Genomic DNA, 57,453 nt, shown 5'->3' with positions numbered 1-57,453 from the left:
CGAGAGACTTGGCGTCAACCTTTCATCTATTACAGAAAATGAAGGACAGATTAAGCAGCTGGTCGGTGAACTGAATGAGAAAATTGATTATTACTTAAACGATGAAGCTGATGATGTAATGGAAAAACTAAAGGAGTTTGAAGGTATTATTCCATTTACTACAAATCTACATACATATGAGCTCGCTAAATATAGGTATTTAATATTTAAGGAACTGTTGGCTGACGCACAAAAGCAATATGATCTTTTAAACAAACAGAAGAATATATTTTCCCAACCTCAATTGGCTTTATTTTCCTATCTTTATGCTGTATGGTTATTAAAGAAGGGGATATATAAAAAAGCCGACGACTTATTAGGTTCCATTGGTAAAGATTCGAAGATTGAAATTTCAAGTGGTGAATTATTTTACCATCGAGCAATCGCCAAGACAACTTTAGAAGAGCCAGGTTATGCTATTTATTACGGAAAGCTTGCATTGCAAGAGTTCATGGAAGATCACAACTTTAAACGAATACTCCACGCAATGATGTTACTAGGAATTAATTATACTCACTCAAAAATTTACGAAGAAGCTCAAGAGTGTTTTAAACATTTAATCAGGAATGCAGAGTTATTAAAAGAAACCAAACTGCTTCCGGAGATTTATCACAATATGGGTTACTTGCAAAAGAAATTGGACAATTACGAAGATGCGATATTATTTTTTGAAAAGAGTAAAACCTTACAAACCAACCAAAACACCCATTATTTAATCACAACTTATTCTATTGGAGAGATATATCTAGAGTTGAGTAATGAAGATAGGGCTCGAGAAGCGTTTTTAGAGGTTTATGAACTATCCAAGATGTTGGGTAGTCGTAAATATAGAATACTTTCAAACTATTACTTAATGAATCTTGAATCCCCTGAGAAGTCGCTTGCCTATACAGAATCCAAAGTAATACCTTACTTGGAAGAAAGTGACGGAAAAAGTGAAGAGTTAATTGGATTTTACAAAATGCTATCAAACCACTATCAAAAGATAGGCAGGTTTGATCAAGCAGTAAAATATATTGAAAAAATTAATTAAATGGAGGAATGAAAATGAAAAAGAAGTTAGTTGCTTTACTTTCAACAAGTACAATGGCTTTAGGTGTTTTAGTTGCTGGAATGCCGCCAATTTTGCCTCCAATCTGATTAAATAAAACAAAAAAGGCCCATTTAGGGTCTTTTTTGTTTCTTGAATCAGGTAAGTTATTTCAAGAAGTCGGAAAAAATTATAGTCAAATTTCCTAAAACTATTAAAACCCTCATAAACTTGGGAAAATTTTCACTGCGTTAAATTACCCCCAGAACCCTCATATAATATACGAACTATTTTCACGAAGCCGGAAATACATTTTGTCCAGCTGAAATATATGAGGAGGTTCGGTATGGGAACAATTAGCATGGATATTGACGAGCTGTTGGATGAGACAACGGAAATTGCTGAAACTGATCTGAGTTTTACACTGAACCAAATTGAAATTGACCGTTTACTTGAAAATACACGCCATTGGTAAAAGATATTAATCCGTTCCAGGATTCACTGGGGCGGATTTTTTATTTTTATTGGATGTATCAGAACGTATGTACTATAATTAAAATAAGAATTTAACTTATGGGCCAGGTGAGTGGATGAAGAATCAAATTAAGATATCGGTAAGAACTTTGGCTGAGTATGTACATAGAAGCGGGAGTATCGTATCTGGGTTCAGGACTGCTTCATCTTTTACCGAAGGCTCACGAATCCATCGTGAAGTCCAAAATACATATAACGAGCATGATCAAAGTGAAGTTTTTTTAAAGACAGAAATAGAGTATGAAGGCCTTCATTTTATTATAGAAGGACGATGTGACGGGATTCTTTTAAATGGCGGACGTACTACCATTGATGAAATAAAGTCAACTTCTTTAAGCCTTGACCTTATCGATGAGGATACTAATCCTGCTCACTGGGCCCAGGCAGAATGCTATGCTTATATGTACATGCAGGAACATGAACTTGATTGTGTCGATATCCAGCTTACTTATGTACAGAAATCCTCTGGTGAAATGAAAAGATTCATAAGAACCCGCACATATAATGAGCTAAAGGAAGCCATATTGAATATGGTTTCTGTATTTGCTCCTTATGCGAAATTACATTTAGAGCATGAAATGAAAAGAAAACAGAGCATAAAAGACCTGGAATTCCCTTTTGCTCAATACCGTAAGGGACAGAGGCAGCTTGCTGGTTCAGTGTATAAAACAATCCAGGAAGAAAAGACTATTTTCGCTAGTGCTCCTACAGGTATCGGCAAGACAATATCCACAATCTTTCCGTCCGTCAAAGCTATAGGCGAGAACCACCTGAAAAAGCTTTTTTACTTAACTGCCAAAACAACGACAAGGCAAACAGCAGCGGAAGCTTTCAGTCAACTGTTTGCTAAAGGTCTTCATATGAATGTAGTAACCATAACAGCAAAGGACAAGGTTTGTTTTACTGAACAAGGGATATGCACCAAGGAGCATTGTGAGTTTGCGGATGGCTATTATGACAGAATAAACGAAGCAATACTCGATATTTTGCATAATGAAAACTCTTTAGACAGGCTTTGTATTGAAAAATACGCCCTCAAACATAGGGTTTGCCCATTCGAATTTTCTCTGGACCTTGCATATGCGGCTGATACAGTCATTTGTGACTATAATTATATATTTGACCCAAAAGTTTCTTTAAAGCGTTTATTTGATGACCATAAAAAAGAAACTGTGCTTCTTGTTGACGAGGCCCACAACTTGGTTGACAGAGGCAGGGATATGTTTTCATCCACTATGGAAAAGGCGCCATTTTTGCAGATTAAAAGAGAGTATAAAGAGAGAAATAAGGATATTCATGATATTACCAATAAGCTTAACGACTTCTTTATCAAAATAAGAAAGCAGGCTGAACCGTCTAAAACGATTCAGTTCAAGGAGCCAATTGGGGAGTTTAATCCGTTAGTGCTGGAATTTATTGACCATGCTGAAAAAGAATTGCTAAGAGAGAGTCCAGGGGATTCAGAGCTTTTGCTTGAAACCTATTTCTCCGCGCAGAACTGGCAAAGAATAAGCAAGCTAGTTGACGAAAGGTTCATTTTATATGCAGAGGTTCAAAGGAATGAGGTTATAGTAAAGCAATTTTGCCTTGATCCTTCTTATCTGATCAAGCAAGCAGGTAAAAGCTTTAAGGCTCGTGTTTTCTTTTCGGCGACTTTGAGTCCAATTGGTTATTACATGGATATGTTGGGTGGAGATGATGATGATTATGTTGTCAGAATTCCTTCTCCATTTTCACAAGAACAAAACCAGGTAATGATTCATCCTTTATCAACAAGATATAAGGATAGAGAGAACTCGATACAACCAATAGTTAAAACACTGATCGAAACCATTCAAAGCAAGCCAGGCAACTACTTAGTCTTCTTTCCTTCCTATCTATATCTTAATTCGGTATTGGAAGAATGGAATCTTGGCGATCACGGTATACCTACAATTGTACAAGGAACAGGAATGGCAGATGCCGAACGTGAAGCGTTTCTGGAATCCTTTAAAGCAGATGGATCAGGTTCATTGGTAGGGTTTGCCGTCCTGGGAGGTGTTTTTTCAGAAGGAGTGGATTTAAAGGGTGACCGATTGAATGGTGTAATAGTAGTAGGTGTTGGTCTGCCTCAGATCGGCTTTGAGCGGGATTTGATCAAACAGCATTTTTCATCCAAAGGGAAAAATGGATATGATTACGCCTATGTTTATCCTGGCATGAACAAAGTGCTTCAGGCTGGCGGCAGATTGATACGCTCAGAAAAAGATACAGGAACAATCATATTGATCGATGATCGGTATTTACAGCAAAAATACCAATCCCTGCTTCCAGATGTATGGAGAAGATATGTGATTTTATAGGGAAACATCCTGCTTGTAGTATAGGATGTTTTTATTTTGTATTTTTTTAGAGGATTTAAAGCCAAAGCGGCGAATCTTCCGTCTAATGAATAAGAACGGTAACAAGGGGGTGCACCTATTGCTGAAGTTGATTAAAAAAGCACAGAAGGGAAATGACAAAGCATTTCTCGAGCTTTTCCAGCAATATGAGCAAGATCTATACAAGATGGCGTTTATATATGTGAAAAACCAGAATGACGCATTGGATGTTGTACAGGAAACAGCTTACAAGTCTTTTAAATCCATTAAAGAACTGAACGAGCCTAAATATTTTAAGTCATGGCTGATCAGAATAGCCATCAGCTGTTCTCTCGACATTCTAAGAAAAAGGAGAAAGGTTGTGCCGCTGAAGCCCGATTTTGATGAATTTATTTCCGGAGCAGTTGATGAAGATTTAACATCCGAAATTACATTAAAGGGATTGATTGAAGAGCTGCGGGAGGAAGAAAAAAGTGTAATCCTTCTTAGATTTTATCAAGGAATGACTTTAAGAGAAGTTTCAGAAACATTGAATATACCACTAGGTACAGCAAAGACAATATTGTACCGGGGATTGGGGAAGCTTCGCAAAGATTTGGAGGGAGATGAGGCAAATGAGCAATAAAAACCGATCAGAAATGAATAAAATTGAAATCCCAAAAGAATTGAGTGACCGGAGCAGAATAGGGATTGAAAAGGCAAAAATGGAGATAGGAAAAAGCAATAAAAAGAAATGGCTCGCCTTTGCAACACCCGGCATTGCTGCGATCATTGCCTTGGGAATCGCCGGTCCTGGATTGCTTTCAAATAAACCTCCTGAAAATCCTGTGATTCAAACGGTAAAAACCAGTCATGCTTTTGATGTTACTGACCCTCAAAGGCTTGTCGGATGGGCTGACAATGTGTTCGTTGGAAAAGTCATAAAGATGTCTGGAACTTCTGAAGAAAGAGGAATGCTTGAAACACAGTTCAAAGTGGAGGTGGCTGAGAATATCAAGGGTGAATTACAAGATGAGGTAACAGTCAATCAGCAGGGGGGCTATGAAGGGCAGAACCTGATACTGGTGGAGAATGACCATCTGCTAAAAGAAGGAGAAAGCTATTTATTTGTATCGAGGAAGAATGAAGAACAGGACTGGCATACAGTTGTTCCGGTTTACGGAGACATTATGATCGAAAGTGAAGCACATAAAGAAGAAATGCTGAGCAAATACAAAAAGGCATATCAGGAAGAAATTCCATTTGAGTAAGTTTAAAAGACCAAGATTCTTGGTCTTTTATCTTTCTTGGAAAAAATCATTAATCCTTATCTTCATTTTTTCTTTATTACTATTAAATTGGTGAAGGCGATGGCCATTCGCACCTGAAGGGTGTGGGAATCCGTATAAGACATTATTTTCCTTAATTATGCCTGCTCGCGTATATTCTGCTATGATTTCCTCGACTCCTTTACCAAGCGGGATGATCAGAGCATCCTTAAGTAAGGCAGCCTGGGGCTCGAAGAATTCTGCCAGAAAAGAAGTCAATAATTCATTCTTCTTGATTTTCGGGCTATGGCCGGTATAGTTCTTTCCATTGATAAAGACTGCATAAGGAATGAGAGAAGTGGTATGAAGCAGGTAATCTTTATCGTTAAAAAGCTTCTCGCAGCTTTTTAAATCCAAAAAGTTATTCAGGTCTAAATCATTGAGCATTTGGATGATGTTACTGCGAAGTACCCCATAAAACCTTGCCTCACGCTTACAAATATAAGCTACCTCATCAAGAGAAAGGTTTTCCTCTAAACATTTTCGGGCAACCGCAATCGACTTACTCATTTGTTGGTACCCGGGTGTAATTCCTACAATAAACACTTTGGCCTTTTTATTGATATATTCGTTATGAGTGCAATAGTAAATTTCAATGTTATTTTCCTTGGCCATCATAAAATCCAAAGTTAATAGTTCGCCTCGACTATAACTTTCTTTTAAAGGGAGATTTGCAATTTTCTTGTAGTATTTCTCCAGCTTGTTCATGCTTATCCCCCATTACATTAAAAGTTGCTAATTTCAGTTATTACCTTTTTCAATACATCAATCGAATCAACTGGCCGATCTGCATAGTTGAGACTGTGCTCTGTTCCAGGCAGTAAAAGTGTCTGTATATTTTCCTTTTCTTTCAGTTTCTCAAATTTTTCAGATATAAAACATGGATCTTCATCACCAATGATGCAAAGACCATTTTGTGATGATGAAAGCATCTTATCCATAACATAATCCAATTGCAGAAGCGGAGTAAGCCAGACAATTTTTGCGTTTTTTAATGAAATTCGTTCTACTATTGAAGATAGCGCTATCGTTCCCAGTGATTTTCCGATTAAAGTATAAGTTTGGTATGGCTGGTACTTAAGGATATGATCTAGTACTGAATTGACATCCTCCGTTATTTGACGTATTTCTTCTTCCAAGGTTAAAGATTCTGATTGAACAGTATTGTAATCATAGTTAACATGAAGAACATCAAAACCTTTATTTAAAAAGACTCCAGTAGAATAATGAAATAAAGGTCCCTGGACAGTATATCCTCTTCCAGGTAGCATGACGACGAGGGAACTTGCTTGCTTATTCTGTTTGATAAGTTGAAATGGAACTGGCTGGTTCTTGTAACCGGCGACAGAACCTTTGGTAAAAGTGTACATTTTCATAGCTCCTTAAAAGTTTTCTCTATTATACATGAATTTTCAGAAAATGGAATTGCAAAAATATATTGACTTTGACGCTGCGTCATAGTTTACGATCTTAATGTGGAGGTGATCGAGATATGTACAAAGTAAAAGAAGTTGCGGAGACGACTGGAGTAAGTGTGCGGACTCTGCATCATTATGATCGTATTGGTTTACTCAAACCGGAGGAGGTATCCTCTGCTGGGTACAGACTTTATTCAGATGAAAATCTTGAGCGCCTACAGCAAATTTTAGTTTTCAAGGAAATGGATTTTTCTCTTCATGAAATCAAGGATATTATTGATCGGCCAGAGTTCAACCGCAAAGAAAATCTCAAAAAGCATAAAGAATTGCTTTTAGCGAAAAAAAAGCGGCTTGAAGAGATTATCCGGACAGTGGAAATGACAATTGATTCAATAGAAGGAGGTTATCAAATGGAGAATAAGGATATGTTCAAAGGTTTTGATATGAAGGAAATCGAAGAACATCAGAAGAAATATAGTGAGGAAGCGAAGGGAAGATACGGTAAGGAGACTGTCGAAAAAGTAGAGAAGAGGACCGCTGGATATTCTTCTGAAGACTGGGGGGAAATCCAGAATAAGACAGATGAAATTTATAAGCGGATCATGGCCGGAATGGACTACGGTCCAGAAGACCCGGGAGTGCAGCGGGCAGTAGCGGATTGGCGCCGGTTTATCACTGATCATTATTATGATTGCACCCTGGATATATTTCGCGGTCTTGGGGATTTATATGTCGATGACCCACGGTTCACAAAAAATATAGACAAATACCAACAAGGACTAGCAGCGTTCTTTAAAGAAGCAATACATTACTATTGCGATCAGCAAGAAAAGTAAATCAGATTAATATACCCGAGCAGCCAATTGATATTGGCTGTTTATTTGTTTCTGAGTGAAACAAATCTCTATTTCCTACGTATTAAGATATAGCGTTACAGCTCTTTTGTCTGCTTAGATGTTTATAGATTCCATAAAAGTGAATGAGGGTATTACTAGTATGAAGGAGGTTTTTTTATGAAAAAGTTTTTTAAAAGAATTAGGCTTATATTTAAAGTAAAAAGGTTTTTCCCTTTTTTAATAGAGTTCTTTACTTCTAAAATGGTCCCAGTAAAGCAAAAAGTCATTTCAACTGGTTTAATCATCGGCTATTTTCTGCTGCCGTTTGATATCATCCCAGACTTCTTAACCCTGATAGGGATTGTAGATGATGTAGGCGTGCTGCTTATCATTTTCCAACAAATAATAAAAATGGCTCCCCCTGAGTTAAAGGAAAAACATAATCTAGATTAAAAGGCAGATAGATAAATCTAATACATGGAGTCATTGGACCACCATGATCTATCCGGTGTGGCGATGATAGACACAATGGTTGCCCACCAGTTATTCCAGCTTTTAAATGCATTGAAATTAATAGGCGTGAAGACAACACTTTCTGGTATCAGGCCTGAAATAGCCCAGACAGCCGTACAGCTCGGGCTTTCCTTTATAGAAACAGAAGTTCGAACAAGCCTGGCCCAGGATCTTGAGCAAAAATAATATGTCTGTCTTCGTAAAGATTGTTGTTAAAATTCTAAAGCCGATTTTAACGATTTTGTAGGTAGGTATTAAGTTTGCATGCTCGTTTCTCTTTCTAAAAGTCGACTTTGCGAAGATACGCGGTTCATTCAATTCTAATTTGTATTCACTGCAATATAATTTGAGAAAAGAGCCAACAAAAGTAAAAGGCTTTCCATTGTGGAAAGCCTTTTACTTTTGTTGTTTAATAAAATTATTTAGTTGTGGATATCTACATGCAGTATTCGTGAACCAGCTCCAGCGCCTAGCCCCTCGAGTCTCTTGCGCTTTTTATTCTTAAGCCATTATATATTGATCTTCACGAAATCCAGTTTTATTCTGAACGATCTCATCTACTTCAGAACCATCAAGTGTTTCTTTCTTTAGCAATTCTTCTACTAGTCGTTCAAATTGATTCTGGTGGGCATTTATGATCATTTCGGATTTTTCTAAAGCGTCATCGAAAAGTTCCTGCATTTTTGTTTCTTTTAAGCCTTTGCTAAATGTAAGTGAGAAACCTTCCTGAAGCAATCCGGTGTCTACCATTTGCTCAATGATCTGTTTAGCCTGTTGGACATCCCCGCTTACCCCGATACTGTGCTCACCAAGAATCAACCTTTCAGCGACACCGCCTGCAAGAATCATGGCAATCCGGTCGATCAAGTCGCTGTGTGTGGACAATTGAAGCTCTTTTGGAATTGGAGCCACATAACCGAGTGCCTGTCCCCGAGGAATGATCGTTGCTTTACGGACTGAACCAGGTTTAGTGACAGCTGATACGAGAGCATGTCCCGCCTCATGGATTGCTACCCTGCGCTTTGTGTCGGCATCCTGAAGGGTGCGGGACGTGCTACCTAGTATTGTTCGATCGAGAGCATAATCTATATCACTCTTCGAAATGAAATCCTGTCCATTCCTTAACGCTCGTCTACTGCCAGTTTCAAACATTGAATGTAACTCTGCGCCTGAGAATCCAGAAGTACTTTCTGCCAGGTCATCCAATGATGCTACTACATTGTCAGAAAGGTTTTTCTCTTTAATATGGATATCGATGATTTCCCTTCTCCCTTTCGTATCAGGAAGAGGGATGTTAAATGAGAAATCGATACGTCCAGGGCGCAGGAAAGCATCATCAAGCATGTCTTTTCTGTTTGTTGCAGCAATGAAAAGAATGCCATCGTTAGAATGTCCCCCGTCAAGCTGGACAAGAAGCTCTGTTAATGTCTTTTCACCTTCTTCACCGCCATGGGGTTTACGCTTGCCTGCAAGAGCATCGACTTCATCGATGAAAATTACAGCAGGGCCTTGCTTGCGGGCACTTTGGAACAAGCTGCGGACACGCGATGCACCTACGCCGATGAACATTTCATTAAATGCAGATCCACTGGCTGAGAAGAAATTGGCATTCAATTCACGTGCAATAGCTTGTGCGAGTAAGGTTTTTCCTGTGCCTGGAGGTCCGTATAATAGAATCCCCTTTGGAGGCTTAATGCCCATCTTTGATGATTGATCTGGATTTTTCAAGATTGATAGAGTCTGGATGATTTCCTCTTTCATTTCTTCTTGCAATCCACCTACATCTGCTAAGGTAATGGAAGGCAGGGGGTTAGGCTTTGATAAACTGTTTTTCATTCTATTGCCTGTGCCTATACCTCCTGTTTTCTTTTGGATCACGAACGCAGTACCCATCAACAGCAATAAGACTCCACCAAGGATCCAAGCGCCATACTTGCTGTTGTTCATATACTCATAGTTTATATTATATTTCTCTACTAATTTTTCAACCATCTGGCTGCCAGGAGGAACTTGGGAAACAAATGTGGAATCTTTTGTCTCCAGTACAAGTGTTCCATCCATTTTTTCAATAAGTGTTGCTTCGCCACCATTTAGGCCCTCAATGGACTTGACAAGCGAAGAAAATGGAACCGATACTTTATCATCAGTATTTTGAACGACAAATGTCGCTGCTAACGTAATTATGACCATAAACGCCGCAAAAAGCGGAAGGATCTTAGAAACAAACTTCGGATTTGAATTCATAGTTTCAGCTCCTTATTAATTCTAAATACCATTATAAGTAATATACCAACGTTATGAATGGGTAAATTGTATGACTCGCAGTGGTAAATAAATGAAATTAATAGGCTTGATGTTTAGAAATGTTGCTAAGACGGGTATAGAGCAGGTTTTTTGTATTTGGTGTTGGGAAAATTCATGTGGACAAATTGTGACATTAATCGTAAATGGAAAAAAATACAAGTGTGAGCTGAATAGCTACTTGAAACTTTTGGAAAGTAAAGATAGGATGGAAAGAGAAATACTTAAGTAATATTCTGACATTTATTTTGTGCACTCAGGAGGGGTCTGTTTGAAGGGCTGGAAGAATCCCATGCTACTGGTTCTAGGAATTGGGATTTCAAACATTGGTAATTGGATTTATTTTGTGGCTATCAATTTATTAGTATTAAAATTGACAGGCTCTGCTGCTGCGATTGCAGGATTATTCATCATCAGGCCGCTGGCGATCCTCCTGACTAATACTTGGGCTGGCAGCGTCATTGATCGGGTCAATAAGAGAAGGTTAATGATTTTCATCGATGTCCTTCGTGGTATCTTAATAGCGATCATTCCATTATTTACTTCTCTAGTTCCGATTTATATAATTATGTTCTTAACTAATATAGCGGGGGCATTTTTTGGCCCTACTTCAGAAACTTACATAACGAAGCTTATTCCTCCTGAAAAGAGAAAACGCTTCAATTCAATTTTTTCGTTTGCAACATCCGGGGCTATGCTGGTTGGACCCAGTGTGTCTGGACTGCTGATCATGTATGGGAGCATAAGTACAAGTATCTATATTAATGCAGTAACTTTCTTTCTATGTGCTATAGCAATTTTCTTCCTGCCAGATGTTGATGAAAGGTTAACTAATGAACAATACAGAGATCGAATTACGATGAAGATGATCGCAGCGGATTGGAAGGCAGTAATCAATTTTGGGAAAACAGCAGCAGGTTTTATGGTGGTTTTCCTGATTTTTCAGTTCATTACATTAATCTCATTTGCACTTGATTCTCAGGAGGTAACCTTCATTCAGCAAGTTGTCGGCTTATCGGAAAAGAATTACGGACTGTTGGTAAGTCTTACAGGAGCGGGGTATGTGGTTGGTTCATTTGCAGTGGCAGCTCTGGCGAATCGTCTTTCCATAAAAATGCTCTTAGGATTGGGGTCGTTTTTGTCTGTAACAGGATATTTAATGTTTTATCTTGCTTCTCCAGACACAGTACCTCTAGCAGTAATTGGCTTTATAATTATTGGGTTCTTTTCTCCATTCTCGTTTACCGGTTATACAACATTTTTCCAAAACAATGTACCTGTAGACTTGATGGGGAGGTTCAGCAGTGCGTTTGCCTTCTTTCAGGCAATGGTCCAAATCGTCTTAACATTACTTTTAGGTTATTTAGCGGAATTAGTGAAACTGCAAACAGTTACTGTCGCATTCTCGGCACTGGGGCTGCTGCTGGCTGTTGCATTGACTTCAATCATTTTCCTGCAGTCAAAGAAAGATCTATTCATCCTTGAGACAGAAAACAATTTAACAGAAGAGGGTTAGTAAGGCTGTACTGGTTTAAAATCCAGTACAGCTTTTTTTTAGGGAGAAAACTTTGGATTTCAACTCATCTGCCATGATGATACATAAAACAAGGTGATTGGCAGAAAATAGATTTGATTGAATATACAGGATTAACAAAGGATTTTAGACAAGGTGTAATAGAGGGAGGGAAGAGCTTGTTCCATGCTGTATTGATCGCAGGTGGAGTCGCATTGGCGGTCGGAAGAGGGAAGTGGCAAAAGTGGAGAGAGTTTTTTACCTACTTTTTATTACTGGGCCTTGTTTAGCTGTTTCTATGAGTATATTTCCTACATTGGAAATAAACACTTGTGGGAATTTCACAAGAACTTCATCAGTCTATTCGTAACAGAAACCCTATATACGTTTATTTTTTACCTAAGCATGATTATTTGTTCCTAGGCAGTTTTCCAGAAGAAAGAACTAGAAGGTTCTGGTATTACTTAAAGTGGATATCTTAGTCGGTCATTATAGAGGCAATTGCACTCAAATTAGGAGCCATCAAATTCGCACACGGCTGGTCTATGGGCTGGGAAGTGTTTTTTTACAGCACGGTGTACCCCATGCTCCGGCTCCACTATAGGGATCCTTTGAATGCGCTTATTCTTTCCATATTCTTTGTCTTGTTTTATTTAATGATCTTTAACTACCAACTTGTTTGAAGGTAGTTAGTTCACTTGCTAATTGTTTGGCAGTTTAGGGAATAGTTTCTAAAAATGTGTATACCTTAATTAAAGCAAATATGAAATTTGAGGTGTAATGTGATTTGTCTTACTTTCAGGATAAAGAGCGAATATTCATCGTGTTTTCTCTGATTGTGATATCACTCTTCCTATCCCCCTATTTCATTTTAGGAGACGATGCCCATATCCGGGTACATGACAACCTTGATTCGAATTTGGCATGGTATAAGGTACTTGCTGAGAGTGGCCAGATTGCCGGATCATTACAATCCAGGATTCCTCAAATCATCAATGGACTGCCAAGAAATGCACTTGGAACTGAGTACAGCCTGATTGTGTGGTTATATGTATGGTTCCCGACGATGATTGCTTATGGAATAAGTCAGGCAATCACCAGGTTTTTTGCCTTCCTTGGAATGTACCTGGTTTTGAAGGACCACTTTATAACGGGAAAAGATAAAAGCCTGATTCGGATCGGGACTGCACTTGCATTTGCCCTAACCCCTTTTTGGCCGTCAGGGATGCTTAGCACATTGGGTATGCCTCTGGCACTTTGGGCGTTATTGCATATAAGGAATGGACGAGGTAAATGGTTGCATTATCTTGCTCTAACGCTCTTGCCATTTTACTCAAGCATTGTTCTGGGTTTTTTCTTTTTCCTCAGTGCAATGGGTTTACTCTGGCTTAGTGATGTTATTCGCGGTAAAGGATGGAACTGGAGATTCTTTATAGCAATAGCTTATATGACCGCTGTTTACTTAATCACAGATTACAGACTGGTATACTCCTTTCTATTTGATGGTGAACCGAATAGCAGGGATGAATATTTTCATGCCCGATTGTCTTTCTGGCATTCTGTCAGACTTACCTTTAAAAATTTCTTGCTAGGACATACCCATGTAATGACTGTACATACACTTGTTATTATGCCGGTCATATTTGCAGCGCTGTTTCTTATTTGGAAGCATAGGAAATGGGGGAAAGAGCGCATCTTTGTTTTCTTATTTGTGCTGAATTTCATTTTATCTGCCTGGTATGCTTTTTGGTTTTATAAAGGGTGGCTACCTTTAACGGAGAAATTCCATGTCCTTGATACATTTAATTTTGCCAGGTATCACTTTGTGCGCCCGTTAGTCCTGTACCTGTTGTTTGCGATCGGCTTGAAGATACTGTGGGATGAAAAAATATTGAGAAAAGCAGTTCCCTGGTTGGTGATTGCGCAAATTATAGTGCTGCTGTTTACAAATGAAGAGATTGTTCATCGCAAAAAGCCAAGTGTTAGGGAATTTTATGCAGAGGAACAATTTAACGAAATTAAAAATCACATAGGAAAACCTCAAAATAGCTATCGTATTGCCAGTATAGGATTACATCCAGCGGTCGCACAATTTAATGGATTTTACACACTGGATACCTACAATAATTTTTATCCTCTGAGTTATAAATATCAATTCAGGAAGATTATCGAAAAAGAACTAGAGAAAAATAAGCGGATCCGCATTTATTTTGATGAGTGGGGCGGACGCTGTTATCTTTTTACTGATGAATTGGGAAAGCATTATTTATTTAAAAAAACATCCAAAAGAAGAATCGAAAATATTGATTTAAATCTAGAGCCATTTAAACAAATGGGGGGGCAATTTATCTTTTCTTCTGTTCCGATTGATAACGCATTAAAAAATAACCTGAAGCTCGATAAAGTCTTTACCTCAAAGGAAAGCGCCTGGAAAATTTACCTCTATGAAGCTTTATAACATCAAGGAGGCTAATCAATGAATATGCCGATTTTAACAATTATTGTTCCTTGTTTTAATGAGGAAGAAGTTTTGGGAGAGACTATTAATCAGTTAACAACAAAGCTTAGAGAACTGGTCACCGATAAAATGGTATCAGAAAAAAGCAAAATCTTATTCGTCGATGATGGCAGCAAGGATAGGACTTGGCACTTGATTTATAAGGCCAGTTTGAATAGCGAAATGGTAAAAGGTCTAAAGCTATCGAGAAATGCAGGGCATCAAAATGCTCTGCTTGCCGGACTTTTTTCAGCGAAAGAAGCTTCTGATTGCATGGTCACCATTGATGCTGATCTGCAGGATGATATTCATGCCATTAACGACATGGTCATGAAGTTCAATGAGGGTTATGAAGTTGTTTATGGGGTGCGAAGCAGCAGGGAGAGTGACACATTATTCAAACGTTACACTGCAGAAGGTTTTTACAAGGTAATGGACAAGCTTGGAGTCAAACTAGTCTTCAACCATGCCGATTTTCGTTTAATGGGCAAGAGGGCGGTTGAAGAATTGGTGCATTTTGCTGAAAGCAACATGTTCCTACGTGGGATTGTCCCACTAATCGGTTTTAATTCAACCTCTGTTTACTATGAAAGAAAGGAAAGGCTTGCGGGGGAAACGAAGTATCCATTAAGAAAAATGCTGGCCTTTGCCTTTGATGGAATAACTTCATTTTCCGTTACACCGATAAGATTCGTTATGCTTGTAGGGTTCATCTCATTTTTTGTAAGCCTTGTTTTCGGTCTATACTTTCTTACATTGAAGCTGTTCGGTAACACAGAACTTGGATGGACTTCGTTGATCACATCGATATGGCTGATAGGGGGACTGCAGCTAATTGCCCTGGGTTTAGTCGGTGAGTATATTGGCAAAATCTATAAAGAAACTAAGCGGAGGCCCAAGTATATTATCGATGTCGACCTCTTTAACCTGCCAGTGTCAAGGAAACTGATGAACATGGAAGGGGCAGATTATGAGTCAATCGTTGAAACTCGGAAGCTATCTGAGAATAACTAACCAGCTGGCTCAAAGAATAGTCGTAGGTTTTGCAAACTTTCCTCCCTTTTTGAAATTTCTGTTTGTCGGCGTACTGAATACCTTTGTTGGAATGGGACTTATGCTGTTACTGAAAAATGGACTGAACTGGCCATTTTGGTATGCGACGTTCACCGGCAACGCTATAGGGGCCGCTGTCAGCTATCTATTGAATCGAACTTTTACATTTAATAGCAGGGTTCCCATTCAGGTTGGGGGACCAAAATTTATTTTAGTGGTTTTGGCATGTTATTTCCTTTCCTTCTCGATCAGCCGAGTGATAACCGGGACAATGAACTCCATTGCAGTTTGGCATTTCTATATAGATTCGGATAATATTGCAATACTACTTGGTTCAATCATATACACGATCACGAACTATATAGGACAAAAATCCTTTGTTTTTAAGGATCAGATTCAAAGCAGCTCTTGAGGCTGCTTTTTTTTTGTTGACTAAATGTCCAAATAAAGATAAAAATGATTGAGTGTGATTATTTTTTTGTAAGGTTTTCGGAACATGGCAAGTATCCAACATCTAAAATTTACTTTTAAAAGGAGCAAGACCACTTCATGAACATTTGGGAATTATTTGTGGCATTTATACTGGGGTTAGTAGAAGGTTTAACTGAATTTGCACCGGTTTCGTCTACTGGTCATATGATTATTGTCGATGACCTGTTATTGCACTCTAAACAATTATTTACAGAACCTGTTGCAAACACCTTCAAAGTAGTCATTCAATTAGGATCAATATTAGCAGTGGTCATTGTTTTCAAGGATAGGTTCATTAACCTATTAGCTCTGAAAAAAGGGGTTTCAATCGGAGATTCCAAAGGCAGGCTAAGTCTGCCTAAGGTGATTGTTGGTTTAATTCCCGCCGGGTTGACAGGTGTGTTATTTGAGGACTATATTGACGAATATCTATTTTCGGTAGAAACAGTCATAATCGGATTAGTAGTCGGTGCATTTCTATTAATTCTCGCAGACCGCTTACAACCAAAACAACTTAAGGCTGAAGATGTTGATCAAATCAGCTATAAACAAGCATTGGGAGTAGGTTTGTTCCAGTGTCTTGGTTTATGGCCCGGATTTTCCAGGTCCGGCTCCACAATTGCCGGAGGTGTTCTACTTGGAATGAGCCACCGAGCAGCTGCCGATTTCACGTTCATCATGGCGGTTCCAATCATGCTTGGCGCCAGCAGCATTTCCCTCTTGAAAAATTGGGATTATTTCACGGTTGATGTTTTGCCGTTTTTCACTGTGGGCTTTATTAGCGCGTTTGTCTTTGCTTTGATATTCATTAAGTTCTTTTTGAGGTTAATCAACAAAATTAAATTGGTGCCTTTTGCGATTTATCGAATCATATTGGCAGCTGTGATTTATTTTATTTTTCTTTAATTTGAAAAGGAAAAGGCCCGAGCCTTTTCCTTTTTTACGTTTACAAATATCCTTTACCAGCGGTGGGCCTTCGCGTTCCCTCTCGCGAGAATGGTATTCTTCGTGACCTGCGTCTGGCCATTCACTTGAGAATTTAATCGCTTGCGCCTTGTCCAAGTGTGGTGGAAAAGTTCTGAGTGCGGATCCAAATGATCTTTGTAACTCATACTATCACCTCAGGAGTGGATTTTTGAAACGTCTGATATTCGTAAGAACATCACTAATAGCGTTTGTATTATCAAATAGCAATATACATCAGAGAAATTGAATGAAGCAATTAAATCTTTTTTGCTTTTTTTGTAACTTTTTACAATTTTCATCGTATTAATCTTTGTGAAGGAATGATATATAAACTTTTTGATGAAATGAGGAGATTCTATGTCGCAATTTGCCCTTGAGGTAAAGGCGTTAACAAAGACAATTGGCAAAAAAACAATTGTGGATGATGTGAGTTTTCAAGTGGAGCGGGGTGAAATATTCGGACTCCTGGGTCCTAATGGTGCAGGGAAGACAACGATCATCCGGATGATCGTCAGTCTGATTAATCGTACTGGAGGGACTGTGCTAATCAATGGACACGATCTGGATGATTCATTTACAGAAGCAATGAATGAACTGGGTGCTATTGTCGAAAATCCAGAATTTTATAAATACCTTAGTGGATATAAAAATTTAAAGCATTATGCTCGAATGGCATTAAGCGATATCTCTGAAGAGCGGATTAACGAAGTGACTGAGCTGGTAGGTCTTGAAAATGCAATCAATGATAAAGTTCGTACGTATTCCTTAGGGATGCGCCAGCGTTTGGGGGTTGCACAAGCCATTTTACATAAGCCATCAATTCTCATACTCGATGAACCAACAAACGGACTTGATCCTCAGGGAATTCGTGAGTTCCGTGATTATTTACGCTTGCTGGCAAGCCAGGGAACATCTGTGTTAGTCTCGTCGCACTTATTATCAGAAATGCAGCTAATGTGCGATCGATTTGCAATTATTGAGAAGGGAAAACTGATCCACATATCCTCCATGCATGATAATGAAACATCAGAGGCTAGAAAGGTTAAGACGATAGAAGTAGAACTATCCAATCCCACTCTTGCCTCTAAGCTCTTAACAGAACACATGACAGATGTGAAAGTGACTTCGAGTAAAGGCACGCGTCTGACCTTATCCGTGCGAAAAGAACAAATTCCAATGATCAATAAGCTATTTGTTGAAAATGATATAGATGTTTTTGAAATTTTAAATGTGAAAGCAACGCTGGAAGACCGCTTCTTGGAAATCACAAATAAAGATAAAAAGGAGCAAATGGTATGATTCCTTTAATACAAAATGAATTGATGAAAATTTTCGGAAAAATGGCAAGCTGGATATACATGATCGTTATTGTACTGGCAGTTTTAATCGCAGGAATTATTTATTCTAAATTCAGTGCAGATCCTAACCCTAATTGGAAACAGGATACACAGAATGAAATTACCATGCTTGAAAACCAGATGGCGTCTGCTTCCGGTGACGAAAAGAAAATGATTCAAAACCAAATTGAGCAGACCCAGCAATTTCTCGATCAGGACATTAATCCGAATGCGAAAACAAACTGGCATTTTATGAATGATGTTGTTGTAGGTGTCAGTTCACTTGTCACTTTGTTCGTAGTAGTTGTCGGCAGTGCCAATGTTGCTGCAGAATTCTCTGATGGAACGATCAAGCAGTTATTAATCCGTCCGCATCAAAGATGGCGAATCCTGCTGTCAAAGTACATAGCTGTCATTATTTATGCTTTATTATTGGTCCTGACATTAATCGTATCTGGCTATATAATTGGATTGCTCCTATTTGGCAGTGGTGATTTCAATATGAAGATGTTTGAAATCACGCTGGAAGGAAGAAAAGTGGCAATTGTCGGTACACAATTCTTGTTAAAAATGGTTTACTTCATTCCTAGCCTTCTAATCATCATGACGATTGCTTTTATGCTGTCAACATTATTTAAAAGCCAGGCTCTTGCAGTTGGAATAGGTATCTTTGTCCTTTTCTTTTCGTCGACACTAGGTGGGATTATCCTAATGCTTGCTGACAAATATACATGGGCGAAATTATTGATTTTCCCGCATTTGGATTTGACAGTCTATGCTCTTCAGGATAGGATTCTTGAAGATATAACATTGCCAGTTTCGCTTTCCATACTCGCTGTGTATTACGCAATATTCATGATGCTCACGTTTTTCTTTTTCCAAAAGAGGGATATCAGTATTTAAGCAGAATAAATTAAAGAGCGGTCCTCGGGCCGCTCTATCTAATTTGAAGATCGGAAGGGGAGAGGGATGGTGAATCCTATTTTATTGGATTTTCCAACTGAGTTTGAAACGGACCGGCTTTTGATCAGGATGCCGCTGCCCGGTGATGGTGCCGTCACCTGTGAATCAATCAATGCATCTTTAAAAGGACTTCAGCCTTGGATGCCATTTGCCCAAAAAGAACAAAGTGTTGAAGAAACGGAAGTCGTAATCAGACAAGGGTATTTGAATTTTTTAAATCGGTCAGACCTGAGACTGCTTGTATTCAAGAAAGACACCGGAGAATTTGTCGCCTCATCTGGTTTACATAGAATTAACTGGGACGTCCCCAAGTTCGAAATCGGTTATTGGATCGACACTCGATATAGTGGACAGGGGTATATGACAGAGGCTGTCCAGGGAATCACAGACTTTGCCGTTCGAGAGCTTAAAGCCCGAAGAATCGAAATTCGCTGTGATTCATTGAATACTAAAAGCAAGGCAATCCCCGAAAAATTAGGCTTTGCTCTCGATGGCGTACTAAAGAATGATTCAGTTTCAGTTGACGGTGAGTTAAGGGATACTTGTATTTATTCTAAAACTTTCTAACTGTAATGGAGGTATCCAATTTTTCAATTGGTTACCTCTTATGCATATTATCGATTAAGAGCGGCGTATTGGTGACCTGTTTTTCGAGGAAATGGATTTTTAGATCACCAATCAGGGGTGTTGGTGACCTGTTTTCCGGAAATATGGATTTTTAGGTCGCCAATCAAGGGTATTGGTGACCTATTTTTCGAGGAAATGAATTTTTAGGTCATCAATCAGGGTTATTGGTGACTTGATTTCGAAAAATATTGACTTTTAGGTCATCAATCAGGGGTATTGGTGACCTGTTTTAAAAAATCTGCATCTTCAGGTCACTAATCGTTTTTATATAATGACCTGTTTATTGGTTTTGCAAAACACTATTTGGCAGGAGGGATATGTCCTAATAAAATAGAGCAGCCAATTAGGCTGCTCGAAAATCATCTTATTCTCCTTGCCACTCTCTAAGTTTATCTATCACTTTGTCGCCGACCTTACCGGCATCTTCCTGCATTTGTTCAAATACTTTTTTCCACTTTGGCGCTTCTTCTTTTAGTTTTTCTTCAACTCGGCCAGCACGCTCTTTTAATTCTTGCTCCAGTTCATTTGCTTTTTCTCTGATTGCTTTTTCTGTTTCTTCATAATCAACGATGGCACCAGACTGCCTTTCGTTGATTGACTGGACCCTGAATGCCTCCTGCTCGATGTGGGGCACTGTTTCTTCCATGATCGCCCTGAAAAGCGGCACTACATCCTTTGAACTGCTGCTGGATAAATAATGCTTGCGGTCAGTTTTATCGTAACCAAGCCATACTGCCCCGACGATGTTCGGTGTATATCCTACAAACCATTGGTCCTTTGTTCCATTGATATCTGCATAAGGAAGCTGAGTAGACCCTGTTTTTCCTGCAATCTCAACACCCTCAATATTTGTTCCTTTACCAGTCCCTGTTTCTACAACATTCAATAACATAGACGTCATTTCATTGGCCACTGATTTGGAAGTTACGCGTGTTGTTGCCCCATCATGCTCATCAATCACCTTGCCTGTGGGACCGACAATTTTCGTAATTACATGGGCATCATGACGATTCCCACCATTTGGGAAGACAGAATAAGCTTCGGCCATTTTTAAGGGAGAAACACCATTATGCATTCCTCCGAGGGCGAGGGCCAGGTTCTGGTCTTCTTTTTCTACTTTGATTCCGAATCTTCTTACAGCATCAATTCCTTTATTCAATCCTATTTCATTCAAAAGCCAAACTGCAGGAATATTAATTGATTTTTCAACGGCCTCATACATTGGCACTTCTCCCTGATAAGTATCAGAGAAGTTTTTCGGACTATAATTTTTAAAAGACATCTTCTTGTCAACAAGCATGGAATCATACTTATAGCCTTCTTCTAATGCCGGTGTGTAAACGGCCAGAGGCTTCATTGTCGAACCAGGCTGAGCCCTTAGGTGGGTTGCACGATTGAACCCTCTGAACACTTTCTCGCCTCGTCCGCCAACCAATGCAAGTACACCACCATTATCGGGATTAAGCAGAACGGATCCACTCTGTACTAATACATCACTGGCTCGATCAGGGAATAGATGATCCTTTTGGTATACTTTTTCCAGTCCGGATTGTATGTCTTGATTAAGTTCAGTATAGATGCGATAGCCTCTTGTCATGATTTCATCCTGGGTAAGGCCATATTTACTTGTTGCCTCATCCAAAACAGCATCGACATAAGAAGGATATTTCCGATCGGCAAGAGAGCCTCCTCCGTCTTCCAGGACGATCTTTTCGGATTTTGCTTGTTTATATTCAGAATCAGATATCATCCCTAGCTCGTTCATTTTAGATAAAACAACATTTCTTCGTTTGATGGCAGCATCGTAATTATTATAAGGATCGAGGGCAGAAGGTGCTTTCAGCAGACCGGCAAGCATTGCAGATTCACTGATTGTCACATCCTGAATATCCTTTGCGAAATACTTTTTACTTGCGTTGTTGATACCAAATGCACCACTGCCGAAATACACCTGATTCAGGTACATTTCTATGATTTCGTCCTTTTCATACACTTTTTCAAGCTCGACTGCCAAAAATAATTCTTCTACTTTACGTCTGTATGTCCGCTCTGAAGATAACAGAGCATTTTTTGTCAGCTGTTGGGTAAGTGTACTGCCGCCTCCGGTAATGCCTCCGGCTAAAAGGTTTCCAAAGAATGCCCGTGCGATACCTTTAATATCGAATCCGTTATGTTCATAAAATCGTTCATCCTCAATCGCAATGACGGCATTTGGGACATGCTCTGGCATATCATTTATTGATACTCCACCGGTACGGTTGGTAGCAAGCTTGCTTGCTTCGTTGCCGTTGCGATCATAAATGGTAGTTGCCTGGCTCAATCCATCCTTCAGGGTCTGGACATTCGCCCTGCTAGCGATAAATGCGAACCATAGAATCGAGAGCAATATGAAAACCAATAAGATCAATAACAAAATTTGAGTCAGGTGGCGGCGTTTCCAAAATCGTACAATTGCCTCCCAAACTTTTTTCAGTAATTGCATATGAGTTCTCCTTTTAAAATGAAGCTTTTTTAGTGTAAGTGATTAGGTGGAACTACAATTTACCCTTCATTATATATGATTTACCGTATTTCAGGAAAGTTGAAGCCATTTACCACAAATAAGTGGGGATATGATGAGATTAAACTTGAAAAGTTGATGAGGTGGTATTCAAGCTAGCGAGGTTATTGAGTTCAAAGAGAAAGTATGAATCCACTATCCATGGACGCTCTTGGTATAAATGAAATAAATACAACAAACCTAACTAGAGGATTACTACAATTGGAGGAAACGAATGAAACTTTTAGAAGAACCGTTAATTCTCTTAGGCAGGGTGGTTACTAAACTGCCGTTGATGTTGTTTGCGACTTTATTTATGGAGAGACGCTCAATAGGAGAGTTGCCTGTTTTTGACTTTTAATTTTATTGGCTTTTGGTGCGGTCTTAGGAGCGGACAATGCCGACCCGAAGATTCCTCACATACATACCGGAATTGCCATTGTTTTAATAGCGTTGCTTCAGAAACTGGTAGCCTACCTGAAGATTAAAAGCAGGAAAATAGGGCGTATACTCACCTTTGAACCAATCACGGTCATTCACGAGGAGAAATTCATTGTGGAGAACTTACGTAAAACACAGTACTCAATCGATAATATTTTGTTAATGTTGCGAGAGAAGGATATTTTTAATGTTCAGGATGTAAGAATAGGAATCCTCGAAGCTAACGGAAATTTAACGGTCATGAAAAAAGCAGAAAAAGCGACAGTCACTCTGGAGGATATGAAATTGACCAGGACTGGCGATGATTTGGCAATGCCATTAATTATAGAGGGTAAATTGTACAAAAAAATTCTCTTCCAGCTGAACTTGGATGAGAAGTGGCTGATGGATAGATTAGCAGAGGAGTCAGTTTATAATTTAGAGGATATATTTTTTGCTTCCATCACAGAAGGGAAATCCCTGCATATCACCTTGAGGAAACAATCAGCCATAAACATACCGCCAATTTATCACTGATAAGACTCTTCTCGAGTATTTTTAAACATGTACACCCATTAGTGTATTTTGTCAAAAGGCTCCTCGAAAAAAGACCCTAATATTTATAGAATGTGATTTAGAGGAAATATTCGCAAAAAGGAAAGTCAAGGCTATATCAGACTTACTTAACTGCAAGTTTCTTTTCTATTCTGAAAAACCCAAAAAGCGAATATACAAAGAAAGTCTGGCCTCCAGTACAGCCAGACTTTTACTTGTATTTATCTGATAGTTTTACCAGCCAGCTGGGAGCATTGCCACTGGCATAAGCGATACTTTATAAGTGTATCCCCCATCCTTCGTTCCAGTTGGCCATAAAGCAGTAGCCATGTAGATTACTTTTACGGTGTTATTTTGTGAAAACTCTGTTACATATACAATCCTGTCAGCCATGAAACCGATTTGTTCTTGAGTCCAAAGGATTCTGTCAGCCATGAAACCAATTTGGTCAACTGTGTAAAGAACACCATCCAATGTTTGAGAATATGAATCAGCACCCATTTGACCTACTGTTACTAAAACATCAGCGGTTGTAGTAGCAGCTTCAGCTTTTTGCTGTGGAAGTCCAGCAACAACTAAAGATAAAATCATCGCAAAAGCAATGAGAGATTTTGTAATCATGTTTTTCATTCGAATATTCCTCCTGTATACCCCAATTGGTATTATTTATATTAATCAATATATACCCATGTAGGTATAATGTCAACTGTATTATAAAAAATTTTATTTTTCATTTAAAGTTCTAATTGTAGTTTTACCCTTTCAGGAGTAAGATGTAAGAGTTGAAAACAGAAAGGAGTTGGTATCTTTGGGTTATTCAAAAGAACCTGATCCCGATAGGTGCGGGGAAGTCGATAATCTATTAGATTTGATACAATTGAATACTGCAAGACTATCAACTCTGAAAAAAGGTAGTTGGCTTCCTCAATAATTGAAGAGGAGGTTGGTCAAATGCTGGAAATCTATAAAAGCAGTGAAGAAAGACATTTAACACGTGTAGAAGAAATTTCAAAAGGCTCCTGGGTTAATATGGTAGATCCTTCTGAAGATGAGATCATAAGGGTTGCGACTGAAACAGGTATCGCAGTGGATTTCATAAAGGATGCACTTGATGATGAAGAGAGGCCAAGGATTGAAAAAGAAGATGGTATTGTCTATATCATCGTTGACTATCCATACATCACCCATGATGATTCTGGCTTTCCGATTTATGAAACTATACCAGTCGGGATAATTCAGACTGCAAATTGTATCATTACAGTTTCGTTAAAAGAGACTCCTGTATTGAATGAATTCAAGTCAAATAGAGTCAAGGAATTTTATACCTATAAGAAAACAAGATTTGCCCTGCAGATCCTTTACGTTATTTCCATTTATTATTTACGCTACCTGAAACAAATCAATAAAAAGACAAATGAGATTGAGCGCGAGCTGCATCAGTCGATGAAAAACAAGGAATTATATGCATTTCTTGCTTTGGAGAAAAGCCTGGTTTACTTCACGACATCACTAAAATCCAATAAAGTGGTACTCGCAAAGATCATGCGCTTCAATTATTTAAAAATGTATGATGAAGACAAGGATTTGCTGGAGGATGTCATCATCGAAAATACGCAGGCCATCGAAATGGCTGAGACTTATAGTTCAATTTTAAGTGGTATGATGGACGCTTTCGCCTCTATTATTTCAAATAATCTTAATATGGTAATGAAATTCCTAACATCCATAACAATCATTCTTTCGTTTCCGACTATGGTGGCAAGCTTCTATGGTATGAACGTGGATCTTCCATTTCAGCACAATCCATTTGCGTTCTTCCTGGCAATAAGTATGGCTGTGTTATTGGCGGGTTTAACTGCATTTGTTTTTTGGAAAAAGAAATATTTTTAACTGAACGTCTGGACATCTGTCCGGGCGTTTTTTAGTCTAAATTCTGCGTTTATACATATTTATGGATTAACGGAGATAGTACCTCCAAACTCGAAATCACAGGCAAAAGGGTGATTGAATGACAGGAATTTTAGTCAATATTTATAGGAAAATGCTGTCAGGGTTCATAATATTAGTTTGCACAATCTGTTTCTTTCTGGTGGCTGGTTTCATTTCTTCTTCGAACATCAGCTTTTTTAAGTTCAAAGTTAACGGAGATATTGGAGCAGACGTATTCCTCAGGATTATTAGTTATGAGAACCCGTTGATTGGACATGCACTGACAGGATCGAATGCTGACTTGCCAATTCTTTCTACAGGATTCAAATTACTTACAAACGTTGAAATGAATGATATCAGGAGTCTGATAAGGAGTGAAATTCCAGGTTTCATGGCATTTGATTCAAACTTCCTCATTGCAGATGAAGGTGTTGATTTTACGGATATCCCGATTGAGTCTGCCCCTCCTATGGAGGTTTTACTGCAGGAAAGAAATATGGCAGCGAATGAACTGAAGGAGCTGAACAGCGGCAAAATATACTCTGGTTCTTCACCAACAGAAAAATCGGTATTCATTTATCATACTCACAGCTGGGAGTCGTACTTACCATTGCTCGGTCTGGAGGGAGCAGAGAATGAAAATGAGGCTGTTGATGGCAAAACAAACATTACCATTGTAGGTGAATTACTAGGAAAGGAGTTGGAGAAAAGGGGTATAGGAGCGAGTGTGGATAAGACCAATATTGGCCAGGAGTTGGATAAAAAAGGCTGGATGACACACAAGTCTTATGAAATATCACGTTCGTTGGTTCAAAGCGCAATGGCTGGAAACGAGAAATTAGATTACTTTATTGACCTGCACAGAGATTCTGTCAGAAAGGATTCGACTACAGCCACAATCAATAACGAGCCATATGCAAGATTGGTTTTTGTCATTGGCGAGGAAAATAAGAACTTCCAGAAGAACCTGAAGTTTGCAAATGAGCTTCATAAGATCCTGAATAAAGATTATCCAGGGATCAGTAAGGGAGTTTTGCCTAAAAAGGGAATCGGCGTTGATGGAATATATAATCAAGACTTGCATGCAAACACGCTGGTCGTCGAGGTAGGCGGCGTTGATAATAATATGAAAGAATTAAAAAACACAATAGAAGCGTTAGCGGACGCAATCAGCCAGATTTATTGGAAGGCGGAAGAGGTAAATGGCTGAATATCGCGAAAAATATTTCTGGCTGTTGTGGACGATTGCCACCACGATGTTAGCGTATTTTTATTTCCCCTTGACGTTGACAATTACATTTTTCTTATCAGGCATTATCATAAGCAGTAAATGCCTGGTTGAAGATTTTATAAACCATCAGGAAGACGCTGAAAAGCAAAACGAAAAAAACCATTGAAGAATGACTTCAATGGTTTTTTTGCTTCATTTAAACCATCCCTTTCTCCTGAACCAGAAGAACATGGTCATCCCTATGACGAACATGGCGAACAATGCTCCAAAATAACCAAATCTCCAGGAGAGTTCCGGCATATTCTCAAAGTTCATCCCATAAATTCCTGCTATGAAGGTGAGAGGCATGAAAATAGTTGTAATTACAGTAAGTACTTTCATTACGCGATTCGTCTCATGTGAATTGATCGACAAATAGCTGTCCCGCATATCTGTTGTCAGTTCACGACTCGCTTCCACCTTTTCAGCTAACCGTAATAAATGGTCATGGATGTCCGCAAAATATTCTTTTTGTTCAAGTACTCCAGAAAGGCGATGGGAATTAATCATCCTGTATACCAAATCCCTCATTGGAGTGATGGTATGCCTTAAAGAGAGCAATTCATGCCTTGTGTCGAATAAATCTTCAAGCAGTTCTTCCATCGAGCGGTCGGCTGAATTCTCATCAATTTCATTCAATAAGTCCTCAATTCGATAAACATGCGGGAAATAATTATCAACTATTTTATCTAAAACATGATAGAGTACGGTCGATGGATTCCATTCTCCTGGTGCCTTCGCAAACTCTAATCTCTTCCACACATCGTCGATTTCACTCGTTCTGACGCTATGGTAGGTAACGATATAGTTATGTCCAAGGAATAAATCAACCTCTTCCTTCTGCATGGACTCTTCATTCAGAGCCTGGAAAACAAAAAAATGATAATCATCATAATAATCGAGTTTGGGTCTTTGAAGTGTATGGATACAATCTTCAATGGATAAAGGGTGGAATTGCAATGGTTCTTTTAATAATTCTATTTCTTCATCTGTGGGTTCATTGAAGTCAATCCAATGCCAATGACCACTGTCTGACACCAATGAGTCTATACCTCGACCAGTTTGGATATCCCCATATGGACTAACAGAAATTGTACGTATCATAAATTCTCCCAAAAAACGTTTTTTAGGCTATCTTAATTAATTTGATTGGCTCCTCAGTAAAGCAAAATTTAATAACCTCTTATTATTATATTAGCAAAGATGGACAGGAATCAAAGCAGAACCCATGAGAATGGGATATCAGGAGTCAGAAAGCTGCTTCAAATCAACAAATGATGGGTGATGGAAATAAAGCTGTATTGCTATAATAAGAATCAAAAGCAATTTCTGCAAAATTTCGTCCTAGTGTTGCCAATAGTTATGCTCAAAATACAAAAAAAGATTGTTCAGGAGATGAGAAAGAATGCTGCATCATGTTGAAATCAATGTAACCGATTTAAATAAAGCAATAGAATTTTGGGGCTGGTTGTTAAGCGAATTAAAATATGAAGTATATCAAAAATGGGACAGCGGCATCAGTTGGAAATTTAAAAAGACTTATATAGTCTTCGTCCAAACCGAAGAAAGGTTCATTCAAGCAGGATATCACCGGTCGCAAGTTGGTTTGAATCATCTTGCTTTTTATGCAGAATCACGGCAACATGTGGATCAAATGACTGAAAAACTAAGAGAAAGACATATCCCCATCCTCTATCAAGACAGACACCCTTTTGCAGGAGGGGCAGATCACTATGCGGTGTTCTTTGAAGGTCCAGATCGTATGAAAGTTGAATTGGTTGCACCTGATTGACAGCGGAGAATTTTTTCCAAGTGTAACTTCCTGATTTAAGGGGAAAAGTATTTTACTTTTGTAAATTAGGAGGCACTGGAAAAAGTTATGGCAGATGCTTTTTTAGGAATTGTCATCTCTGCAATGGCAACAGGGTTGGGAGCAATTCCAGTTTTAATTCTAAATAATGTCTCACCCCGGTTGAAATCTTTACTTCTTGGTTATGCTTCAGGGATCATGATGGCGGCTACAACCTTCAGCTTGATACCAGAGTCTTTGAAATCATCAGATATTTGGGTGCTATCCATCGGAATGTTATTAGGGACGTTTGCCTTGAATTTCATTCATTCAAAGACTGAAGACCTCGACACAAGTGACTTTAAAATCTTTTCCGGTGTTGATCGAAAAACATTAGTCATCATTACAGCTATTACTCTCCATAATTTACCCGAGGGCCTCTCAGTCGGGGTGAGTTATGGTTCGGGTGAAGAAAACCTTGGAGCTATTATTGCCTTTGCAATTGGCTTGCAAAATGCGCCAGAAGGATTCCTCGTTGGGCTTTATTTAATCCATCAGAAAATGTCTAAAGTGAAGGCACTTATGATTGCTACCTTTACAGGGGCTGTAGAAATAGTAACGGCTGCAATTGGATATTTTCTAGCTGCAGAAGTAGCAGGGCTTGTACCATATGGATTGAGTTTTGCGGCAGGTGCAATGCTTTTTGTCATCTATAAGGAACTTATTCCAGAAAGCCAGGAAGATCATCAAGTAAAATTCCCAACGTACTCTTTTATCCTTGGCTTGATTTCAATGCTCTATCTCACTATACATTTCGGTTAGACATAAAGGCCAAAAACGCTTGGCCTTTACCCTTTTCCAAAATTCAGGCTTCTTTTGCTGGGAATAAATCTAAAAGTGCTGGGTAAAGACAAAGAGAGTCTGGTATTCTAATGTTATACATATATTAGGAGGGATCAGTATGGGAGAATGCAATATCGACCACAGCAAAAAGGATGTGCAGGAGAAATACCAATCACAAAAGGAATTCCTTCCGCAGGACATTCACCCATTATTCAACCGTTTTTTTGAGGAAGAACATACTCAGGACATTTTGAATGAAGTATTTCACTTGCTAAAGAAGTATGACCTTGCTGCAGAAGAAGAAAGAAGCGAACGTGACAACAGATTGAAATTAGTTTTAAAGAACGTGTAGTTAAGTACAAAGGGGCCAAGTGCTCCTTTTTTTTATTTGACCTGAGAAATCATTACCAATAGAGCCAACCAACAAGAAATTAAATGAAAAAATGCTTTTTCTTATCACCTTTATTTCCAGAAAATTCTTAGTTTGTTTTGTGAAAAAATCTTATTGCCAGCAAAAACCAGAAGGAGTAAAATTAGGTGGATATTTCGATATCCAAAATAATTAGAATGATTCGAAAGAAGAGGAATGTATGGAAAGTCCTTCACAAATAACAAAGAGGAATGAAAAGAATAGCATAATAAATGGTGTCGCTTCTACGATTGTTATGAGTATGAGCAATAACTACTTTGCCTTATTTGCAATTGGTGTTCTCGGTGCTACGAATTATCAAGTTGGATTAATTAGTTCTCTGCCTCAAATAATAGGTATGTTCGCAATGATTCTTGGTACCGTGATCATGAGCAGGCTGCAGGAAAAAAAGAGGTTCACTGGTCTCTCGATTTTGTTCACTCGTTTATTTTTGCTGGGGATGTTTTTGGTCATTTATTTGCCTGAAGAGTACAGGGCCTGGACATTTGTAATACTGATCGGCCTAATGAATCTACCGGGTTCATTCGCAATGCTTAGCTGGCAGTCATTTATCGGAGACCTTATTTCAGATAGCCGGAGAAGCGGTTTCTTTAGCGAAAGAAACAGGATTCTGACCATTGCAGGTATGATTACGACATTGCTGATTGGAATAGGCCTTCAATGGTTTGATAAATCCAATCCTCTGCCATATCAAATTCTCTTCATTTTAGCATTTCTATTTGGTATTGCAGAAGTTATCTATTTAAATAGACATATAGAGCCGAAGAAAGAAATCGTACCGGGCAAGAAACGGTTAAATTTTGGCTGGGACGCTTATAAACATAAACCGTTCATTTATTTCTTGATATGCGGATTGTTTTTCAACTTTGCCTGGCAGCTAGCCTGGCCTCTGTTCAATATTTACAATATCAAAGTCGCTCATATGACTGGTTTCTGGATCAGCATTATAACTGTGGCGAATCAGTTAGGTCAGATCATAAGCTTCAAGTGGTGGGGAAGGATGGCTGATAAGCACAGCAATGGAAAGATGCTGGCAGTTACTGCGGTCGGGATGGCATCAGCGCCATTCCTAACAATTCTTTCGAAAAATATGTATTACCTAACCTTCGTCAACTTTACTTCTGGCCTTTTTGTTTCTGGGACCGTTCTTTTGTTATTTAATCAGCTTCTTGAAGTGACGAAGGAGGAGAACCGGGGAAGTTTTATCGCCCAATATAACATACTTTTAGCGATTATAGGCTTTATCGCACCACAGGTTGGTGTGTATTTGCTTCAGTTAAGTTCAATTGAAATAGCTATGAATCTTGCAGCTGTTTTACGATTGTTCTCAGGAGCTGTATTTTTACTATTCTATTTTTATATGAAAAAACAGTACAACATCAGTAACAAAGTCGCAATCCAAAGATCATAACTGGTCAAATACGAGAAGTATATGTCAACTGACCTATGGAGATTTTTATAAAGGAATTTATCTGCCTTATATCGAATAAACTCTACTAATATTGTTAGACAGGTTGTGTTGCCATGACTATCTTTAGCTATTTTTTAATTTCATATTTTCTAGGCACCTTAATGGCTGGATATTTCGTTGTAAAGTTCCTCGGGAAAAAGGATATAAGAGTTGAGGGAAGCGGCAATGTAGGGGCGAGGAATGCCGGTCGTGTACATGGAAAATCATCATTCATTTTGACTTTTCTTGGAGATGCGTTAAAAGGGGCAATTGTAATCCTTATTGGTGAATATTTTGAACTCTCACCTGAAATAATTTTGGGTGGGTTGGGATTTGCCATTCTAGGCCATGTTAAGCCAATTACCTTGAACTTTAAAGGGGGAATGGGCATCTCTACTTTTATCGGAGGGATGCTCGCTTTTGAACCTCTGACAGCTTTGGTTATCATTTCTGGATTTCTATTGTTTTATCCTTTTTTGAAAAGTTTTACATTTGCTGGTCTTGGTTCCTTTGTTTTGATTCCTCTAAGTTTTTATTTCCTGGGAATCCAACACATTGTCGTTCTTATTTCTAGCGTACTCGTAATGATTGTAATATTCATTCACCGTGAAGATATTTTTGAAAGGTTAGATAAAAGAGGAGTGGGAAAATAAAGGATACTGAGTCTGTAAAAGAGCAAAGGAATACAATGTCCAAACTAAACCCAGTTAATGTTTAGCATTCGCACATTTTGAGGTAAAGAAATGAATAGGATAATGTATTCATTCGAAAGGAGCCTGAAATATGTGGACCTGGATTTGGCTCTTGCTGCTGCCAATCACTGTTTTGCTGTTGATAGAAGAAGGAAGTCAATTTATATGGCGCAGATATTTAAAGAACCCACAAGAAGGAAATGATACAATTATAGTACGTACTCTTAACAGCATAAAAAAGATTCAGCAGAAATACCGCAAGGATCCTTCACATTAAGGTGGGGGATTCTTTTTTTTAAAATAATAAAATTTTCATCAAGATTGAAAAATCCGATAAGTTAAACTATGATATAGATATTCAGAAAATTTAGAAATGTAGAAAGGATGATATGATGAGTAAAGTGGTTCCAGAAAGCTGGTGGGATCAGTTATCTGTTCCTGCAATTGCAGCCCCAATGTTCCTAGTCTCAGGTCCTGATTTGGTAAGTTCCTGCTGTAAAAATGGAGTGATTGGATCATTTCCAGCTCCAAACGCCCGACCAATTGAAGTTTTAGATGAATGGATGGGCAGGCTGAATGACGAATTAGCAGAAGCAAAAAAACAAGAGCCAGAACGGAAAATAGCACCCTGGGCTATGAATATGGTGGTACATAGTACTTACAGCAGGCTTGAGGAAGAGCTTGCCTTAATAAAAAAGTATAAACCTCAGCTTGTGATCACGTCACTCGGAAGTCCTAAGAAAGTGGTAGACATTGTCCATGAATATGGGGGCCTAGTCTTCTCTGATGTCAGTGATGTAAAATTTGCCAAGAAAGCTGCAGAGACAGGAGTAGACGGGCTTATTTTAGTCGCTAACGGAGCAGGAGGCCATGCTGGGGATCTGAATGGCTTTGCTTTCGTTGATTCTGTACGGAACTTTTGGGATGGAATCATTGTTCTGGCAGGATCAATCACCACCGGAAAAGCCGTACTTGCTGCACAGGCTGCAGGAGCAGACCTTGCTTACATGGGGACAAGATTCATTGTGGCAAAGGAAAGTATGGCCAATGATGAGTACAGGCAAATGGTAGTGGATGCAACTCAAGAAGACCTTATTCTCACCGATGCTTTTTCTGGTGTAAAAGCGAATATGCTAAAGCCAAGTATCGTCAGGGCAGGACTAGACCCTGAAACCCTCCAGAAAAAAGAGAATGTTAATTTTGATTCGATGCAAAGAGAGACGAATGCCAAGGCTTGGAAAGACATTTGGTCAGCAGGGCAGGGAGTTGGAGCTATTAATAATATACAATCTGCATCGGAGATTATTAGCCAGTTAGAATCTGAATACCATGAGGCTTTAAGTAATGTGAACGCAAAAGCAGGCAAACTCAAAACTTTTATTATGGAATAATACTAAACTCACCGACAGGCAATTGCTCGGTGAGTTTTTTAGAATAATCCCTGTTAAAAGAAATTGGATGAGCTTTTGAGGAGAAATAAAATAAATATATTATAAAACCTTGTTGGGAAAATAAAGGGATATTAAAACCCTAATTTGTATATATATAATCTGACCTGATTGAATCATAAACAAGTTCAATCGATTAATGGATGGAAGTATGTTATTATAAAGGTTATATTTGAATATGTGAATTCATTGTTTGTTTCCCTTGAATTCCGGAGGAGACTGATACAATGCGGAAAAAAATCCAGGATCTGATCTCTACTGTTAACGGAAATGGTGCCCATATTTTTTATTCATTCGAAAACGAAGAGAAATATGTTGATAACCTTATAGTCTATGTTATAGCGGCAATTGGACTCGGCAATCACGTGATGATCATAGAAAATGACCGGATTTTGCCTGAACTCCAGAAGAGAATCAAAGCTGAGTTTGATGAGGAACAACAGGAAATGATTCACACAATCAATAATTATGAATTTTACTGCTATCGCGGCAACTTCAATAAGGCAACTATTTTAAGTTATTTAGAAAATATGCTTGCACCTTTTCTGGAAAAAAATATTCCCATTCAGACATGGGCCCATGTTGAATGGAGAGATCAAGAACAAATCATCCAGAATCTTGGTGATTACGAAAAAGAAGCAGACGCAATGCTTCAGACCACAAATTTAATCACCATTTGTAGTTATGAAGCCAATAGGGTACCTGAATCTTTAAAAGAGATATTGTTGGATTCCCACGACTATTACATGACAGATGATAATATTGACCTTATAGATCGGAAAAGCATTATTTAATAAGGCTCTTTTCTCAAACTTTGTTGCTATTGACTACAAAATAGGATTGAATGACCTATGTTTCTTCGCAAAGTTGACTCTTTTTTTTGAGAAAAGAGCTTGCAAACTTAATACCGACCTGCAAAATGGCTTTATATTACGTTAAAATCGGGCTTTAGGATTTTAACACAATCTTTACGAAAACAGCCTTGAATAATAAGGAACCTGCCGAATGACTGGCAGGTTTTTTTGATTATCCAGGAAATTATAAAATTATTTCGATGTGGATAACTATATTGGTTTTTCTTAATCCAGCTTCAGCGCCTAGCCCCTCAAGACGCTTGGCTAGTTTCGCCTCCTAGGACCTCCGAAACTTCGACTCCGCCGGCAGAAGCAAAAAGCGCTTCTTTGTCGGAGCTTCCAGTTTCTGCGTTCCTGGGCAGTCGGCTATACATTTCGATTTCGGTCCTGCCAATGAAGTCAAAGAGCGACTTCGCTGTCAGGCCCTCCAGTGCTTGTCGGGGCTGAACAAGGCGCTTGCGCTTTTTGTTCTTTAAACAGATTGTCGTTGAATTAAAGTAAATGGGAGAGCAATCTTCTCTGCATATGTACTATCGCTAGATCGCTTAATAAATGAGTTAAAGGCATATGAACCTAATTGTTTAGTGGGTATCTCAATTGTTGTTATTCCCATAATTTCAGATATCGGATGGTTATCGAAGCTCAAAATGGCTACATCTTCAGGCACAGCAAGTCCTTGTTTTACACTTTCGGTAAAAATACCGGCTGCAACTTGATCATTACCCACTAGAAAGGCTGTAGGTTTTTCTTTCATTTGTAAAAAACGATTCACGACACTTTTCCCATCCTGAATCATTAAACACTTGCCAAGAATCCATTCCTCTTGTACCTTCTGACCAATCATCTTCATCTTTTCCTCGTATGCCTTCTGGCGTTTTTGGCTATTTGTCCCTTCAAGTCTCCCTAGACAAATGGCAATCCGCTTATGACCTTTTGATATTAAATATTCCAACCCCAGGTTGAATGCTGCAACATGTTTAATTGATATAGATGGAAAATCATCTTGATCAGAGTCCTCGCATAACACCATCGGCCCCGCACTTTTATACTTCAAAAGTGAATCAAACGGAATTGCACGTGAAGCAAAAATAACCCCATCAATAAGATGGCCTCGAAGTTGTTCTAACGCTTCGAATTCCTTTTCTTGGTGATAACCTGTCTGGAAGAGAACCAGCTGGATATTATGCTTCATTGCTTCTTCAGCAATTCCTTCCAGGAGTTCTGAAAAATAAGGGTGATTGATCGTTGGCAGTACGATTCCGACCATATTGGTCTTTCCCCGGGATAAATGAACAGCATTAATATTAGGGCTGTAATCCAGTTCTCTTATTGTTTTCAGAACTGCTTCCCGTTTATCTGGGCTTACATATGGATGATGATTCAACACCCGTGACACAGTGGAAACCGACACTCCTGCCAGTCGGGCAATTTCTCGGATATTAGCCATTTAAAAACCTCGCAAAGATTATTCTTGACCTGAAACGCGTTCCATAAATTATTGTATATGCAAACATACTTTAAAGGAGCTGTCGTTATGGTTGCAGGAATTATTATGTTAGCAGGGTTATGCTTATTTGAAATTATTTTAGCAAAAATCGCTTTAGGAAACGCGGAAATAGAGGAATTTAATTTCGAAGAATTTTTTTATGGGAAAGATTGAATGTTAATAGGAAAAAACGAACCTTCGTCATTCACTTATTAATAGTATAGTGCCGGAAGGAATTACCAAACTAATTGTAGAATTCAGCATCACTGCGAAAGGAAAGTGTTACAATAAAAAGAAGGTTGTAATCTGGAAAGTAAGAAAGGAATATGAAACTTTTTACCAGGTCTTCCGTAAATATTTACGTCAATAAGAAAGAGGTGAAATAAATGGGCAAAACAAAAAAGGTTATCGCGAGTATTTCTGCTACGGCTTTGATGATCGGGCTGGCTGGTTGCAATAACAACCCACAGGCCATTCCAGACCGGGAATGGGAACCGGATGTATCTGGCGATGAAGGGCAGGATTGGAATTCTGAGCAGGGCCAGGATATCCCTCCTGTACCAGAAGGGACCGATTGTTCAGACTGGGAATGGGACAATGAAGATGGTGTCTGGGAATGTGATGATAACAACTCTCCATATTTTGGACATTACTTTTTCGCTGGTATGTTCTTTGCGAATCGATCATTACTCTATAAGAGCAATGACTATACGAAATACAAGAACAGTTCATCATTCAAAGGGGCAAGATTGGACAGCAATTATAAAAACACTTCGCCAAAGGGCAGTTCAGGATTCGGCAGCGGGTCAAGAAGCACTACTGGCGGTTAAGGGAGAGGAAAATTAATGAATTTATATTTAAATTTTGCCGCTTATTTAGGACTTGGATTGCTATTGCTGACGGCGGGTGTCGGCTTATTCGTGTTGGCTACTCCAAAAATTAAGGAGTTTGAACTGATTGGCAAAAGAAATATAACAGCAGCTCTTTCGCTTGGAGGGAAAATGCTGGGTCTTGCAATCGTGCTGGGAGCAGCAGCTGAATATTCGGTATCCCTTCTGGATATGGCTATCTGGGGCTCCATTGGAATTTTCACGCAAATCATTGTATTCTTTGTCGCTGAGGTTGTTACAGTCAGATATAGCCTCCAAAAAGCGATAGAGGAAGACAATCGTTCTGTGGGTGTCATTCTTTTCTCGCTTTCTCTTGCTGTAGGCTGGATTGTTGCAAAAAGCCTTTCTTATTAGGAGGAGAAAACATCGATGAAAAAACTAACTTACTTTGTTCATGATGGAAAAGATAACTATGAACCATTATATGAATATACGATTCCAAATGTCGGAATAGATGAGTTTTATGCCCGCCAGCTATGCACTTATTTTATTATTAAAGGAAACCAGTATGAACTGATATCCAATGAGATGGTTGGGGATGAAGAAATACTCGTTCTTGAGAACAGAGGCAGGAACAATAATGTTCTTGATGAGAAAAGTTACCGGGGAATGGGAATTCACGTTGAATTCCGGCGATTCAAGGTAAGTGAGAATTATAAGTTGCTAACTGCTGTTCCGTGTCGTACACACCTTGATGTAATCCGCTATCTCTTAAAGGATATTATTGATCTTCCTGGTTTCGGGCAAATGGCTGTTACCTCCACTGAAGTGGATGAAGATCGGGGAGTTTACGTCCTGTATCTTAAAGCCATTGGTGAAAACGACATGGAATAGGAGGCATTCCATGAAAATCTACAAAGCAAATAGAGAGGGATTTTATAGTGGAATAAAGAACTTCTGGCCCGATTTGTATGGGGAGGAATATGCCTTATTTGATATTTCCACCATTGAAGAGGAGGAAGTTGAAGCCATCAGGCTTTGCACAAATAGAATCGGCAGAATATTTTTTAAAGTTAGTGAGCTCTTGAGAAATGTTCAACTGGATACCTTGAGTGAAATGGGGTATCCGGTTGAAACCCTCGATTTTATAAGGCTCAAGACATTAAATGTTGAAAGTGTTATTGCGAGGCTGGACCTGATTAAAACAGAAAATACATACAAGTGCATTGAAATCAATTCTGATACTCCAACCTTCGTTAAGGAATTATTTAGCGTAAATGGATCTGTAGCGACTCAATTTGGCTTCAGGAATCCAAATGAAGGAATGGAGGATCAATTGGCCAGAGCTGTCCGGATTGCTGTCGCTGCATCTGCAAAATGGCTGGAAGAAATTGAACCATATGTTGTTTTCACTGCGCATGAAGACAATATAGAAGATCGAAATACAGTTTTATATTTGCAGGATTTATATGGTTTACCTTCCAGGTTCATTGCACTAGATAAACTAAGGATCATACCTGGGACTGGCCTGTATGATCAAACTGGCCGTAAGATTGACATCCTCTACCGGCAAACATTTCCGATAGAGAGCCTCATAATGGATGAAGACGAATCAGGAAATAAAATCGGTATGTGGCTGCTTGAACTTGTAGAATCAAAGAAATTGGCAATGATCAATCCTCCATCTGCCTTCTTATTGCAAAATAAGGCTGTGCAGGCGGTAATATGGGGATTACATGAAGAGAATGATCCATTTTTCACACCCGAAGAGCATGACTGGATTAACGAATATTTCCTGCCTACTTATTTGGAAGCGGAGCCGTTTTTAACGAAGCAGGTTCCTTTTGTAAAAAAGCCTATCTTCGGGAGAGAAGGAGACACAGTCGAGATATACAGTTCCACTGGTAAACTGATAATGGAAGAAAAACATAAAAACTACAACGATGTCCCATCCATTTTTCAGCAGTATATCGAACTGCCCACTGTTACGTACAATTCAGAAAAAGGTAAGCAAAAAGGACATGTTTTAACAGGGAGTTTTCTTGTTAACGGAAAATCATCGGCGCTCGGTTACCGTGTCGGAGGAGAAATTACAAACAACCTTTCTTGCTTTTTACCAGTGGGGTTGTCTTAAGAGAAGGCTGTTTTCGTAAAGATGGTTGTTAAAATCTTAAAGCCGATTTTAACGTAATATAAAGCCATTTTGGAGGTCGGTATTAAGTTGCATGCTCTTTTCTCAAAAAAAGAGTCAACTTTGCGAAGAAACATAGGCCAATCAATCCTATTTTGTAGTCAATAGCAACAAAGTTTGAGAAAAGAGCCTAAGAGAAAGGAGGTCCATTCATGTGGATTTTACAGAGATTGTTTACAAAACTCCTGAAAGTCAGTCTTTTGAAAATCACCTTGATCGTTCTTGGAGTGATCCTATTAAGCAGTGTGATTATCAAGACACTTGAACCAGAAACTTTTCCAAGATACCTTGATGCAGTTTGGTGGACAATGACCACGGTCGTGACGGTTGGTTACGGTGATTACTCCCCCAGCAGTGATTTAGGCCGAATTTTTACGATGGTGCTGCTATATACAGTCGGGATTGGGGCAATGGGTATTATCATCGGCAAGATTTTTGATAGTTTGACTTTGTATAAAAAGATGAAGGAGGAAGGGAAGTTGGCATATAAAGGAAAGGACCACTATATACTCATCGGCTCCTCCAAAGATAAACTTAGAAATGTTGTTGAGGAAATCCTGAATTCCAATAAAAAGTGCGATATAGTCATTGTCGATCATAGCAATGAGTCGCCAGTGCAGCATGATCGAGTACATTTTGTCAGCGGAAACCCTGCTGAAGAAGAAATTCTAATGCAGGCTAATATCCTCGAGTCCAAATCAGTAGCTGTCTTTACGGATGATCGTATTGAGTTTCCTGAATACGCTGATGGGAAAACTTTGCTTATAGCATCCAGGGTAGAACATATCTCGAAACAATCCAATAGAAATATTTATACGATTGCCGAAATTATGAAGGAAAAGCATATTGCCTTGTTCGAACATGCGAACATCGATGAATTTATTTTATCCAATGAATCAGTATCTAAACTCATGGCTCAGGCAGCGATCTTTCCTGGTTCGAGCAAGCTGTTTAAGCAACTGCTCAGCAATATGGAAGGAGAGAACCTCTATAAAATCGAGAAGAAGCCGCATTGGACTACTTATAAGCAAGCAGCCATGGAGCTCTTTGACCTCGGAGCAACACTCATTTCAGATGGACACGCGCTTGATATTGCCAGAAAACATAATGAAGAAATTCCTGAGGGTACGGAGATGTTTGTCATTTGCGATGAGGCAACCTATAAAAAAATTTGAGCTAAATCTTCGTAAAAAAATACTCTTTTTTGGTTTAAAATCTTTATAGAAGGATATAATAATCACGCAAGGTTAAATTGCAATTTTTTTAATCGCTAGGAGGCAACAATTGTGGAACGTGGTAAGGTAAAATGGTTTAACAGTGAAAAAGGATTTGGATTCATTGAGCGTGAAGGCGGCGAAGACGTATTCGTACACTTCTCAGCAATTCAGGGAGAAGGCTACAAATCTTTAGATGAAGGTCAAGAAGTTACATTTGAAGTTGAACAAGGCCAGCGTGGCCCACAAGCGACAAACGTACAGAAAGCCTAACTTAGGATAGCTAAAACAGACTCGGAATTTTCTGGGTCTGTTTTTTTGATTTGATTTGGCTTTTTCGTAAATATTATTGTTGATTATGAGGATTAAAATTTACAAAAAAAAGAACACATCCTTGATGTGCCAAATTAAAATCCAAAAAAGGAACTGATCATATTTCGTTTTTTGAATTTCCTTAAGGAAGAAACAGGTGCTAAAGATGGTTGATTTTCCTCCTTAGTCACTTGTTCCTGCTGAGCTGCGGCTTCCTCCATGCTTGTAATAACTTCTTTCAGTCTGGCTACCTCATTTTGCAGATCCTCAATTTCCCTGCGATGCTGTAGGATTTGATATGATACAACTTCATCAGCCTTTCGGTTAAGTCTGTTTTCAAAATCCTCCATGCGCTTCATTAGCTTATCCATTGAGATATCTGGTTTAACAGCTGGTATTATCGCTTTTCTAGGCTTTCTACCTTTAACTTTTAAATCCTGTAATAAAACACCTTTATTGAGTTGTTCTTTTATGTCTTTTAAGATTTCGATACTTTCCTCGGAAAATTGATAATGTCCTAACTCCGTACGCTCCATTTGAAGGTTTGCCTGCTTCACCCAGCGTTGTATTGTACTCGGTGAAACGCCGAGCAGCTTTGCTACTGCGCTAGTATTCATCATAATCCCTCCTTGTTATAGTAAAATTTCGCTTTTTAATTTTCTATTCCTTTGTCGCTGACAAAACTAGTTGGCTTTCGGCAAAGAAAGTGGAAAAACACCACCAAACACTCTTTTAGGTAAAACTGCCGAGACTTTATTATAATAATCAGTCGAGTTATGCTATTTTTTATCAAATCATCCATTTTTTTAATAAAATTACAAACCTTTTATGGTAAAGGATGGTAATATTAGAGTAGCGATGTGGAGGGTTAGTAATCATGATAAAGAAACCAATAATAAAAAAATTTGTGATAGCAGGACTTCTCATTTCCTTGTTTTATGTAGGTTACCTTCATTACAAAATAATCCAGCACGCTAACATGGATGTGCCGAAAAATGCTGATTATATGATAATTCTAGGAGCGCGGGTCAAAGGCAAAGTTCCTTCGCTGGCACTAAAATACCGTATTGACCACGCAGCAAATTATCTAAAGGAAAATCCCAATACTATTGCGATCGCCTCCGGTGGCAAAGGCCCGGGGGAAGACATATCTGAAGCCGAATGTATTAAAAGGGAACTAATACAACATGGAATCGAAGAATCAAGGATTATCCTCGAAGACAAATCCACTGACACGTACGAGAATATTGGATTTTCTGAAAAATTCATACCTGAAAATGCTGAAATTGGCTTAGTGGTGACGAATGATTTCCATATCTTCCGTGCCAAGATGATAGCAGACAATGAAGAACTGAAGATAAATGGATTGGCTGCAAAGACGCCAATTCAGGCAGTGTTGAAATCGTATGCTAGAGAATACCTGGCGCTGACAAAGTATTTCATGATCAATGTTTTCAGGTAGGAATAAGCAGTAACCAAAATGAGGTGAATATATGAACGCTCCTGGGATTGTTTTGAATCTAGTGGCATGGGGTGCTATTTTCATTCTGGCAAGACGTATCTATAGTAAGCAGGATTTGAAACCAATAATATGGAAACTGGCAATTGTTATTTTCGTGGGTCTTTTCTCTTTTTCTATTAACCTGCCATATATGGACCAACAGATAAAATTAGCCATCCTTCCGCTTGGTGTATGGGTTTTATATGGAATCTATTCTCGAAAAGACGAAGGAAAGAGCTGGGAGAAGTATCGGAAATATGCATGGTTAGGTTTCTTCGCAAATTTTATCTTTTTAGCAGCTTCACTAATTCTTCCACTTGTGCATTTAGGAATATATCCTGATAGTGAGATTTCAACCTATATTTCGGATATCAACAAAGCAAAGGTCATTAAAACACATCCATCTGCTGGCAGTAAGATATTGGACAGCAATTCTCTTCTTGTTCAATTGGACAGTATCAAAGAAGAATCTATATTTAGTGAAAAATGGTACTACGAAGCCTTTGAGTCTGCAGGTGAACTTTCAAAAGCGGAAGAAATATTCCCATATCAGCTTGCAGGAACTGAAGCAAAATGGGGGAGCGGTTTCGAGACTATGATTTTTGTTGAACAAGATGGAAAAGGGATTTTAATTACAACAGGCCAAAAGCAGGTATATTTTCGAGCGGAAAAAACTTTGCTAAAGAAGGGGGAGTAACTTCATGCGCAAAAAGGTGCTCATGCCTCTTTTACTTATCTCGATTCTTATTGCTTTCGGAATTTTTTATTGGTATTATCTAGCTCCTCCGGCAGGCTTTCCAGACAAAGAGAAAATAAAGGCGATCTTAAGTGATCCCAATAACAGGGTTGATATAGCTGAAATACAGGACACCATCTTCCTAGATGATAAGCATGTATATATTCCCTTCATTACTGAAGAGGAAGGTCATGGTATAAGCTTTTGGGAGTGGAAGAAGCATGAGTGGCAATTATCAAGTTTCTCTACCGGAAGCATGCCACAAATCTGGAAAATAGATTCAGATGACCCTTCATCACATTATATTATGTGGAATTTTCATCCGGAGAATAATCTGGATTTTTTGACGTTTTTTTTGATTAAAGAACGTGGGTTTTCCGTCAGTGATGGAAAGGAAAAGTATGATCCCGGTATTCAAATGGATTACAGGGCAGAGGTTGGAGAGAAGTCATATGGTTATACTTCGATTCCTACAGAGTGGCAAAAGTATATGGAAGCAGAAAATAAACTGATGGCGGCAATGAAACCCAATCCTTTATTTAATGACTTTTTTCCACCTGCTCAATATTACTTTGGCTGGCAGTCAACATCAGTTGACGGTTCTACTGAGTTTCCTTCTTACCCAAACATGAATGGCTATGGCAGTGGCGGTTCATCAACAGAGCATCTTAGATTTTTAAATGAAAATGATATTTTTATAAGGTAATATGCTTGTAAGAATAATTTAGAGACACAAAACTACTGATTCCTATTCAGGAGCTTGTCAATGAAACTTTTTGGCGGAAATATTCGTATTAATAAGGGAACCTGTGAAGAAGAGCCGAACTGATGGGAAATCATTCTTTAGGTTCTACCTGATGTTAGAAGGGTAAGTAGGTAAAATAATGTGATAAAGGAGAAACAATTGATGAAAGTTAAGCACTTGATGAAAATCTCAGTTTTATTTAGCCTGTTTGTTTTCGCTTTAGGTATTTATACTGTTCCAGCATTTGCTTCCAATGATGAGGATGAGGATGTCATAAATGAGAAATACGGACCACCAATTGTAGTTTATGGTGAAGCACTTTCAGAAAAGCAGAAAGATGAAGTCAGGGATCTGCTGGGAATCAAAGATCCTTCCAAAGTTAAGGAAATTGTTGTAACAGGAAAAGATCTAGTAACCTATATCGACGGCGATGAACATTCGAATATGTATTCATCTGCCAAGATTACCAGGAAGGATACCGGAGAGGGGCTTGTGATTAACCAAGTCACTCCAGAAAATATAACGGAAGTAACGGATGAAATGTACGCCAACGCGCTGTTGACAGCAGGAATTGAGGACGCCATTGTAGATGTCGTTTCACCAGTCAAGGTAACCGGACACTCAGCTCTAGTGGGAATCTATAAGGCATATGATGAAGGTGAAGGAACAGCCCTTGATAAGGATCGTACTGAAGTTGCCAATCAAGAATTGAACCTGGCAACAAAACTAGCTAAAAAAGAGGGGCTCGATCAGGATAAAGTTAGTGAGCTACTGACAGAAATCAAGAAAGAAATTGCAGCTCAAAACCCAGCCACAAAAGAAGAGATCGAGAAAATTATCGATGAAAAGCTAAAATCCCTTGAGATACAGCTTAGCCCGGAAGACAAACAGCTTCTCGTTGATTTGTTCAATAAAATGCGAGATTTGAACATCAATTTTGACAATGTTAAAACTCAGTTAGAAAACCTTTCTACAGATATACAGAAAAGAATCGAGGAGGCAGTAGGGGACAAAGGCTTCCTGGAATCAGTCTCGAATTTCTTTAAAGAACTAATTGAAAGCATAAAGAGTATTTTTTCCTAAGACAGAGGACTTTTCCTCTGTTTTTTTGAAATCGTATATGATATAGAGGTGACTTAATATGAATATCCGGCAAGCCGAAGAACGCGATACAGATGATTTTGCACAACTCATACATGAAGTTGAAAGTACAACGAATTTCATGCTTTTAGGACCTGGTGAAAGGAAATTCAACCCTGATGCTCAAAGGAAGATGATTAAGACTTTTAGGGCTGAAGAAAACTCAAATATTTACCTGGCAGAAGCTGACAGTGGACTGGCAGGATATTTAATTGCAAAAGGAGGAAGTGCAAGCCGTACTAAGCATACAGCTTATCTTGTTATTGGCATAAAGTCAGGTTTTCGTGGTTCCGGAACTGGTACAAGACTTTTTGAAGAGCTTTTTAGCTGGGGGAAAGAAGTTAGGATTCACAGATTGGAATTAACGGTGATGACAGAAAATAAGGCAGGTATCGCATTATACAGGAAGATGGGCTTTGAAATAGAAGGAACCAAAAAGGATTCGTTGCTTGTCGATGGTCAATATAAAGATGAATTCTATATGTCCAGAATACTTTAAGCCAATAGTTGTGGCATTCTGTGATGACATGAATAAAACAGGCTAGAAACGATGGAATCACAATCGATTTTAGCCTGTTTTAATATCTTAAAGTGCTTTCCCTAGATGAGATTCAGGAATGTTGATGAGCTTCCCATTCTTCCCTTAATAATCCCATTTTTATTGAATCATAGTATTTCCCGTTATAGAGGCGGCATTTCCTGATTCGAGCCTCTTCGACCATTCCCAGTTTTTTACCGACCGTAAGCATCCTGGAATTGCCGGACCAGGTTGTAAAGCCGATCCTTGGAATTGGGAAAGTTTCAAATAGGTGTGCAATCCATACTTTTAGTGTATCTGTCCCATACCCACCATTCCAATATTCTGGCAAATAAATAACAATCCCAATTTCCAGCCATTGTGAAGATTCGTGTTCCCAATAATATGTCACCATTCCGATAATTTCATCGTTTACTTTTATAAGGTACTTTCTGTCATATCCCTGATGGATGAGGTTCGTCATTTGTTCTTTAAACTTATCAAGGCTTTCTCGCCTTAGAGGATAGTAAGGTGCATCCCATTTTTTCCATTCAGGATGTTCGTCATTGTGAATCAGGCCCCACCATGTATCCAAGTCCTCTTCTTTAATTTTACACAATATAACTTGTTCACCTGATAATATATCTGGTGTCTGCATGTTTCCGTACCTCCTTAATAGATATGAGGCTAGACGCTTATGCTTAACTAATTCTCTTCAATTCTAGCATTTCCTGCGCCTGAACAAAAATACAAAAAATGTTCAAATCCACAGAAAAAGAGACGCTGCGGACAGCGTCTCTTTAGTTAGTTGCTTCGTCATCTATAAATGCATTTTCATTAACTGCGAAGAAATTTAGTCCAGCGGCGATTGCGAAAGCTCCTCCAAGTAATGCGAATGTAGTAATCATTATGTAATCGCTCCTGTCATTTATTGTTTTTGTTTTGTTACTAGTTATATTCCCGCAGTGGAAACTATTAAACCTATTATTACGAAAAAATTACAAAAAAGTAAAAAGGATTTTGTATGTAAAAAAATTTCAAGAGAAAACGAGTCGCATAAAGAATACTTAATGAATAGTCTTTGTTAAATTGGTCGGTTGATTTCCACTCATTAAAAACATTGGCATCAATCCAAAAAGTAAAAGGTTTTATAGTTACTTATGTTAAAAACTATAAAACAGTTCTTATTACAAATAGGCAGGGGGAAGAGTCTTGAAGTTATATAGCAGGAAGATGACGAAGGTTATTGCAACGGATATATTAAGTTGGAAGTATGATCCGCCGTATGATTTATATAATAATGATTTTACCGATGGTGCAATAAGTGAATTAATGAATGAGGGTTATATAGCCGTAGAGGACGAAAGTGGGGCATTAATTGGATTTTATTGCAGTGGGCATTCAGCCCAGGTTCCAGCTGGAAGAGGGGCAGGTGCATATACTGAACCAGCAATTGATGTAGGAGTAGGAATGCATCCTGAGTTAACGGGAAAGGGGAATGGTTCTTTATTTTTATCATTTGTATTAAACGAACTTAAAACTTTAAGTTCAGATTCGATTTTCAGGTTGACTGTCGCTAAATTTAATAAGAGGGCAATGAAGCTATATGAAAACCTGGGGTTTAAAAAGACGTATGAGTTTAAAAGTGACACTAACGAATTCATTATCATGCTAAAGTGGTGATAAAGTAATTCGGTATTGCTTTTGGGCAAGTGGGGACTTTTTAATAAAGTTGGCCATAAATAATTTGTATTTGTTAAATAATCCCTTTATAATGAAAAAGCTGTGTGAAATTCAGGTCTCACACTTAGCGATATATAGTTTGAAGGGGAGAAGAAAGATGAAGAAGTTTTGGATTTTACTTTCAGCGATCACATTCGCAATCGGGTTGACTGCATGTTCAGCGGAAAAAGAAGAAGCACAACCTGAAAATAAAGAATCAGAGGAAGCTGCAAAACCTGCTGCAAACCCAAAGAGTGTTATGTATAAATTTTACATGAGCATTGTTAGCACGATCAACGAGGCTGATGCTGATCTAAATGCATATGAGGGAGCAGAGGAGCCGACACCTGAAGAAAAGGCAGCCGCGAGTGAATCAGCAGCCGCTGTTGCGACTAAGGTTGAAGGCCTGGAAGTGCCTGCAGATTTAAAGGATCAAAAAGCCGATCTGGAAACTGCTCTTAAAGAAATTGCTGAATCATATAAAATGAAATCAGAAGAGCTGAAGAAAGATGCTCCAGCTTTTGATGCTGCTGATGAAAAATTCGCACAGGGTGAAGAAAAAATTGGCGCTGCATTTGAAAGCCTTGAAATGAATAAGCCTTCTCTTGCGAAAGAATTGTAAAAGAAGCTGAAAAGCAGTGCCAAAAGGCACTGCTTTTCTTATCAATCCTCAAAATTACCATCAGAGTTATAAAAGCAACACAGAGCAGGAACGTGTCTCTTAATCTTCAGTTTCATCGGTGGGTTGTTCAGTTCCATTTTTCATGTTGAAATATGCATCCATAACTGCACGGCCAATCTTTTTGTTAGCACCGTGGTCAACACTGCCCTGGTAAGCCCAGGGTACTATCACAGCCATGGCGATTTCTGGATTGTCGGAAGGTGCATAGCCAACAAGACTAAGATTCATTGTATCTATTAGTGCGTCTCCTTTTACTCGATATTGCCCATCGTAGAAAGCCTCAGCAGTTCCGGTTTTTCCAGCAGGAGAGTATGTGGCTGTGCTGAAATAACGATATGCTGTACCGCCAGGTTCCTGCATAACTTTTTTGAAGCCGGTATGGACACGATCAAGCCACTGGTCTTTCGCACCAATATCATTGAGTACATTTGGTGAATAGGATTTATAGATAGGTCCCAATTCTTCGCCATTCATGGCTGGTTCACGTATTTCCTTTACTATTTTTGGCTGCATTCGATATCCTCCGTTGGCAATCGTAGAGATATACTGGGCAAGCTGCATATTCGAATACGTGTCATATTGGCCGATAACTAAATCAAGTACTTTACCAACCGGATAATTTGCTCCCTTTGCACCGGTTTGTTCATTTGGTAGATCAATTCCTGTACGGATGCCAAGGCCAAACGAGGCGAAGGAATTACGGATTGTATCCCAAACTTTCGGATCAAGGTTTAATGGTTGCTGATAACGATAAACACCATTCCCAATCCTGATCGCGGTATGGAACATATAGACATTGGATGATCTCTTCAAGGCATCGATGTCATTCAAGACTCCGAGGTAGCTATAGGATTTTTTTATAGGAGTACCCTTTATATCAAGTGCTCTATCATCAAATCTGGTAGTTGAGCTGATCGCGCCAGTTTTATAGCCGGTAAAAACCGTTGCCCCTTTGACGACAGAGCCGACGTTAAAGGTTTTAAGTATGTTGCCAAGTGCGTCATCTTCCATATAAACTTCTTTTGTTTTCTTGTCTTTTACAATTCTTTTTCCTGCCATTGTCAATACTTCACCAGTGTTTGGATCCATTAAAACAACGTAGGCACTGTCCAGGAGCCCTGTTCCCGGAGACCGTTTGGCAGCCCATAATTCCTTCTCAACAATTTCCTCGACAGCGAGTTGGAGGTCCATATCAATACTTAGGACTAGATCTTTTCCGCGCTGTCCTTCTGAAACTAATTCCTTTTCCAGAAGTTCGCCGGCTTTATCGGTCACATTCACAATTTTTTCTTTTTTACCCTGAAGTACATCTTCATATTCAAGTTCGAGATTGCTTTTCCCAACACGGTCATTACGTGTATAACCACGTGACATGAAATAATCAAGTCTTTCGGCAGGTAGACCTTCACTGCTTGTTGTAATTCTTCCTAGTACAGGTTTGAATGCCTCTTCATATTTATATTCGCGATCCCAGTCTGTTGCAGCATTAACACCAGGAAGCAGTGACAGATTTTCATTGACTAGCGCATATTCTTCCTGAGTGACACCTTCATTTTTGATGATTTGCGGCACGAATTTATATCCGCTATTCATGATGCTGAAAATCGCAAGCTCTTCAATATCCTGCTCAGTTAGTTGACTAAGGTGATTTTTTGTAACTCTCTCAAGCTGTAGTTTATATAAATCTTTATTTTTCAGCTTTTTATTTCTGAAAAGCTCCATCTCTTTATCTTTTATAAGTTTCTTTGCTTCTTCTGGATGCTTGATCATCCAGAAATCCTTCATATCTCTCTCACGGACTTTATCTGTATCTTTCTCAATAATTCTGGCTAACTTTGCAGCTACTTGGAGCATTTCCTTCTGGGAAGCACCTTCATTCGTATATGTAATAGCATTCAGTGGTTTGTTGTCGACGATTACTTTGTGGTTTCTGTCCAGCATCTTTCCTCGCGGGACAGGGTTATTGACTGTCACATCCTCCTTGCGATTAATTTCACGTTTATAGTCTTCGCCATGGACGATTTGGACAATACCGAGACGAAGGACCAGCAATGAAAATAGAATAAAGACTGAAAAGAATAGAATATTGACCCTTATTGGTGTTGTATTCTTTTTTTTAGGCAAGTTTTCTCACATCCTATGAAAATATAAAAACCATCTATTACCATTAGTGTACGTAAAGATTTACTACTCTGTAAAGGTTTTCCTGTAAATTAAAAGGAATCCTTGAAATTCAAGGATTCCTTTTTAGTTAAGGAATTTATAAAATTATTGAGTTGTGAATAGCCACATGAAGTTTTCTTAATCCAGCTCCAGCGCCTAGCCCCTCGAGTCGCTTCGGTCCGCCCAATGAAGTCAAAGAACGACTTCACCGGTCGGTCCTCCAGCGCTTGTCGGGGCTGAACGAGCCGCTTGCGCTTTTTGTTCTCATATGGCTTCTTCAGGTATTATAACACTGCTGTCGGTACTGGGAACTTTACGCTTTTCTATGTTGATTTCATCAGAGGAATAAATCATGACAATCATTTTTCCAGGATAAGTTTTAGCCCGGATCAGAATGGGCTGGTTGTATTTGTTCTTGAATGTGAAATCAGGCCCATACCAGCTGACAGTTGCATCCCTGCCAGGTGGAACGTAGGGAACCTGCTTGCTGTGAGAGTATCGCTCGAGTATCTTCATGCCAGAGCGATCAGCTGCATTAAAAAGTGTTGATGATACCTGGCATATACCTCCTCCAATTCCCTCTGATAATTCTCCTCTAACAATTATGGGTGCAGGCTGATAACCGCGTGAGGCGGTACGTTTGCCGACAACTTTATTAAAGGAGAAGGTTTCTCCAGGAAAAACAACATGATTATTGATCGCTTCTGCGGCAAGGTCAATGTTATGGGTCCGTTCCTTGTTCCTACTATTGAAATATGTTATGTAATGGCCAATTAGATTTGTTCGTATATTGGCGATGATTTCGCTATCTACCTTCGGATATACAGGTAAGGTAGGAACTTGTAATCTTGAATGGTGTTTTTCAAAAAAACTTGCTGTGAATTTTTTCTTGAACTTTTTCTCATCAAGAATATATCCCACCTCTTCTGGTATGATGTTCCCGTAATCATCCAAACCTGCATTTCTGGGTTCCTTCTTAATCTGAAGAGACATCTGTTTATTTAATGTGTCCAGCATTGTATGATTAAGAATTGGATACCCAAACCATTGAATCGAAAAGTCTGATCGTTGAACTTCTACAATTGATTCACCATCCCAAAATAAATCTATTTCATCATGATTATCTGCTGTGCTGCTAGATAGAATAAGTCCAATTGCCAATAACCATTTCACTTTCTTCACCTCCCGTTTTATTATGGATAAGCAGCTGATGTTTAATGTATTTTGGATTAGTTGGTGTTTGTTGGAAAGGTTATTGAGAAAACATGACGAATAGTAAATATGCCTAGATATCAGGTCTGAAGTTATATTAAATTATGATTGTTTGAGGTAATACATCTTCAAAGTAAATTCAAAATTTGGATGGTGAAAAAGTATGAACCTGTATTTATCGTTATTGTCACTGGATGATGCAGAGCAATTGTTCGCGTTCGAAAAAGATAACAAGGAATTTTTCGAAAGTTTCGTGCCGCCCAGGCCAGATACGTATTTTAGATATGAAGAGTTTTGTGAAACCTTGGAAGAGTTATTGGAGGAACAGGATGATAGAAGGTCTCTGTTTTATTTAATCAAAGACGAAAAGGGGCAAATCATCGGTCGAATGAACCTTGTAGATATTGACTGGGTGACTAAATCAGGCAATATCGGTTATCGGGTAGGACAAAATTTCTCTGGTAAGGGAGTTGCTGTAAAAGGGCTGCGATTGCTTATATTAGAATCTAAGAAAATGGGTCTGAAAGAATTACGTGCGAAAACGACAAGCAATAATTTCCCATCACAAAAGGTTTTAGATAGATGTCTTTTTCATAAAGAAACTGAAGAAATGGGCGATTTTATCTACTATAAATTTGCACTCTAGCTAACGCTAGGGTGTTTTTTTGTCGAATTATTTTTCTCTCACAGTCTTGTAATAATATTTAGTTTTTGTGTAAAATTACACTAAATAGATAATATAACCATTACATATCTTGTTCACCGTCAGGAATTAGACATCGATTTCTTAATTTTTCTTAAGAAATTATTAAGAAAATATCCCCTATCTTTTTGGAAGTGGTTGGCATATAATTTAACTGTATTAATAATAATAGTACACTTAGTACAGATAGGGGGTCATTATGTTTGAGCTTGACCTGAGGAGCCGAAAACCGATATACGAGCAGCTGGTAGATAAGATGAAAGAGCTGATCATTAATGAAGTGCTCAAACCTGATGAACAATTGCCTTCTGTGCGTCAGATGGCACAGCAATTGACAATAAACCCAAATACAATTCAAAAGGCATATAGAGAGCTTGAGGTACAGGGATTCATTTATTCATTAAAAGGCAAGGGGAGTTTTGTCAATGCGATGGAACCTGGCAAGGATGCAGATAAGATCCTGCAGGTGAAGCAGGATCTGGAAAAACTGTTACAGGAAGCATTGTACCTGGGCATTACTGCCGAAGAGTTGCGTGAGATGATTGGAAACATTGATGGCTTGAAAGGGGGAAGCGGGCAAGATGATTCAAATGATCGAGATCAATAAAACATTTGAAAAACACGAGGCAGTAAAAAACGTCAATATGACTATAAATAAAGGCTCAATTTACGGCTTGATTGGATCGAATGGTGCAGGTAAAACAACCATCATTAAATTGTTTGCTGGAATTTATAAACAGGATTCTGGGAAGGTGCTTTTGGAAGGTTCAGCGGTCTTTGAAAACCAAGCCTTAAAAGAGAAAATCTTTTATATATCCGACCAGCCATATTTCTTTCCTCAGTATACCGTCAAGCAGATGGCGAATTTCTATAAAAGCGTTTATCCTTCATGGAATGAAGCTAGATTTAAGAAATTAGCCAAAGTATTCGACTTCAGTATGAACAAAAAATTACATACCTTTTCAAAGGGAATTCAAAGACAAGCTGCATTCTGGCTGGCCTTATCGACGATGCCTGAAATATTGATTCTTGATGAGCCCATGGATGGGTTGGATCCGGTGGCAAGGAAAAAGGTTAAAAACCTACTGATACAGGATGTCGCAGACAGGGAAATGACTATTTTGATATCATCCCATAACTTGCGGGAAATTGAAGATATTTGCGACCATATTGGAATTTTGCATCATGGGTCACTTCTTTTGGAAAAAGACCTAGATGACCTTAAATCTGATATACATAAAGTTCAGGTAGCTTATAAGGGGGAAACACCGAAGCACCTGGAAAATCAATTGACAATGCTCCACTGCGAAAGAAGGGGAAGTGTCATGGTATGTATTATCAGGGGGAAAGAGGATGAGATCGAGAAGGTTATCAATCAGACTGAACCTGTTATTTTTGATATCCTCCCATTGACATTAGAGGAGATTTTTATATATGAAATGGGGGATATCGGCTATGCAATCAAAAACATCATTGTTTAACAAAGAAATGGTCCTCCAGGTTGGAAGAAACGTCGGATGGATATCCGTCATTTACTTCCTGGCTTTATTTTTCGCGATTCCCTTAAGAATCATGATGCTGTATTCCGGTGAGAACTACCGTGATTTCATGCCGGTGGAAAGATTGTTTGATTTCAATTTTGGGATACAGTTCATCATGTTTATTACAGTACCAGTTGTTATGGCAATCTTTCTTTATCGTTTCCTGCATGTGAAGCAGGCAGCAGATTTGATCCATAGTCTGCCATTGAAACGGCAGGACATTTTCCACTTTTATACACTGACAGGCTTTGTGTTTCTAATTATTCCAGTCATCTTGATTGCGCTGTTCACTGCCATTATTCACAGTGTGTATGACTTGAATCTATATTTCCAGCTGCAGGACATTTTCAGATGGGCTGGGATCATCATTTTATTTAATGCTGTATTTTACCTTTCTGGGGTATTTATAGCAATGGTCACAGGAATTTCGGTGGTCCAGGGTGTCTTGACTTATATCATGCTCCTGTTCCCGGCTGGATTCACTCTGCTGATCATCTACAATCTTGGACTTATGTTATATGGCTTTCCTAGTGATTATTATCAAATCAGGAATATAGAATATCTTTCACCTATTTCACATTTGACTATTTTAGAGGGCCAGTCAATATCTATGAAGTCAGTTCTCTTATATTTAGTCTTTGTGTTGGTCTCATATGTCCTGTCCCTATTTATCTATAAAAAAAGGAAAATAGAAGCAGCATCGGAGGCAATTGCCTTTAATGGATTAAAAGTAGTTTTTAAATACGGAGCTGCTTTCTGCATGATGCTTCTCGGTGGCATGTATTTCGATGCAATGCAGAATAAATTTGCCTGGCTGATATTTGGGTACACAGCTGGGGGGATAATCGGATACTTCGCTGCCGAAATGGTTCTTCAGAAAACATGGAGGGTCTTTGGAAAAGTAAAAGGCCTTGGATATTTTGCGGTTGCAATGGCGGTCTTGATCCTTATAACTCAAGCGTTCGCTCCATACGAGAATAAAGTGCCTGCCCTAGATGAGATTAAAAGTGTCACCTACGCGAATCACGTTTATATGGACGCGGATGATCGATTTGCTCCAAGACCACTATACCAGCAAGAGAACATTGAGGCTGTGCGAAAGTTCCATGAGAGTATCATCAATAATGAAAAAATGAATGAACAAGGAATGAAATCACAGGAATTTGCTCTCTTTATCTATGAATTGAAAAATGGAGATAAACTGGTACGCCAGTACACCATCGATCGATTTGATTACGAGCCCAAAATGAGAGAAATATTTGAATCAGTGGAGTATAAGCATGCACACCAGCCGATTTTTAAGATGAATACAAGTGACATTACCTCTATTAGAATAAACAAACACATAACTGATAGCCCGTTGACAATTACCGATGAGGAAAAAATTCACCAGGCTATTGCAATCCTGAAAAAGGAAATTGAGCAAGAACCTTTTTCCATTGATTATTATCCAAAAGGTAACAGGTCATCGATTGAAATTATGTCGGGCATAAACGATTATGACCATATTGAATTGAAGCATTCATATAAAAGCTTCATCGCATGGCTAGAGGAAAACGACATGCTGAAAGAAGCAACTGTGACACCTGATGATATAAACTATATTGTCGTAACAAATGATTCAATAGAACAGGAACAATTCAAAGAGTATCCTGAAGAAGAAATAATTAATCGTATTATGAACAATAAAAACGCCATTAAAGTGAGTGAACATGACCAAGTGTTTGCAGCGATTGAGAACGCAGGTTATGGATGGTTTAATGAATCGCCGTATACTGCTATTTTCGTATACAAAACGGGGAATCACAAGGAGATTCGCACATTTAGCGATAAAGATGTACCAGTATTTATCAAGGAGCATTTTAGGTAAAAACACTAGACAAAGATTGTAAGCAATGCAGCTTACAAAAGTTAGTAGCAGGGCAAGGGGGATGGGTATGGCTAAGATTGATTTTGATGAGCTTTATAGAATCCACGGGAAAAAGCTTTGTCAAATTGCTTTCAGCATTACTAAAGACAGACATCTAGCAGAAGATGTAGTCCAGGAGACTTTTATAAAGGCATATAAAAAGGCAGATACCATCATAGATACGCATAAAATCGGTTCATGGTTAGCGGCAATCGCGGCAAGGACAGCGATTGATTATTTGCGGGCAGAGAAAAGAAGAAAATGGCTTCCATCTGACCAGAGCATTATGGAGCAAATTTTCAGTGATTATGATAACAACCAATCGCTCGAAAAGGAAGTCGAAATCATCCTGTTTAAAGAAGAAATTCAACATATGCTGTACTTGCTGACGAGTGAGTACCAGCAAGTGTTGGTATTGAGGTTCCAATACGGATTAAAAGAAGACGAAATCGCCTGCAAATTGAATATTAAATCAGGTACAGTGAAAACACGTCTCCACAGAGCTCGGAAACAATTGAAAAAAGTTATGTCAGAGAAGTACCCAGCCTAATAGTTCTATTTGGGCGATTAACCAATCGCCTATTTTTTTCTGCTTGAATACTGGAAAAAAATATAAATTATTCAAATATTTTGTAGAAGAGGTGTGTCAATGATTTCAATCAACAATTTAAGCCACGAATTTGAGATCGGCAAAAAAGGGAGAAAAACAATAATTCCTGTGTTGAGGGATGTTTCATTTAAAGTGAACAAAGGAGAAATTGTAACCATTGTTGGCAGGAGCGGTTCGGGAAAATCAACACTCCTTAACCTTGTCAGCGGATTTATAAGGCCAAAAGAGGGAGAAATCACGATCAATGGAATCAAAACATCCACTCTAAACGAAACAAAGTTTGCCGATTTCCGGATTCAGCATCTGGGATTCATTTTTCAAAGTTTTCAATTGATCCCTAGCATGACAGCCTATCAAAATGTAGAGCTGCCTTTAATATTAAAAGGAGTCAAAGAGGAAGAGAGGAAATTACGAACAAATGAAATCCTTGATATGGTTGGATTATCTGACTATCAGGATCATTATCCTGGAGAACTTTCAGGTGGTCAGCAGCAAAGGGTAAGCATCGCCCGTGCACTTATTGTCAATCCGCCGATCATTCTAGCAGATGAACCGACCGGCAGTCTAGACTCGGAAACAGAAGAAGATTTACTCAAATTCATCATTAAATTAAACAGAGAGCTTGGCATTACATTTTTAATCATTACTCATGATGACAAGGTTGCCCAAATTGGCCATCGTACCATTGAATTAAGGGATGGCAAAGTTGTTGAGGAGGTATTGGCAAATGAGGCTTAAAGATCAATTTCAATTCGTCAGGCAAAATATGAAAAAGAACCGGACTCGGATGTTCATGACCATACTAGCCACGGCTATGAGCGTAGCATTCCTGATTGTGCTTGCTTCAGTGGGGTTTGGTCTCCATAAATCGATCGTAAAAGAAACGCTGGAAAGAAGGCTTGTGACAGAAATTGAAGTCCCTGGAAAAGAGGAGCCGAATAATGGCTTCAGACAGCTGACGGATGAGGATATTTCCTACTTTGAAGAAATTGACGAAGTCAAAGCTGTAACAAGACGGAAGACTTTGCAGAATTATATGTTCGAAGTGGACGACCACCAGACGAATGCCCAGGCAATAGTTGCACATATGCCATCAGAAACAAAAGCAGGACTTGAACTTGCAGAAGGACGGCTTCCAAAATCAGAAAATGAAGTGGTTGTTGGCTACCATTTTGTAGAAGACCTTCGTCCTAACAGAGAGGTGTCTGAGGAACTTTATGATGAGCAGGGACAAATAAAAGAAGAATTCCGCTATAAAGAAGATTTGATCGGCAAGAAAATAACCATGAATGTGGTGAAGTTCGAAGACGGCAAAGAGATGATAGAACCGTTGGAAGTGACAGTAGTAGGAATCCGTCAGAAACCAACAAAGGATTGGGTTTATGATAGTATTGTGTTTGTTTCCGAAGGAGTTCTTAAGCAGGTTGAAGAATTTACGGGTACTCCACGCGGAATGATGAAGGATCCGAACAACCCTGATATGGAGCTGCCTGATATCCCTTTAGACCAATATGATCAAGTAAATATATACGCTAAAGATATGGAAGCAGTAAAAGACATTACTGCTGTATTGGAAGAAAATAATTACCCCTCCTATTCGGTCATAAATGAGCTGAAGGATATAAATGTCATGTTCACGATCGTTAAAGCAGGATTGATTTTTATAGGTACAATTGCAATCATTATTGCTTCGATAGGAATCTATAACACAATGACTATGGCAGTTACAGAAAGGGCACCTGACATCGGAATCATGAAAGCGATTGGGGCTAATCCAAAGACAATCAAAAAAATCTTTTTACTTGAAAGCAGCTATATCGGTCTGGTCGGTGCAGCGATCGGAACACTTGTCGCTTATGGTATCAGTTTTATCGTGAATTTCGGACTGCCGCTGATCATCAAGCAGGCATTCGGTGAAGAACCGCCAGAAGGCCTGATCTTCAGCCATATCCCATATACCTTGCCAATCATAAGTTTTATCATCTGCTACCTTGTCACGATCCTGTCCGGTCTGCGTCCTGCCCAGCGAGCCACTAAAGTAGACGTGCTCCAGGCAATGAGAAGGGAAGTATAAGAAGCGATAGAAAAGTAGTGATCATGGAAAAACCAAAGAACCTGTTGGTGACCTAAAAATCAAGATTCTGTAAAAATAGGACACCAATGAAGCCTATTGGTGACCTAAAAATCAAGATTCTGTAAAAATAGGTCACCAATGAAGCCTATTGGTGCCCTGAAAATCAAGATTCTGTAAAAAC

At 38.8% G+C, this 57,453-nt stretch carries 62 protein-coding genes and 1 pseudogene (1 of these 63 only partly in view); 51 read left to right on the top strand and 12 right to left on the bottom strand.

What is annotated here, in order from left to right:
* The 5 genes from TY49_RS09980 to TY49_RS09965 all read left to right on the top strand — a co-directional run.
* Positions 1-1,072 carry the 3' portion of a helix-turn-helix domain-containing protein gene (locus tag TY49_RS09980; RefSeq protein ID WP_041965761.1) on the top strand. The gene continues 149 nt to the left of window position 1, outside the view, so 1,072 of the gene's 1,221 nt are visible here — the last part of the coding sequence; its start codon lies off the left edge, out of view; its stop codon occupies positions 1,070-1,072.
* 343 nt (positions 1,073-1,415) lie between these two features.
* On the top strand, positions 1,416-1,544 hold the full coding sequence (locus TY49_RS25415) for a hypothetical protein (RefSeq protein ID WP_264190894.1): 129 nt from the start codon (positions 1,416-1,418) through the stop codon (positions 1,542-1,544).
* A 115-nt stretch (positions 1,545-1,659) separates the two neighbouring features.
* On the top strand, positions 1,660-3,945 hold the full coding sequence (locus TY49_RS09975) for an ATP-dependent DNA helicase (protein ID WP_041965760.1): 2,286 nt from the start codon (positions 1,660-1,662) through the stop codon (positions 3,943-3,945).
* A gap of 118 nt (positions 3,946-4,063) precedes the next feature.
* Complete coding sequence (locus TY49_RS09970; RefSeq protein WP_232310429.1) at positions 4,064-4,588, top strand: sigma-70 family RNA polymerase sigma factor; 525 nt, start codon at positions 4,064-4,066, stop codon at positions 4,586-4,588.
* Positions 4,578-5,213: a hypothetical protein gene (locus TY49_RS09965; protein ID WP_041965758.1), complete on the top strand. Its 636-nt coding sequence runs from the start codon at positions 4,578-4,580 to the stop codon at positions 5,211-5,213. Before TY49_RS09970 ends, TY49_RS09965 begins: the two co-directional genes overlap by 11 nt.
* Before the next feature lie 27 nt (positions 5,214-5,240).
* On the opposite strand, the gene TY49_RS09960 is transcribed toward TY49_RS09965, so the two are convergent.
* Both TY49_RS09960 and TY49_RS09955 read right to left on the bottom strand, forming a co-directional pair.
* A complete protein-coding gene (locus TY49_RS09960; RefSeq protein ID WP_041965757.1) occupies positions 5,241-5,978 on the bottom strand; it encodes a uracil-DNA glycosylase family protein in 738 nt (245 codons plus the stop codon).
* A 17-nt stretch (positions 5,979-5,995) separates the two neighbouring features.
* Positions 5,996-6,640 (bottom strand): alpha/beta family hydrolase, encoded by a 645-nt coding sequence (locus TY49_RS09955; protein ID WP_041965756.1) that lies wholly within the window; start codon positions 6,638-6,640, stop codon positions 5,996-5,998.
* A gap of 122 nt (positions 6,641-6,762) precedes the next feature.
* Here TY49_RS09955 and TY49_RS09950 point away from each other — a divergent pair, with 122 nt between their 5' ends.
* The 3 genes and pseudogenes from TY49_RS09950 to TY49_RS09940 all read left to right on the top strand — a co-directional run.
* Positions 6,763-7,524: a MerR family transcriptional regulator gene (locus TY49_RS09950; RefSeq protein ID WP_041965755.1), complete on the top strand. Its 762-nt coding sequence runs from the start codon at positions 6,763-6,765 to the stop codon at positions 7,522-7,524.
* A gap of 177 nt (positions 7,525-7,701) precedes the next feature.
* Positions 7,702-7,977 carry a YkvA family protein gene (locus TY49_RS09945; RefSeq protein ID WP_041965754.1) on the top strand — a complete coding sequence of 92 codons (276 nt, stop codon included), beginning with the start codon at positions 7,702-7,704 and terminating at the stop codon, positions 7,975-7,977.
* Between the two features lie 45 nt (positions 7,978-8,022).
* Positions 8,023-8,223 (top strand): annotated as a pseudogene (locus TY49_RS09940) (STAS domain-containing protein); the annotation flags it as partial.
* Between the two features lie 315 nt (positions 8,224-8,538).
* Here the strand turns inward: TY49_RS09940 and TY49_RS09935 are convergent.
* Positions 8,539-10,281 carry an AAA family ATPase gene (locus TY49_RS09935; RefSeq protein ID WP_041965753.1) on the bottom strand — a complete coding sequence of 581 codons (1,743 nt, stop codon included), beginning with the start codon at positions 10,279-10,281 and terminating at the stop codon, positions 8,539-8,541.
* Positions 10,282-10,609: 328 nt separating this feature from the next.
* Here TY49_RS09935 and TY49_RS09925 point away from each other — a divergent pair, with 328 nt between their 5' ends.
* From TY49_RS09925 to TY49_RS09905, 6 genes are all read left to right on the top strand, one after another.
* Entirely contained in the window at positions 10,610-11,854 is a 1,245-nt protein-coding gene (locus TY49_RS09925) for an MFS transporter (protein ID WP_156972653.1), read from the top strand.
* A 113-nt stretch (positions 11,855-11,967) separates the two neighbouring features.
* A complete protein-coding gene (locus TY49_RS24615; protein WP_156972652.1) occupies positions 11,968-12,141 on the top strand; it encodes a hypothetical protein in 174 nt (57 codons plus the stop codon).
* 497 nt (positions 12,142-12,638) lie between these two features.
* On the top strand, positions 12,639-14,309 hold the full coding sequence (locus TY49_RS09920) for a DUF6044 family protein (protein ID WP_041965751.1): 1,671 nt from the start codon (positions 12,639-12,641) through the stop codon (positions 14,307-14,309).
* Between the two features lie 18 nt (positions 14,310-14,327).
* Positions 14,328-15,362, top strand: coding sequence for a glycosyltransferase family 2 protein (locus TY49_RS09915; RefSeq protein WP_041965750.1), 1,035 nt, complete (start codon positions 14,328-14,330; stop codon positions 15,360-15,362).
* Complete coding sequence (locus TY49_RS09910; RefSeq protein WP_052442148.1) at positions 15,319-15,813, top strand: GtrA family protein; 495 nt, start codon at positions 15,319-15,321, stop codon at positions 15,811-15,813. The genes TY49_RS09915 and TY49_RS09910 overlap by 44 nt, the downstream gene beginning before the upstream one ends.
* Before the next feature lie 137 nt (positions 15,814-15,950).
* Entirely contained in the window at positions 15,951-16,778 is an 828-nt protein-coding gene (locus TY49_RS09905; RefSeq protein ID WP_041965749.1) for an undecaprenyl-diphosphate phosphatase, read from the top strand.
* A 53-nt stretch (positions 16,779-16,831) separates the two neighbouring features.
* Here TY49_RS09905 and TY49_RS24235 read toward each other — a convergent pair whose 3' ends face one another.
* Positions 16,832-16,984 (bottom strand): YpzG family protein, encoded by a 153-nt coding sequence (locus TY49_RS24235; protein ID WP_081742094.1) that lies wholly within the window; start codon positions 16,982-16,984, stop codon positions 16,832-16,834.
* A gap of 211 nt (positions 16,985-17,195) precedes the next feature.
* On the opposite strand from TY49_RS24235, the gene TY49_RS09900 reads away from it, so the two are divergent.
* The 3 genes from TY49_RS09900 (at position 17,196) to TY49_RS09890 (ending at position 19,705) form a co-directional block, all read left to right on the top strand.
* Positions 17,196-18,137 (top strand): ABC transporter ATP-binding protein, encoded by a 942-nt coding sequence (locus TY49_RS09900; protein WP_041965748.1) that lies wholly within the window; start codon positions 17,196-17,198, stop codon positions 18,135-18,137.
* Positions 18,134-19,078 carry an ABC transporter permease gene (locus TY49_RS09895; protein ID WP_041965747.1) on the top strand — a complete coding sequence of 315 codons (945 nt, stop codon included), beginning with the start codon at positions 18,134-18,136 and terminating at the stop codon, positions 19,076-19,078. The genes TY49_RS09900 and TY49_RS09895 overlap by 4 nt, the downstream gene beginning before the upstream one ends.
* Before the next feature lie 69 nt (positions 19,079-19,147).
* Entirely contained in the window at positions 19,148-19,705 is a 558-nt protein-coding gene (locus tag TY49_RS09890; protein ID WP_041965850.1) for a GNAT family N-acetyltransferase, read from the top strand.
* 424 nt (positions 19,706-20,129) lie between these two features.
* On the opposite strand, the gene TY49_RS09885 is transcribed toward TY49_RS09890, so the two are convergent.
* On the bottom strand, positions 20,130-22,247 hold the full coding sequence (locus tag TY49_RS09885) for a transglycosylase domain-containing protein (RefSeq protein ID WP_041965746.1): 2,118 nt from the start codon (positions 22,245-22,247) through the stop codon (positions 20,130-20,132).
* A gap of 292 nt (positions 22,248-22,539) precedes the next feature.
* On the opposite strand from TY49_RS09885, the gene TY49_RS25410 reads away from it, so the two are divergent.
* Both TY49_RS25410 and TY49_RS25235 read left to right on the top strand, forming a co-directional pair.
* Positions 22,540-22,665: a hypothetical protein gene (locus TY49_RS25410; protein WP_269745729.1), complete on the top strand. Its 126-nt coding sequence runs from the start codon at positions 22,540-22,542 to the stop codon at positions 22,663-22,665.
* 5 nt (positions 22,666-22,670) lie between these two features.
* Complete coding sequence (locus tag TY49_RS25235; protein ID WP_369389737.1) at positions 22,671-23,261, top strand: DUF421 domain-containing protein; 591 nt, start codon at positions 22,671-22,673, stop codon at positions 23,259-23,261.
* Positions 23,262-23,513: 252 nt separating this feature from the next.
* Here TY49_RS25235 and TY49_RS23900 read toward each other — a convergent pair whose 3' ends face one another.
* The gene (locus TY49_RS23900) at positions 23,514-23,909 is read right to left on the bottom strand and encodes a hypothetical protein (protein WP_052442147.1); all 396 of its coding nucleotides are present in this window, start codon (positions 23,907-23,909) and stop codon (positions 23,514-23,516) included.
* Between the two features lie 321 nt (positions 23,910-24,230).
* Here TY49_RS23900 and TY49_RS09870 point away from each other — a divergent pair, with 321 nt between their 5' ends.
* The 3 genes from TY49_RS09870 (at position 24,231) to TY49_RS09860 (ending at position 26,605) form a co-directional block, all read left to right on the top strand.
* Positions 24,231-25,169: a magnesium transporter CorA family protein gene (locus TY49_RS09870; protein WP_041965745.1), complete on the top strand. Its 939-nt coding sequence runs from the start codon at positions 24,231-24,233 to the stop codon at positions 25,167-25,169.
* Positions 25,170-25,287: 118 nt separating this feature from the next.
* Entirely contained in the window at positions 25,288-26,418 is a 1,131-nt protein-coding gene (spoIIP, locus tag TY49_RS09865) for a stage II sporulation protein P (RefSeq protein WP_041965744.1), read from the top strand.
* A complete protein-coding gene (locus tag TY49_RS09860; RefSeq protein ID WP_041965743.1) occupies positions 26,411-26,605 on the top strand; it encodes a hypothetical protein in 195 nt (64 codons plus the stop codon). The genes spoIIP and TY49_RS09860 overlap by 8 nt, the downstream gene beginning before the upstream one ends.
* Before the next feature lie 26 nt (positions 26,606-26,631).
* Here the strand turns inward: TY49_RS09860 and corA are convergent, their stop codons facing one another.
* Positions 26,632-27,582: a magnesium/cobalt transporter CorA gene (gene corA, locus TY49_RS09855; protein WP_041965742.1), complete on the bottom strand. Its 951-nt coding sequence runs from the start codon at positions 27,580-27,582 to the stop codon at positions 26,632-26,634.
* Between the two features lie 301 nt (positions 27,583-27,883).
* On the opposite strand from corA, the gene TY49_RS09850 reads away from it, so the two are divergent.
* The 8 genes from TY49_RS09850 to TY49_RS09815 all read left to right on the top strand — a co-directional run bounded on the left by TY49_RS09850 (position 27,884) and on the right by TY49_RS09815 (position 33,924).
* On the top strand, positions 27,884-28,270 hold the full coding sequence (locus TY49_RS09850; RefSeq protein WP_041965741.1) for a VOC family protein: 387 nt from the start codon (positions 27,884-27,886) through the stop codon (positions 28,268-28,270).
* A gap of 87 nt (positions 28,271-28,357) precedes the next feature.
* Complete coding sequence (locus tag TY49_RS09845; protein WP_041965740.1) at positions 28,358-29,089, top strand: ZIP family metal transporter; 732 nt, start codon at positions 28,358-28,360, stop codon at positions 29,087-29,089.
* Between the two features lie 139 nt (positions 29,090-29,228).
* Entirely contained in the window at positions 29,229-29,462 is a 234-nt protein-coding gene (locus TY49_RS09840; RefSeq protein ID WP_041965739.1) for a hypothetical protein, read from the top strand.
* Positions 29,463-29,700: 238 nt separating this feature from the next.
* Positions 29,701-30,951, top strand: a complete 1,251-nt coding sequence (locus tag TY49_RS09835) for an MFS transporter (RefSeq protein WP_041965738.1) — start codon at positions 29,701-29,703, stop codon at positions 30,949-30,951.
* 113 nt (positions 30,952-31,064) lie between these two features.
* Positions 31,065-31,643 carry a glycerol-3-phosphate acyltransferase gene (locus tag TY49_RS09830; protein WP_041965737.1) on the top strand — a complete coding sequence of 193 codons (579 nt, stop codon included), beginning with the start codon at positions 31,065-31,067 and terminating at the stop codon, positions 31,641-31,643.
* A 130-nt stretch (positions 31,644-31,773) separates the two neighbouring features.
* Complete coding sequence (locus TY49_RS09825; protein WP_041965736.1) at positions 31,774-31,959, top strand: hypothetical protein; 186 nt, start codon at positions 31,774-31,776, stop codon at positions 31,957-31,959.
* Between the two features lie 112 nt (positions 31,960-32,071).
* Positions 32,072-33,073, top strand: a complete 1,002-nt coding sequence (locus TY49_RS09820; RefSeq protein WP_369389730.1) for an NAD(P)H-dependent flavin oxidoreductase — start codon at positions 32,072-32,074, stop codon at positions 33,071-33,073.
* A 284-nt stretch (positions 33,074-33,357) separates the two neighbouring features.
* Positions 33,358-33,924 (top strand): MEDS domain-containing protein, encoded by a 567-nt coding sequence (locus tag TY49_RS09815; protein ID WP_041965734.1) that lies wholly within the window; start codon positions 33,358-33,360, stop codon positions 33,922-33,924.
* Positions 33,925-34,456: 532 nt separating this feature from the next.
* Here TY49_RS09815 and TY49_RS09810 read toward each other — a convergent pair.
* Positions 34,457-35,431, bottom strand: coding sequence for a LacI family DNA-binding transcriptional regulator (locus tag TY49_RS09810; RefSeq protein ID WP_041965733.1), 975 nt, complete (start codon positions 35,429-35,431; stop codon positions 34,457-34,459).
* A gap of 87 nt (positions 35,432-35,518) precedes the next feature.
* Here TY49_RS09810 and TY49_RS25405 point away from each other — a divergent pair, with 87 nt between their 5' ends.
* From TY49_RS25405 to TY49_RS09780, 7 genes are all read left to right on the top strand, one after another.
* Complete coding sequence (locus TY49_RS25405; protein WP_269745728.1) at positions 35,519-35,644, top strand: hypothetical protein; 126 nt, start codon at positions 35,519-35,521, stop codon at positions 35,642-35,644.
* 212 nt (positions 35,645-35,856) lie between these two features.
* The gene (locus TY49_RS09805; RefSeq protein WP_041965732.1) at positions 35,857-36,300 is read left to right on the top strand and encodes a hypothetical protein; all 444 of its coding nucleotides are present in this window, start codon (positions 35,857-35,859) and stop codon (positions 36,298-36,300) included.
* 15 nt (positions 36,301-36,315) lie between these two features.
* The gene (locus TY49_RS09800) at positions 36,316-36,714 is read left to right on the top strand and encodes a DUF350 domain-containing protein (protein ID WP_041965731.1); all 399 of its coding nucleotides are present in this window, start codon (positions 36,316-36,318) and stop codon (positions 36,712-36,714) included.
* A 15-nt stretch (positions 36,715-36,729) separates the two neighbouring features.
* Positions 36,730-37,194 carry a hypothetical protein gene (locus tag TY49_RS09795; RefSeq protein WP_041965730.1) on the top strand — a complete coding sequence of 155 codons (465 nt, stop codon included), beginning with the start codon at positions 36,730-36,732 and terminating at the stop codon, positions 37,192-37,194.
* A 10-nt stretch (positions 37,195-37,204) separates the two neighbouring features.
* Positions 37,205-38,434, top strand: a complete 1,230-nt coding sequence (locus tag TY49_RS09790) for a glutathionylspermidine synthase family protein (protein ID WP_041965729.1) — start codon at positions 37,205-37,207, stop codon at positions 38,432-38,434.
* Positions 38,435-38,643: 209 nt separating this feature from the next.
* Positions 38,644-39,666 (top strand): ion channel, encoded by a 1,023-nt coding sequence (locus TY49_RS09785; protein ID WP_041965728.1) that lies wholly within the window; start codon positions 38,644-38,646, stop codon positions 39,664-39,666.
* 111 nt (positions 39,667-39,777) lie between these two features.
* Positions 39,778-39,978, top strand: coding sequence for a cold-shock protein (locus TY49_RS09780; protein ID WP_023614065.1), 201 nt, complete (start codon positions 39,778-39,780; stop codon positions 39,976-39,978).
* Between the two features lie 134 nt (positions 39,979-40,112).
* On the opposite strand, the gene TY49_RS09775 is transcribed toward TY49_RS09780, so the two are convergent.
* The gene (locus TY49_RS09775; RefSeq protein WP_232310427.1) at positions 40,113-40,637 is read right to left on the bottom strand and encodes a MerR family transcriptional regulator; all 525 of its coding nucleotides are present in this window, start codon (positions 40,635-40,637) and stop codon (positions 40,113-40,115) included.
* A gap of 257 nt (positions 40,638-40,894) precedes the next feature.
* Here TY49_RS09775 and TY49_RS09770 point away from each other — a divergent pair, with 257 nt between their 5' ends.
* The 5 genes from TY49_RS09770 (at position 40,895) to TY49_RS09750 (ending at position 44,638) form a co-directional block, all read left to right on the top strand.
* On the top strand, positions 40,895-41,479 hold the full coding sequence (locus tag TY49_RS09770; protein WP_198135605.1) for a YdcF family protein: 585 nt from the start codon (positions 40,895-40,897) through the stop codon (positions 41,477-41,479).
* Between the two features lie 31 nt (positions 41,480-41,510).
* Positions 41,511-42,215: a hypothetical protein gene (locus TY49_RS09765; protein WP_041965725.1), complete on the top strand. Its 705-nt coding sequence runs from the start codon at positions 41,511-41,513 to the stop codon at positions 42,213-42,215.
* Between the two features lie 4 nt (positions 42,216-42,219).
* Complete coding sequence (locus tag TY49_RS09760) at positions 42,220-42,960, top strand: hypothetical protein (protein ID WP_041965724.1); 741 nt, start codon at positions 42,220-42,222, stop codon at positions 42,958-42,960.
* Positions 42,961-43,161: 201 nt separating this feature from the next.
* Positions 43,162-44,082: a DUF1002 domain-containing protein gene (locus TY49_RS09755; RefSeq protein WP_041965723.1), complete on the top strand. Its 921-nt coding sequence runs from the start codon at positions 43,162-43,164 to the stop codon at positions 44,080-44,082.
* Positions 44,083-44,140: 58 nt separating this feature from the next.
* Positions 44,141-44,638, top strand: a complete 498-nt coding sequence (locus TY49_RS09750) for a GNAT family N-acetyltransferase (RefSeq protein ID WP_041965722.1) — start codon at positions 44,141-44,143, stop codon at positions 44,636-44,638.
* 112 nt (positions 44,639-44,750) lie between these two features.
* On the opposite strand, the gene TY49_RS09745 is transcribed toward TY49_RS09750, so the two are convergent.
* Entirely contained in the window at positions 44,751-45,314 is a 564-nt protein-coding gene (locus TY49_RS09745; protein ID WP_041965721.1) for a GNAT family N-acetyltransferase, read from the bottom strand.
* 554 nt (positions 45,315-45,868) lie between these two features.
* Between TY49_RS09745 and TY49_RS09740 the strand changes: the two genes are divergently transcribed.
* Both TY49_RS09740 and TY49_RS09735 read left to right on the top strand, forming a co-directional pair.
* A complete protein-coding gene (locus tag TY49_RS09740) occupies positions 45,869-46,339 on the top strand; it encodes a GNAT family N-acetyltransferase (protein WP_052442146.1) in 471 nt (156 codons plus the stop codon).
* Between the two features lie 157 nt (positions 46,340-46,496).
* A complete protein-coding gene (locus TY49_RS09735; protein WP_084135442.1) occupies positions 46,497-47,000 on the top strand; it encodes a hypothetical protein in 504 nt (167 codons plus the stop codon).
* 99 nt (positions 47,001-47,099) lie between these two features.
* On the opposite strand, the gene TY49_RS09730 is transcribed toward TY49_RS09735, so the two are convergent.
* Together TY49_RS09730 and TY49_RS09725 are read right to left on the bottom strand one after the other, a co-directional pair.
* Entirely contained in the window at positions 47,100-49,184 is a 2,085-nt protein-coding gene (locus tag TY49_RS09730; RefSeq protein WP_041965720.1) for a peptidoglycan D,D-transpeptidase FtsI family protein, read from the bottom strand.
* Positions 49,185-49,487: 303 nt separating this feature from the next.
* Positions 49,488-50,396 carry a VanW family protein gene (locus TY49_RS09725; protein ID WP_156972650.1) on the bottom strand — a complete coding sequence of 303 codons (909 nt, stop codon included), beginning with the start codon at positions 50,394-50,396 and terminating at the stop codon, positions 49,488-49,490.
* Between the two features lie 202 nt (positions 50,397-50,598).
* Between TY49_RS09725 and TY49_RS09720 the strand changes: the two genes are divergently transcribed.
* From TY49_RS09720 to TY49_RS09690, 7 genes are all read left to right on the top strand, one after another.
* On the top strand, positions 50,599-51,081 hold the full coding sequence (locus tag TY49_RS09720) for a GNAT family N-acetyltransferase (protein WP_041965718.1): 483 nt from the start codon (positions 50,599-50,601) through the stop codon (positions 51,079-51,081).
* Between the two features lie 256 nt (positions 51,082-51,337).
* On the top strand, positions 51,338-51,745 hold the full coding sequence (locus TY49_RS09715; protein WP_041965717.1) for a GntR family transcriptional regulator: 408 nt from the start codon (positions 51,338-51,340) through the stop codon (positions 51,743-51,745).
* Complete coding sequence (locus TY49_RS09710) at positions 51,720-52,619, top strand: ABC transporter ATP-binding protein (protein ID WP_041965716.1); 900 nt, start codon at positions 51,720-51,722, stop codon at positions 52,617-52,619. Before TY49_RS09715 ends, TY49_RS09710 begins: the two co-directional genes overlap by 26 nt.
* Complete coding sequence (locus TY49_RS09705; protein WP_041965715.1) at positions 52,594-54,549, top strand: DUF6449 domain-containing protein; 1,956 nt, start codon at positions 52,594-52,596, stop codon at positions 54,547-54,549. The genes TY49_RS09710 and TY49_RS09705 overlap by 26 nt, the downstream gene beginning before the upstream one ends.
* 67 nt (positions 54,550-54,616) lie before the next feature.
* On the top strand, positions 54,617-55,138 hold the full coding sequence (locus TY49_RS09700) for an RNA polymerase sigma factor (RefSeq protein WP_052442145.1): 522 nt from the start codon (positions 54,617-54,619) through the stop codon (positions 55,136-55,138).
* Between the two features lie 99 nt (positions 55,139-55,237).
* Complete coding sequence (locus tag TY49_RS09695) at positions 55,238-55,936, top strand: ABC transporter ATP-binding protein (RefSeq protein WP_041965714.1); 699 nt, start codon at positions 55,238-55,240, stop codon at positions 55,934-55,936.
* Positions 55,926-57,272 (top strand): ABC transporter permease, encoded by a 1,347-nt coding sequence (locus TY49_RS09690; RefSeq protein ID WP_041965713.1) that lies wholly within the window; start codon positions 55,926-55,928, stop codon positions 57,270-57,272. The genes TY49_RS09695 and TY49_RS09690 overlap by 11 nt, the downstream gene beginning before the upstream one ends.
* The last annotated feature ends 181 nt before the right edge of the window (positions 57,273-57,453 follow it).

Origin of the sequence: Mesobacillus selenatarsenatis SF-1 (genome assembly GCF_000813125.1) — a bacterium.
GTDB lineage: Bacteria > Bacillota > Bacilli > Bacillales > Cytobacillaceae > Mesobacillus > Mesobacillus selenatarsenatis.
The sequence above is the reverse complement of the archived record's forward strand: the minus strand, read 5'-3'. Positions and strand labels throughout refer to the sequence as shown.

Coding starts and splice junctions, on each gene's coding strand:
- TY49_RS24235 (WP_081742094.1), bottom strand. CDS start 16,984: ATGAGTTACAAAGATCATTTGGATCCGCACTCAGAACTTTTCCACCAC.
- TY49_RS25410 (WP_269745729.1), top strand. CDS start 22,540: ATGAAACTTTTAGAAGAACCGTTAATTCTCTTAGGCAGGGTGGTTACT.
- TY49_RS09760 (WP_041965724.1), top strand. CDS start 42,220: ATGCGCAAAAAGGTGCTCATGCCTCTTTTACTTATCTCGATTCTTATT.
- TY49_RS09700 (WP_052442145.1), top strand. CDS start 54,617: ATGGCTAAGATTGATTTTGATGAGCTTTATAGAATCCACGGGAAAAAG.
- TY49_RS09895 (WP_041965747.1), top strand. CDS start 18,134: ATGATTCCTTTAATACAAAATGAATTGATGAAAATTTTCGGAAAAATG.
- TY49_RS09820 (WP_369389730.1), top strand. CDS start 32,072: ATGATGAGTAAAGTGGTTCCAGAAAGCTGGTGGGATCAGTTATCTGTT.
- TY49_RS09815 (WP_041965734.1), top strand. CDS start 33,358: ATGCGGAAAAAAATCCAGGATCTGATCTCTACTGTTAACGGAAATGGT.
- TY49_RS09705 (WP_041965715.1), top strand. CDS start 52,594: ATGCAATCAAAAACATCATTGTTTAACAAAGAAATGGTCCTCCAGGTT.
- TY49_RS09695 (WP_041965714.1), top strand. CDS start 55,238: ATGATTTCAATCAACAATTTAAGCCACGAATTTGAGATCGGCAAAAAA.
- TY49_RS09795 (WP_041965730.1), top strand. CDS start 36,730: ATGAAAAAACTAACTTACTTTGTTCATGATGGAAAAGATAACTATGAA.
- TY49_RS09840 (WP_041965739.1), top strand. CDS start 29,229: ATGGGAGAATGCAATATCGACCACAGCAAAAAGGATGTGCAGGAGAAA.
- TY49_RS09810 (WP_041965733.1), bottom strand. CDS start 35,431: ATGGCTAATATCCGAGAAATTGCCCGACTGGCAGGAGTGTCGGTTTCC.
- TY49_RS09870 (WP_041965745.1), top strand. CDS start 24,231: ATGCTGGAAATCTATAAAAGCAGTGAAGAAAGACATTTAACACGTGTA.
- TY49_RS09720 (WP_041965718.1), top strand. CDS start 50,599: ATGAACCTGTATTTATCGTTATTGTCACTGGATGATGCAGAGCAATTG.
- TY49_RS09775 (WP_232310427.1), bottom strand. CDS start 40,637: ATGATGAATACTAGCGCAGTAGCAAAGCTGCTCGGCGTTTCACCGAGT.
- TY49_RS09745 (WP_041965721.1), bottom strand. CDS start 45,314: ATGCAGACACCAGATATATTATCAGGTGAACAAGTTATATTGTGTAAA.
- corA (WP_041965742.1), bottom strand. CDS start 27,582: ATGATACGTACAATTTCTGTTAGTCCATATGGGGATATCCAAACTGGT.
- TY49_RS09905 (WP_041965749.1), top strand. CDS start 15,951: ATGAACATTTGGGAATTATTTGTGGCATTTATACTGGGGTTAGTAGAA.
- TY49_RS09710 (WP_041965716.1), top strand. CDS start 51,720: ATGATTCAAATGATCGAGATCAATAAAACATTTGAAAAACACGAGGCA.
- TY49_RS09960 (WP_041965757.1), bottom strand. CDS start 5,978: ATGAACAAGCTGGAGAAATACTACAAGAAAATTGCAAATCTCCCTTTA.
- TY49_RS09935 (WP_041965753.1), bottom strand. CDS start 10,281: ATGAATTCAAATCCGAAGTTTGTTTCTAAGATCCTTCCGCTTTTTGCG.
- TY49_RS09755 (WP_041965723.1), top strand. CDS start 43,162: ATGAAAGTTAAGCACTTGATGAAAATCTCAGTTTTATTTAGCCTGTTT.
- TY49_RS09900 (WP_041965748.1), top strand. CDS start 17,196: ATGTCGCAATTTGCCCTTGAGGTAAAGGCGTTAACAAAGACAATTGGC.
- TY49_RS09765 (WP_041965725.1), top strand. CDS start 41,511: ATGAACGCTCCTGGGATTGTTTTGAATCTAGTGGCATGGGGTGCTATT.
- TY49_RS25405 (WP_269745728.1), top strand. CDS start 35,519: ATGGTTGCAGGAATTATTATGTTAGCAGGGTTATGCTTATTTGAAATT.
- TY49_RS09860 (WP_041965743.1), top strand. CDS start 26,411: ATGGCTGAATATCGCGAAAAATATTTCTGGCTGTTGTGGACGATTGCC.
- TY49_RS09850 (WP_041965741.1), top strand. CDS start 27,884: ATGCTGCATCATGTTGAAATCAATGTAACCGATTTAAATAAAGCAATA.
- TY49_RS09800 (WP_041965731.1), top strand. CDS start 36,316: ATGAATTTATATTTAAATTTTGCCGCTTATTTAGGACTTGGATTGCTA.
- TY49_RS09955 (WP_041965756.1), bottom strand. CDS start 6,640: ATGTACACTTTTACCAAAGGTTCTGTCGCCGGTTACAAGAACCAGCCA.
- spoIIP (WP_041965744.1), top strand. CDS start 25,288: ATGACAGGAATTTTAGTCAATATTTATAGGAAAATGCTGTCAGGGTTC.
- TY49_RS09805 (WP_041965732.1), top strand. CDS start 35,857: ATGGGCAAAACAAAAAAGGTTATCGCGAGTATTTCTGCTACGGCTTTG.
- TY49_RS09750 (WP_041965722.1), top strand. CDS start 44,141: ATGAATATCCGGCAAGCCGAAGAACGCGATACAGATGATTTTGCACAA.
- TY49_RS09835 (WP_041965738.1), top strand. CDS start 29,701: ATGGAAAGTCCTTCACAAATAACAAAGAGGAATGAAAAGAATAGCATA.
- TY49_RS09790 (WP_041965729.1), top strand. CDS start 37,205: ATGAAAATCTACAAAGCAAATAGAGAGGGATTTTATAGTGGAATAAAG.
- TY49_RS09885 (WP_041965746.1), bottom strand. CDS start 22,247: ATGCAATTACTGAAAAAAGTTTGGGAGGCAATTGTACGATTTTGGAAA.
- TY49_RS09965 (WP_041965758.1), top strand. CDS start 4,578: ATGAGCAATAAAAACCGATCAGAAATGAATAAAATTGAAATCCCAAAA.
- TY49_RS23900 (WP_052442147.1), bottom strand. CDS start 23,909: ATGAAAAACATGATTACAAAATCTCTCATTGCTTTTGCGATGATTTTA.
- TY49_RS09770 (WP_198135605.1), top strand. CDS start 40,895: ATGATAAAGAAACCAATAATAAAAAAATTTGTGATAGCAGGACTTCTC.
- TY49_RS25415 (WP_264190894.1), top strand. CDS start 1,416: ATGGGAACAATTAGCATGGATATTGACGAGCTGTTGGATGAGACAACG.
- TY49_RS09785 (WP_041965728.1), top strand. CDS start 38,644: ATGTGGATTTTACAGAGATTGTTTACAAAACTCCTGAAAGTCAGTCTT.
- TY49_RS09715 (WP_041965717.1), top strand. CDS start 51,338: ATGTTTGAGCTTGACCTGAGGAGCCGAAAACCGATATACGAGCAGCTG.
- TY49_RS09735 (WP_084135442.1), top strand. CDS start 46,497: ATGAAGAAGTTTTGGATTTTACTTTCAGCGATCACATTCGCAATCGGG.
- TY49_RS09690 (WP_041965713.1), top strand. CDS start 55,926: ATGAGGCTTAAAGATCAATTTCAATTCGTCAGGCAAAATATGAAAAAG.
- TY49_RS09950 (WP_041965755.1), top strand. CDS start 6,763: ATGTACAAAGTAAAAGAAGTTGCGGAGACGACTGGAGTAAGTGTGCGG.
- TY49_RS09845 (WP_041965740.1), top strand. CDS start 28,358: ATGGCAGATGCTTTTTTAGGAATTGTCATCTCTGCAATGGCAACAGGG.
- TY49_RS09975 (WP_041965760.1), top strand. CDS start 1,660: ATGAAGAATCAAATTAAGATATCGGTAAGAACTTTGGCTGAGTATGTA.
- TY49_RS09915 (WP_041965750.1), top strand. CDS start 14,328: ATGAATATGCCGATTTTAACAATTATTGTTCCTTGTTTTAATGAGGAA.
- TY49_RS09830 (WP_041965737.1), top strand. CDS start 31,065: ATGACTATCTTTAGCTATTTTTTAATTTCATATTTTCTAGGCACCTTA.
- TY49_RS09825 (WP_041965736.1), top strand. CDS start 31,774: ATGTGGACCTGGATTTGGCTCTTGCTGCTGCCAATCACTGTTTTGCTG.
- TY49_RS09910 (WP_052442148.1), top strand. CDS start 15,319: ATGAGTCAATCGTTGAAACTCGGAAGCTATCTGAGAATAACTAACCAG.
- TY49_RS09945 (WP_041965754.1), top strand. CDS start 7,702: ATGAAAAAGTTTTTTAAAAGAATTAGGCTTATATTTAAAGTAAAAAGG.